This is a genomic window from Actinoallomurus oryzae, assembly GCF_039541955.1.
Classification (GTDB): domain Bacteria; phylum Actinomycetota; class Actinomycetes; order Streptosporangiales; family Streptosporangiaceae; genus Actinoallomurus; species Actinoallomurus oryzae.
The window spans coordinates 323957-381463 of the sequence record NZ_BAABHF010000025.1 but is presented as its reverse complement, the minus strand read 5'-3'; the positions used below and the strand labels follow the sequence as shown (position 1 = coordinate 381463).

Annotated in this window: 50 protein-coding genes, 1 tRNA gene and 1 pseudogene (1 of these 52 running past the window's edge); 20 read left to right on the top strand and 32 right to left on the bottom strand. The window is 71.2% G+C overall.

The window, feature by feature from the left end; translation table 11 throughout:
* On the top strand, positions 1-1081 hold the 3' portion of the coding sequence (locus ABEA10_RS25410; RefSeq protein WP_345468137.1) for an FGGY-family carbohydrate kinase. The gene continues 398 nt to the left of window position 1, outside the view; the window shows 1081 of its 1479 coding nt (coding positions 399-1479); the start codon falls outside the window, past its left edge; its stop codon occupies positions 1079-1081.
* Positions 1082-1120: 39 nt separating this feature from the next.
* On the opposite strand, the gene ABEA10_RS25405 is transcribed toward ABEA10_RS25410, so the two are convergent.
* The 6 genes from ABEA10_RS25405 to ABEA10_RS51265 form a co-directional block, all read right to left on the bottom strand.
* On the bottom strand, positions 1121-1606 hold the full coding sequence (locus ABEA10_RS25405; protein WP_345468136.1) for a hypothetical protein: 486 nt from the start codon (positions 1604-1606) through the stop codon (positions 1121-1123).
* 344 nt (positions 1607-1950) lie between these two features.
* Positions 1951-2538: a GTP-binding protein gene (locus ABEA10_RS25400; RefSeq protein ID WP_345468134.1), complete on the bottom strand. Its 588-nt coding sequence runs from the start codon at positions 2536-2538 to the stop codon at positions 1951-1953.
* Positions 2539-2728: 190 nt separating this feature from the next.
* Positions 2729-3142 (bottom strand): roadblock/LC7 domain-containing protein, encoded by a 414-nt coding sequence (locus ABEA10_RS25395; protein ID WP_345468133.1) that lies wholly within the window; start codon positions 3140-3142, stop codon positions 2729-2731.
* A gap of 24 nt (positions 3143-3166) precedes the next feature.
* Positions 3167-5455 (bottom strand): sensor histidine kinase, encoded by a 2289-nt coding sequence (locus tag ABEA10_RS25390; protein ID WP_345468132.1) that lies wholly within the window; start codon positions 5453-5455, stop codon positions 3167-3169.
* Between the two features lie 164 nt (positions 5456-5619).
* Entirely contained in the window at positions 5620-6072 is a 453-nt protein-coding gene (locus ABEA10_RS25385; protein ID WP_345468131.1) for a cysteine dioxygenase, read from the bottom strand.
* A 56-nt stretch (positions 6073-6128) separates the two neighbouring features.
* Positions 6129-6203 carry a putative leader peptide gene (locus ABEA10_RS51265; protein WP_425550963.1) on the bottom strand — a complete coding sequence of 25 codons (75 nt, stop codon included), beginning with the start codon at positions 6201-6203 and terminating at the stop codon, positions 6129-6131.
* A gap of 203 nt (positions 6204-6406) precedes the next feature.
* Between ABEA10_RS51265 and ABEA10_RS25380 the strand changes: the two genes are divergently transcribed.
* Positions 6407-8392, top strand: a complete 1986-nt coding sequence (locus tag ABEA10_RS25380) for a WD40 repeat domain-containing serine/threonine protein kinase (protein ID WP_345468130.1) — start codon at positions 6407-6409, stop codon at positions 8390-8392.
* A 116-nt stretch (positions 8393-8508) separates the two neighbouring features.
* Here ABEA10_RS25380 and ABEA10_RS25375 read toward each other — a convergent pair.
* The 3 genes from ABEA10_RS25375 to ABEA10_RS25365 all read right to left on the bottom strand — a co-directional run bounded on the left by ABEA10_RS25375 (position 8509) and on the right by ABEA10_RS25365 (position 10249).
* Positions 8509-8582: transfer RNA gene (locus ABEA10_RS25375), tRNA-Pro, on the bottom strand.
* 229 nt (positions 8583-8811) lie between these two features.
* Positions 8812-9570: an SRPBCC family protein gene (locus ABEA10_RS25370; RefSeq protein WP_345468129.1), complete on the bottom strand. Its 759-nt coding sequence runs from the start codon at positions 9568-9570 to the stop codon at positions 8812-8814.
* A 43-nt stretch (positions 9571-9613) separates the two neighbouring features.
* The gene (locus tag ABEA10_RS25365) at positions 9614-10249 is read right to left on the bottom strand and encodes an ArsR/SmtB family transcription factor (protein WP_345468127.1); all 636 of its coding nucleotides are present in this window, start codon (positions 10247-10249) and stop codon (positions 9614-9616) included.
* 363 nt (positions 10250-10612) lie between these two features.
* On the opposite strand from ABEA10_RS25365, the gene ABEA10_RS25360 reads away from it, so the two are divergent.
* The 7 genes from ABEA10_RS25360 to ABEA10_RS25330 all read left to right on the top strand — a co-directional run bounded on the left by ABEA10_RS25360 (position 10613) and on the right by ABEA10_RS25330 (position 18784).
* Positions 10613-12016: a cytochrome P450 gene (locus ABEA10_RS25360; RefSeq protein ID WP_345468125.1), complete on the top strand. Its 1404-nt coding sequence runs from the start codon at positions 10613-10615 to the stop codon at positions 12014-12016.
* An 87-nt stretch (positions 12017-12103) separates the two neighbouring features.
* Positions 12104-13009: a terpene synthase family protein gene (locus tag ABEA10_RS25355; protein WP_345468122.1), complete on the top strand. Its 906-nt coding sequence runs from the start codon at positions 12104-12106 to the stop codon at positions 13007-13009.
* Positions 13006-14607: a prenyltransferase/squalene oxidase repeat-containing protein gene (locus ABEA10_RS25350; protein ID WP_345468119.1), complete on the top strand. Its 1602-nt coding sequence runs from the start codon at positions 13006-13008 to the stop codon at positions 14605-14607. The genes ABEA10_RS25355 and ABEA10_RS25350 overlap by 4 nt, the downstream gene beginning before the upstream one ends.
* Positions 14608-14828: 221 nt before the next feature.
* A complete protein-coding gene (locus ABEA10_RS25345; RefSeq protein ID WP_425550959.1) occupies positions 14829-17330 on the top strand; it encodes a sensor histidine kinase in 2502 nt (833 codons plus the stop codon).
* The gene (locus ABEA10_RS25340) at positions 17327-17740 is read left to right on the top strand and encodes a roadblock/LC7 domain-containing protein (RefSeq protein ID WP_329258680.1); all 414 of its coding nucleotides are present in this window, start codon (positions 17327-17329) and stop codon (positions 17738-17740) included. Before ABEA10_RS25345 ends, ABEA10_RS25340 begins: the two co-directional genes overlap by 4 nt.
* On the top strand, positions 17737-18210 hold the full coding sequence (locus ABEA10_RS25335) for a DUF742 domain-containing protein (protein WP_345468113.1): 474 nt from the start codon (positions 17737-17739) through the stop codon (positions 18208-18210). Before ABEA10_RS25340 ends, ABEA10_RS25335 begins: the two co-directional genes overlap by 4 nt.
* Complete coding sequence (locus tag ABEA10_RS25330; RefSeq protein WP_329258675.1) at positions 18191-18784, top strand: GTP-binding protein; 594 nt, start codon at positions 18191-18193, stop codon at positions 18782-18784. The genes ABEA10_RS25335 and ABEA10_RS25330 overlap by 20 nt, the downstream gene beginning before the upstream one ends.
* Before the next feature lie 55 nt (positions 18785-18839).
* On the opposite strand, the gene der is transcribed toward ABEA10_RS25330, so the two are convergent.
* Together der and cmk are read right to left on the bottom strand one after the other, a co-directional pair.
* Complete coding sequence (gene der / locus ABEA10_RS25325) at positions 18840-20213, bottom strand: ribosome biogenesis GTPase Der (RefSeq protein ID WP_345468238.1); 1374 nt, start codon at positions 20211-20213, stop codon at positions 18840-18842.
* Between the two features lie 73 nt (positions 20214-20286).
* Positions 20287-20982, bottom strand: a complete 696-nt coding sequence (cmk, locus tag ABEA10_RS25320) for a (d)CMP kinase (RefSeq protein WP_345468109.1) — start codon at positions 20980-20982, stop codon at positions 20287-20289.
* A 129-nt stretch (positions 20983-21111) separates the two neighbouring features.
* Between cmk and ABEA10_RS25315 the strand changes: the two genes are divergently transcribed.
* Together ABEA10_RS25315 and ABEA10_RS25310 are read left to right on the top strand one after the other, a co-directional pair.
* Positions 21112-21735, top strand: a complete 624-nt coding sequence (locus ABEA10_RS25315; RefSeq protein ID WP_345468106.1) for a GntR family transcriptional regulator — start codon at positions 21112-21114, stop codon at positions 21733-21735.
* A gap of 61 nt (positions 21736-21796) precedes the next feature.
* A pseudogene (locus ABEA10_RS25310) lies at positions 21797-22903 on the top strand (MFS transporter); the annotation flags it as partial.
* A gap of 205 nt (positions 22904-23108) precedes the next feature.
* Here the strand turns inward: ABEA10_RS25310 and ABEA10_RS25305 are convergent.
* The 11 genes from ABEA10_RS25305 to ABEA10_RS25255 form a co-directional block, all read right to left on the bottom strand.
* A complete protein-coding gene (locus ABEA10_RS25305; RefSeq protein ID WP_425550958.1) occupies positions 23109-24245 on the bottom strand; it encodes a prephenate dehydrogenase in 1137 nt (378 codons plus the stop codon).
* Positions 24246-24417: 172 nt separating this feature from the next.
* On the bottom strand, positions 24418-24780 hold the full coding sequence (gene aroH, locus ABEA10_RS25300) for a chorismate mutase (protein WP_285566345.1): 363 nt from the start codon (positions 24778-24780) through the stop codon (positions 24418-24420).
* A gap of 25 nt (positions 24781-24805) precedes the next feature.
* Positions 24806-25543 carry a pseudouridine synthase gene (locus ABEA10_RS25295; RefSeq protein WP_285566347.1) on the bottom strand — a complete coding sequence of 246 codons (738 nt, stop codon included), beginning with the start codon at positions 25541-25543 and terminating at the stop codon, positions 24806-24808.
* On the bottom strand, positions 25540-26118 hold the full coding sequence (scpB, locus tag ABEA10_RS25290; RefSeq protein WP_345468234.1) for an SMC-Scp complex subunit ScpB: 579 nt from the start codon (positions 26116-26118) through the stop codon (positions 25540-25542). The genes ABEA10_RS25295 and scpB overlap by 4 nt, the downstream gene beginning before the upstream one ends.
* A gap of 280 nt (positions 26119-26398) precedes the next feature.
* Positions 26399-27226 (bottom strand): segregation and condensation protein A, encoded by an 828-nt coding sequence (locus ABEA10_RS25285; RefSeq protein WP_345468101.1) that lies wholly within the window; start codon positions 27224-27226, stop codon positions 26399-26401.
* Between the two features lie 106 nt (positions 27227-27332).
* Positions 27333-28154: a ParA family protein gene (locus tag ABEA10_RS25280; protein WP_425550962.1), complete on the bottom strand. Its 822-nt coding sequence runs from the start codon at positions 28152-28154 to the stop codon at positions 27333-27335.
* Positions 28155-28436: 282 nt separating this feature from the next.
* Entirely contained in the window at positions 28437-29381 is a 945-nt protein-coding gene (locus ABEA10_RS25275) for a site-specific tyrosine recombinase XerD (RefSeq protein WP_425550961.1), read from the bottom strand.
* A gap of 43 nt (positions 29382-29424) precedes the next feature.
* Positions 29425-30114, bottom strand: a complete 690-nt coding sequence (locus tag ABEA10_RS25270; protein WP_345468099.1) for an NUDIX domain-containing protein — start codon at positions 30112-30114, stop codon at positions 29425-29427.
* Entirely contained in the window at positions 30111-31766 is a 1656-nt protein-coding gene (gene pyrG / locus ABEA10_RS25265) for a CTP synthase (RefSeq protein ID WP_345468097.1), read from the bottom strand. Before pyrG ends, ABEA10_RS25270 begins: the two co-directional genes overlap by 4 nt.
* A gap of 116 nt (positions 31767-31882) precedes the next feature.
* Positions 31883-33772 (bottom strand): coiled-coil domain-containing protein, encoded by a 1890-nt coding sequence (locus ABEA10_RS25260; RefSeq protein ID WP_345468095.1) that lies wholly within the window; start codon positions 33770-33772, stop codon positions 31883-31885.
* Between the two features lie 157 nt (positions 33773-33929).
* Complete coding sequence (locus ABEA10_RS25255; protein ID WP_345468093.1) at positions 33930-35198, bottom strand: RNA-guided endonuclease InsQ/TnpB family protein; 1269 nt, start codon at positions 35196-35198, stop codon at positions 33930-33932.
* A gap of 103 nt (positions 35199-35301) precedes the next feature.
* Between ABEA10_RS25255 and pip the strand changes: the two genes are divergently transcribed.
* The 4 genes from pip (at position 35302) to ABEA10_RS25235 (ending at position 39180) form a co-directional block, all read left to right on the top strand.
* On the top strand, positions 35302-36261 hold the full coding sequence (pip, locus tag ABEA10_RS25250; protein WP_345468091.1) for a prolyl aminopeptidase: 960 nt from the start codon (positions 35302-35304) through the stop codon (positions 36259-36261).
* 134 nt (positions 36262-36395) lie between these two features.
* Complete coding sequence (locus ABEA10_RS25245) at positions 36396-37562, top strand: thiolase family protein (RefSeq protein ID WP_345468226.1); 1167 nt, start codon at positions 36396-36398, stop codon at positions 37560-37562.
* 65 nt (positions 37563-37627) lie between these two features.
* Positions 37628-38056 (top strand): Zn-ribbon domain-containing OB-fold protein, encoded by a 429-nt coding sequence (locus ABEA10_RS25240; protein WP_345468088.1) that lies wholly within the window; start codon positions 37628-37630, stop codon positions 38054-38056.
* Entirely contained in the window at positions 38053-39180 is a 1128-nt protein-coding gene (locus tag ABEA10_RS25235; RefSeq protein ID WP_345468086.1) for an NAD(P)H-dependent flavin oxidoreductase, read from the top strand. The genes ABEA10_RS25240 and ABEA10_RS25235 overlap by 4 nt, the downstream gene beginning before the upstream one ends.
* Here ABEA10_RS25235 and ABEA10_RS25230 read toward each other — a convergent pair.
* Positions 39117-39995, bottom strand: coding sequence for a hypothetical protein (locus ABEA10_RS25230; RefSeq protein ID WP_345468084.1), 879 nt, complete (start codon positions 39993-39995; stop codon positions 39117-39119). The genes ABEA10_RS25235 and ABEA10_RS25230 overlap by 64 nt on opposite strands.
* A 166-nt stretch (positions 39996-40161) precedes the next feature.
* Here ABEA10_RS25230 and ABEA10_RS25225 point away from each other — a divergent pair, with 166 nt between their 5' ends.
* Together ABEA10_RS25225 and ABEA10_RS25220 are read left to right on the top strand one after the other, a co-directional pair.
* A complete protein-coding gene (locus ABEA10_RS25225) occupies positions 40162-40932 on the top strand; it encodes an enoyl-CoA hydratase-related protein (protein ID WP_345468082.1) in 771 nt (256 codons plus the stop codon).
* A 472-nt stretch (positions 40933-41404) separates the two neighbouring features.
* On the top strand, positions 41405-41608 hold the full coding sequence (locus ABEA10_RS25220; protein WP_141962982.1) for a cold-shock protein: 204 nt from the start codon (positions 41405-41407) through the stop codon (positions 41606-41608).
* Between the two features lie 133 nt (positions 41609-41741).
* Here the strand turns inward: ABEA10_RS25220 and ABEA10_RS25215 are convergent, their stop codons facing one another.
* From ABEA10_RS25215 to uvrB, 3 genes are all read right to left on the bottom strand, one after another.
* Positions 41742-42962 (bottom strand): MFS transporter, encoded by a 1221-nt coding sequence (locus ABEA10_RS25215; RefSeq protein WP_345468077.1) that lies wholly within the window; start codon positions 42960-42962, stop codon positions 41742-41744.
* Positions 42963-43062: 100 nt separating this feature from the next.
* A complete protein-coding gene (locus ABEA10_RS25210; RefSeq protein ID WP_345468074.1) occupies positions 43063-43656 on the bottom strand; it encodes a TetR/AcrR family transcriptional regulator in 594 nt (197 codons plus the stop codon).
* Positions 43657-43805: 149 nt separating this feature from the next.
* On the bottom strand, positions 43806-45914 hold the full coding sequence (gene uvrB / locus ABEA10_RS25205) for an excinuclease ABC subunit UvrB (protein ID WP_345468072.1): 2109 nt from the start codon (positions 45912-45914) through the stop codon (positions 43806-43808).
* A 191-nt stretch (positions 45915-46105) separates the two neighbouring features.
* Between uvrB and ABEA10_RS25200 the strand changes: the two genes are divergently transcribed.
* A complete protein-coding gene (locus tag ABEA10_RS25200; RefSeq protein WP_345468070.1) occupies positions 46106-46933 on the top strand; it encodes a glycerophosphodiester phosphodiesterase in 828 nt (275 codons plus the stop codon).
* Between the two features lie 290 nt (positions 46934-47223).
* On the opposite strand, the gene coaE is transcribed toward ABEA10_RS25200, so the two are convergent.
* From coaE to polA, 6 genes are all read right to left on the bottom strand, one after another.
* Positions 47224-47820, bottom strand: a complete 597-nt coding sequence (gene coaE, locus ABEA10_RS25195) for a dephospho-CoA kinase (protein WP_345468068.1) — start codon at positions 47818-47820, stop codon at positions 47224-47226.
* Positions 47821-47833: 13 nt separating this feature from the next.
* Entirely contained in the window at positions 47834-48319 is a 486-nt protein-coding gene (locus tag ABEA10_RS25190) for a GNAT family N-acetyltransferase (RefSeq protein ID WP_345468066.1), read from the bottom strand.
* Between the two features lie 6 nt (positions 48320-48325).
* Complete coding sequence (locus ABEA10_RS25185) at positions 48326-50308, bottom strand: endonuclease/exonuclease/phosphatase (protein WP_345468064.1); 1983 nt, start codon at positions 50306-50308, stop codon at positions 48326-48328.
* 20 nt (positions 50309-50328) lie between these two features.
* A complete protein-coding gene (gene rpsA, locus ABEA10_RS25180) occupies positions 50329-51798 on the bottom strand; it encodes a 30S ribosomal protein S1 (RefSeq protein ID WP_329258580.1) in 1470 nt (489 codons plus the stop codon).
* Positions 51799-52004: 206 nt separating this feature from the next.
* Positions 52005-53108 (bottom strand): polysaccharide deacetylase family protein, encoded by a 1104-nt coding sequence (locus ABEA10_RS25175; RefSeq protein WP_345468061.1) that lies wholly within the window; start codon positions 53106-53108, stop codon positions 52005-52007.
* Positions 53109-53358: 250 nt separating this feature from the next.
* Positions 53359-56046, bottom strand: a complete 2688-nt coding sequence (gene polA, locus ABEA10_RS25170; RefSeq protein ID WP_345468224.1) for a DNA polymerase I — start codon at positions 56044-56046, stop codon at positions 53359-53361.
* 138 nt (positions 56047-56184) lie between these two features.
* Here polA and ABEA10_RS25165 point away from each other — a divergent pair, with 138 nt between their 5' ends.
* Positions 56185-56532, top strand: coding sequence for a PaaI family thioesterase (locus tag ABEA10_RS25165; protein ID WP_329262431.1), 348 nt, complete (start codon positions 56185-56187; stop codon positions 56530-56532).
* 304 nt (positions 56533-56836) lie between these two features.
* On the top strand, positions 56837-57448 hold the full coding sequence (locus tag ABEA10_RS25160) for a DUF4352 domain-containing protein (RefSeq protein ID WP_345468059.1): 612 nt from the start codon (positions 56837-56839) through the stop codon (positions 57446-57448).
* Positions 57449-57507 lie beyond the last annotated feature (59 nt).

Below are 57507 nucleotides of genomic sequence, written 5' to 3'. Positions count from 1 at the left end.
GGTGGGGCCCAAGCTGGCCTGGCTGCGCCGCCACGAGCCGGACGTGTGGGAGCGCACCGGCCGGCTGTTCATGGCGAGCTCCTACCTCGTGCACGAGCTGACCGGCGTGTACGTCCTGGACCACCATTCGGCGAGCCAGTGCTCGCCGCTGTACGACAGCCGCGAGCACGCCTGGATCGGCGAGTGGGCGCGGGAGATCGCCCCCGGCCTGGACCTGCCGCCGCTCGCCTGGCCGGGCGAGGTGGCCGGCACGGTCACCGAGGCGGCGGCGGAGCGGACGGGACTCGCGGTGGGCACGCCCGTCGTCGCCGGCACCATCGACGCGTGGGCCGAGGCGGTCAGCGTCGGGGTGACCGAGCCCGGCGACGTCATGGTCATGTACGGCACGACCATGTTCCTCATCGAGGTCCTCGCCTCGCGCCGCACCTATCCGGGCCTGTGGGGGACGGTCGGCGTCACGCCCGGCACGTACGACCTCGCGGCCGGCATGGCCACCTCGGGCGCGGTCACCGACTGGCTGCGGCAGCTCACCGGCGCGGCCTACGAGGAGCTGACCGAGGAGGCGCGGGCGGCCGGGTACGGCGCCGGCGGGCTGATCATGCTGCCCTACTTCGCCGGCGAGCGGACTCCGCTGTTCGACCCCGACGCTCGCGGTCTGGTGCTCGGCCTGACCCTGGGCCACGGGCGCGGCCACCTGTACCGCGCGGCCCTGGAGGGAACGGCCTTCGGCGTACGGCACAACCTGGAGGCGATGCGGTCGGCGGGCGGCGAGGCGCGGCGGCTGGTCGCGGTCGGCGGCGGCACGAAGGGCGGCCTGTGGACCCAGATCGTCTCGGACGTGCTCGGCCGGCCACAGGTCATCCCCTCGGTGACGATCGGGGCGTGTTACGGCGACGCGCTGCTGGCCGCCCGCGCGGCGGGCCTGTCCGACGGCGAGGGCTGGAACCCCCCGGCCGGCACGGTCGAGCCCGACCCCGCGGCCGGCGAGATCTACGCCGAGCTGTACCGGCTCTACCGCGACCTCTACCCCGCGACCCGCGACGCCGCCCACGCCCTGGCCGCCTTCTCACGGGAGCCGTGAGCGGCGGCCGGGCGGCGATGTCCGGAAACCCCGGCGGTCTTACTGGGCGCGGCCCTTCTCGTCGCCGCGGTCGACGTCGAGGCCGACGACCGACATGCAGCGATTGCACCGCCATTCGGCGATGACCGACTCCGCGCCCATGTCGCGCGTGCGGTAGGGCTTGGAGACCTTTTTCCGCCGCATTCCGTAGCCGCAAGTGGAGTGCATCATCAGCCCGCACTCATGGCACGGCCACACGTCGTTGCCGGGACGACGGCAGCCGGGGCACACGGGCCGGTCGTCGTGTCCCTCGAACGCGTCGAGGTCGGCTCGCCAGGCGCGCTCGAGTTCGAGGTACTCATCGTCGGGCCAGTGGTGGTCGGCCAGCCAGGCGAGGTACTCCTCGGCGTCGGCGGCGAGGTTGGCGGTCATGGACTCCGGATGTCGCCAGGCCGCGCCCCCGGCGCGGTCGTCCCGGCGGCGGACCGCCATGACCGGAACCAGGCTGATGAGGGCGAGGGGCAGGATCACGACTGAGACGATCATGACTCGGCGTCCACGGTCATGCTCGCGTCGCCCCGGACACGTCCTCGCGGCAATGCGGCAGGGGGCACTGGGGTTCCCACGGTGGCGTCCTTTCGTGAGTCACTGCTGGGGGAGAAAGATCACAAGGACCCTGGTCCACACGCACGTGGGCTTGTTGCAAAGCGGTATGAACAGTATCGAATCCCGCCTTGGCTAGGAAATCGATCTCACAATTCAATGATCATTTCTTCTCGCGCCATAATTTGTGATCATGAAACCGTTCATGATCGAATAGCGCGGCGCGAGCCGCGATCCGGTCTCACCCCATGCCGGATATCGGCCACCGCGGGCGCCGGGCGAGGACCCTAGGCGAACGAGCCGTTGAGGCGCAGGGCGTGCGCGACGACGGCGATGAGCACCTGGATCACCGACTCGCGTGAACGGGCGTCGCACATGATGATGGGGACGCCCGGGTCGAGGTCCAGCGCCACGCGGACGCGTGCCTCGCCGTACCTCGGTGCGCTGTCGAAGCAGTTCACCGCGACGACGAAGGGCGTGCCCCGCTGTTCGAAGTAGTCGATCGCACCGAAGCAGTCCGGCAGCCGCCGCGTGTCGGCGAGCACGATCGCGCCCGCCGCTCCGCGGGCCAGGCCGTCCCACATGAACCAGAACCGGCGCTGCCCGGGCGTGCCGAACAGGTACAGCATGACGTTGTTCGGGAGGGTGACGCGGCCGAAGTCCATCGCCACCGTGGTGGACTCCTTGGAGTCCACGCCGATGGGACCGTCGATCGCGCGTCCGTACGAGGACCGGCCGCTCTCGGTGCGCAGCGGGCGGATCTCGCTGGCCGTGCCCACGAGTGTCGTCTTGCCGGCGCCGAACCCTCCGGCGATCAGGATCTTGATCGCCCTGGGGCGCGCGTCGGTCCGCGGTTCAAAGGGAGTGAAGCTCATCCAACACCATTCGGAGTACCGTCTCGTCGCGTGCGTATTCTGACGCCACCGGCACGCCGCCCGCCACGACGGCGACCAGGCCCAGCGGCCCTCCGTGCGAACGCGTCCGTCCCCGCGTGACCGCGCAGGGCCGGACCCCGGGTCCCGCGGCGTCGCCGAACGACCGCCGTCGCCGTCCGCTCACCGGACATCACTCTCCACCCGGCGTTCCGCCCGCCGACCGCGGCGCGGTCCCCAGATGTCGGCGCACCCGTTTGACCAGCCGGGTCATCTCGTACCCGATGACGCCGATGTTCACGTCGCCCTCGGCGAAGACGGCCAGGCACGAACCGTCCCCGGCCGCCATCACGAAGACGAAGGCCGCCTCCAGCTCGACGACCGTCTGGCGGATGTCACCGCCGCCGAACGTGGTGCTGACGCTGCGCGCCAGGCTGTGGAACCCGGCCGAGAGCGCGGCGAAGTGCTCGGCGTCCGCCGGCGTGATACCGCGCGACAGGCCCATGGGCAGGCCGTCGCCGGAGAGGATCATCGCCTGCTGCACCGAGTGGACCCGGCCGACGAGGTCGTCCAGCAGCCAGCCCAGCTCACCGGTTGTTTCGAGCATCCGCTCGCCGCCTTCCCAAGGAACTCACTCGTCGGGGTCCTCTTCCTCACGACCGCGCTGCCAGCCCTGCTGGAGCGCGGTCATCAGCGATCGGGTCTCCTCCGGAGGCCGGGTGGTCGGTCCGGTGTCCGCCGGTCCGGTCTCCTCCCGCCCGACGTCCTCCGGCCCGCTCGCCGGCCCGGGGGCTCTGGTGTCGTCGCGCAGCTGCGGGGCCAGGCTCGCCTGCCGGACGCGCCGGGGCAGCTCGGGCGCGTCCGGGTCCGTGCCGTCGGAGGCGGCGAGACCGATCGTGCCCGCCGCCGCGGGCAGCGGGGGCATGGCCCGGCCGGGCGGCCGCCACGGAGGCGTCGCGGGCCGGCCCGTGTCCACGGACGGCTCGTCCTGCCAGGTCTGCTCGTAGCCGGACCCGTCGTCGCCGGCGATGAAGTCGAGCGGAACCAGTACGACGGCGCGCGTACCGCCGTACGGCGACGCCGTCAACCGGACGTCGATGCCGTGCCGCGCGGCCAGCCGTCCCACGATGAACAGGCCGAGCCGATCGCTGTCGGCCAGGTCGAACTCCGGAGGGTAGGCCAGTCGCTGGTTCGCGTCGGCGAGCTCGGCCTCGTTCATCCCGATGCCGCGGTCCTCGATCTCGACGGCATAGCCCTTGACCGCCAGCTCACCGCGTACGTGCACCTGGGTGGGCGGCGGGGAGAAGGCGGTGGCGTTCTCGATGAGCTCGGCGAGCAGGTGGGTGACGTCGGCGACCACGCTTCCGTCCAGGGCCGCGGGCGCGGCGGCCTCGACGAGGACCCGTGTGTAGTCCTCGACCTCGGCGATCGCGGCGGCCAGGATGTCGCGCACCGCCACCGGGTGGTGCCACCCGCGGGCGGGCGCGGCCCCGGAGAGGATCACCAGGCCCTCCGCGTGGCGCCGCATGCGGGTGGTGAGGTGGTCGAGCGCGAACAGGCCCTCCAGCGCGTCCGGGTCGGAGGCCTGGCGCTCCATCGTGTCGAGCATGCTGAGCTGCCGGTGCAGCAGCGACTGGCTCCGCCACGCGAGGTTGAGGAAGACCTGGTTGATGCCCTGGCGCAGGCGCGCCTCGCCGATCGCGGCCTGCACGGCGGTCCGCTGCAACGTGGTCAGGGCGTCGGCGACCCGGGTCACCTCCCGGCTGTGGCCGGCCTCGACCGGTGGCACCTCCGCCTCGACGTCGACCTTCTCGCCGGCCCGGAGCCGCCTGACCACCTGCGGGAGCCGCTCCGCCAGGTCCAGTGCGGCGCGCTGCAGCCCGGTGAGCTCGCGGGTGAGGCTCCGGCCGAACAGCACCGAGACCGCGATCGAGCAGACGACGGCCAGCAGGCCGAAGCCGGCGGCCGCGTACAGCATGAACATGATCCGGTCGCCGATGGGCTTGCTCTCGGCGGTGAGAATGGAGCCGGTCCGGTCGGTGGTCTGCGACCAGGTCGTCATCAGCGGCGTGATCGCGGCGTGCCAGTCCTTCGCCCGGGGCGCCAGCGACGCCGTGGGGCCGGCGGCGACGATGGCGTCCTCCAGGCTGCGGAGGGTGCCGAACTCCGAGGAGCCGGCGAGCTGCTGGAGCGGTCCGCGCAGGCTCGGTTTCACCTCGGCCAGGGCGCTGTCGAACAGGTAGCGTCCGTTCGCGGCGTTCCGGGTGAACAGCGTGTACTCCGGGCCGGTGAAACGCTTGGCGCGGGTGGCCAGCGCCGCCGACACCAGCGCGTTCTCGCGCATCATGAACTCATGCGCGGTGCTCACCGAGATGAGCGCGGTGCCCTGCCGGTAGACGTCCGGGTCGTTGATCAGCACCATGCCGCCGAACAGGTGCAGGAGCGCGTCGACGACCGCGTCGTAGTCGTTGATGACCCCTACGGCGTCCACGCCGCCCGCATCGACCTTGGCCCGTACGCCGGCCAGCCCGTCGAGCTGGGTGAGCAGCCGGTTGAGGCGCTGCCGCGTCGTCTCGCTCATCGTCCGGCGCGCCTCGCCGGACAGCGCCGACCGGCGGAACGCCGCCTGCGCGGCGTCCGTGCTCGCCCGGGTGTTGGTGACCCCGTCGCGGTCACCGCCGCCGGCGGTACTCATTAATACGGCGGCGCTGACGCGTTCCTGCTCCAGGGCGGTGGCGAGCGTCGTCCCCGGTACGGCGACCTTCTCGTACGTCGTCGAGGCCTCGTACTTTCCGAGTGCGTCCCCGGTGGTGAGATAGGCGGCGAATGCCCACAGCACCGCAAGAGAGAGCAGCGGGATCAGGAGCAGTACCAACAACCTCAGCCGCAGCGACCTTGCGGAATGCTTGGAGGAAGCCATGACAGCCTTATCGGTTTTGCGCGTGTGCACCAAGGCACCGCTCATGGAGCAATTCCCCGAGAAGGTAAATGGCACCACATTAGTTACCCTGGTGGCAACTCGCCCAAATCGGGCTTCCGCTCGCTCGCGCCGGCCGCGGGCATTCGCCGGGCGCCTACCGGCGCCTACCAGTCCTCGGTCTGCTCCACGGCGACCTCGACCAGGCCGCCGGGCGTCTCCTCGAACCGCCGCATCGAGCTCAGCGGCGGGGAGTAGACGTGCACGCTGACCGCGGGAGCGTCCGAGACGTTGCGCACGTCGTGCACGTAGTCGCGGCCGAAGGCCCACGAACCGCCGGAGTCGACGGTGCGCGCCTCACCGGGCTCGCGCTCCTCGAGGCTGCCCAGCACGACGGTGAAGGCACCTTCGGAGTCGCCGTGGTCATGGAACCCGGTCGACTGTCCCGGGAGCCAGCTGATCAGCCAGACCTCGTGGTCGTCATCGTGGTGCAGGCGCTCGTACCAGCGGCCGTCGGCGCTGAGACGCACGCGGTGGAGCCACTCCTCGGACCGGTCCGCGAGCGAACGGGCGATCTCGGCGAGCCGGGGCGTGGTCGAGCTGACGGTGGCGGTGGTCATTGCGGTGGTGCTCCTGGATCCAACGGCGGTGAACGGTGAAGGCGTGCGGACTCACGTCACCGACACAGCGCGCTGGCCTGCCGTCGAAGATCGACGTGCAGGCGCGCGTGAAGAGGAGCGCCGACATGCATTCCCCCAGCTTGGGACATATTGCCTACCAAGTCAACTGGAAACGTCGAGAGGTGGGCCGCCGAGGCCTGGCGGTGCCCGCCGGGGCCTGCCGGACGCGGCGAAGGACGGTGCGCCCGCCGCCCGCCGACTCCGTACCGCCGCTCATCGATGCCGAGTCCGGCGAATCTATGGCGGTCGCCCGTGTCGTGGTTATGGTCCTCGCATGCGGGAGAGCCTGATCGCCGGGCAGTACTTACTCATCGAGCAGATCGGCAGGGGCGGGTTCGCGGTGGTCTGGCGGGCCCGCGACGACCGGCTGCAGCGCGACGTCGCCGCCAAGCAACTGTTCCTCCCACCGCACTTCACCGAGGAGCAGCGCCGCGAGCACCGCGAGCGGACCTTCCGCGAGGCCCGGGCGGCGGCGCGGCTCACCCATCCGGGCGTGGTGACCGTGCACGACGTCGTCGAGCACGACGGCATGCCGTGGATCATCATGGAGTTCGTCCCGGGCCGCACCCTGAGCCAGATCGTCCGCATGGAGGGCCCGCTGGCGCCGGCACGGGCCGCGCGCATCGGCCTGCGGGTGCTCGACGCCCTTTGTGCCGCGCACGGCCGCGGTGTCCTCCACCGCGACGTGAAGCCCAGCAACGTCATCGTCGGCGCCGAGCGGGTGGTGCTCGGCGACTTCGGCATCGCCCGTACGGAGGGCGGCGGCGAGGACGAGATCACCGGCACCGGCATCGTCATGGGCGCCCCGTCCTACACCGCGCCCGAACGCGCGCGGGGCGAACCCGCCGTCGCCGCCTCCGACCTGTGGTCGCTCGGCGCCACGCTCTTCTACGCCGTCGAGGGACGGCGCGCCTTCAGCGGCCCGAACGCCAACGCGACCTTCCACGCCATCCTCACCGGCGAACCCGCGCCGGCCCGCCACGCCGGGCCGCTCCGCCCGGTCGTCGACGGGCTGATGCGCAAGGACCCCGGCGACCGGATGACCGCTGAGGAGGCCGCGGAACTCCTCGCCGACGCCGCCCGCGAACGCGTCTCACCCGCGGCGCCGTCGCGGCGGACCCTTGCCGTCGGCCGGGACCGGCGCCGCCGGGAGAAGTCGCGCGAGCCGACCCGGCCGACGCACGGAACGGCCGCCGTGCCGCCGTCCCGGCCGGCGAGCGACCCACGCCGCCCGCCCGCCCGGCCGCCTGGTTCGCGCGGACGGCCCATCGTGACCCTCGCCTCCCTGACGACGCTCACCCTCCTGCTGCTGGGCGGCGGCCTCAGCGTGGACGACCCCTGGCGCCGCCCCGCCGCGTCGTACCGCACGCCGGTGCCGCATCCGCGCCTGACCGCCACGCTGCCCGCCGGCGGCGAGGTGCTCGGCGTGGCGTTCAGCCCCGACGGGCGTACGCTCGCGGCGGCCGGCCAGGACCACACCGTACGGCTGTGGAACACCGCCACCGGCCATCCGTCCGCCGCCCCCTCCGCCACGCTGTCCGGGCACGGGCACCCGGTCTCCGCCGCGGTGTTCAGCCCGGACGGCCGCACGCTCGCGACCGGCGGCTACGACGGCCGCGTCACCCTCTGGAACACCGGCACCCACCGTGCGGTCGCGACGCTCGACACACACGTCCGGAGCAGCGGCACGCTCAGCTTCAGCCCCGACGGGGCCGTCCTCGCGACCTCCGGCGACACCGTGCGCCTGTGGGACGTCGGCACCCGGCACGCGACCCGCTCGCTGCCGGACTCCGGGGAGAACCTGCTGAACGCGACCTTCGCCCCGCGTGGGCGGATCCTGGTCACGGCGGGCAGCCGGGCCGTACGCCTCTGGGACGTCTCGGCGCACCCCCGGCCCACGACGGTCACCAAGCTGACCTCACTCGTCGGCGGAATGGCGTTCAGCCCCGACGGACGGACGCTCGCCACGGGCGGAGACGACCGCACCGTACGCCTGTGGGACGTCCGCGGGCACCGGCTGACGGCCACGGTGCCCCGGCTCGCGGGCCGCGTGAACGCCGTGGTGTTCAGCCCGGACGGCCGCACCCTGGCCTGCGCGAGCGACGAGACGGTACTGCTGTGGAACGTCCGCGGCCGCACCGTCACCACCCGGCTGGACGCGCGCACCCGTACGGTCGAGGCGATCGCCTTCAGCCCGGACGGCCGCACCCTCGCCACGGCCGGAGACGACGCCGCCGTACGCCTGTGGGACCTCGGCTGAGACGAGGAACGAAAACGCCGGAGGGGCCGCCGGAAAACCGACGGCCCCTCCGCTGAGTCACTCAACCGATCATCCGGCGACCACTCGTCATGATCGCCGATGATCATGGATCTCGGTCGGGACGGCGGGATTCGAACCCACGACCCTTTGACCCCCAGTCAAATGCGCTACCAAGCTGCGCTACGTCCCGAGAACGCGTTAAAAGGCTAGCACAGCGTGGCGGATGATCCGGCCCGCGCGGGCCCGGCCCGGGCCCGCCTCCGCGGGGTCGCCGACGTGCGTCGGGAGGTCGTCCCGCCCGCGGGCCCGATCGACCGCCCGGGGGTCCGGGCCCGCTCTCGGAGACCGCCCGGAACCCCCTGCCCTCCGCACGGCGTCCAGGCGCCGCTCCCGACGGGTGAGGGGTTCCGGATGGGCTCTCAGACGAAGCTCAGACCGTCGAGCCAGGTCTGCCAGGCGCTCTCGGCCTCCTTCTGCCCGACCGCGTCGGTGAACAGGTGATGGCCGAGGACGACGACGTTGCCGCGGTCGGCGCCAGAGTGGATGAAGCGGTACATCGCGTCGTCGGTGCGGATGCCGAGGAAGTGGGGCAGGCCCGCGTAATCGATCACGCCGTCGATCGGCGGGAGGCCCTCGACGGTCAGCGACGCCCGGTCGCCCTCCGCGACCTCGCCGGTCAGGCCCAGCTCCTTCGTCAGGACCGCCCACAGGCGCTCCGGCTCCGGGCCCTGTGGACGCGCCGCGAAGACGGGCGTGGCCACGCGGCCGCGGAAGTAGGTGAGGTACTCCGCCAGCTTGGCGAGGTACATGTCCCAGCCGGTCTTCATCGCCTCGTACTCGGTCTCCCAGTCGTCGCCGAGGAAGCCGCTGTGCACCAGCCGCAGCACCGCGCCGCCCCCGTCGCGGCCCTCGATGAGGTACTCGAAGGCCATGAAGGTGCCGTCGGGGTTCTCCGGCGTGCGGTACGCCAGCCGCTCCCCCGGCTCCCAGGCGGTCACGGTGGACTCCTCGGTGTGACCGGCGAGCGTCAGGCCGCCCCTGCCGCCCACGCGGGGCTCCAGCTCGTTGCGGCCCATGTACCAGGAGTCGATGCCGGGGCCGGTCGCGATGGCGTCCCAGACCTCCTCGGGGGCGGCGTCCAGCGCGATCTCTTTGCGTACTTCGAACTCGTGCGTCATCGTCATCTCTTTCTCTGTGCCGTTACGGAGGCCGACGGTCGCGTCAGCCCGCTTCTCCTGAGGGGGTCGGAGGCGCCGGGGCGGCGGCCTCGCCGTCGCGGGGGCGGATGCTCGGGTGCACGGCGACGACCACGCGGTGCTCACGCCCGCCCTCGGCCGTCGCGTCGTGGTACTTGGAGACCAGGGCGGCCACGGCCCCCGCCAGCTCCTCGGCGAAGGCGGACCGGTCGGCCGCCGAGGCGAACCTGACCTCGCCGTCGATCGCGAACGTCGCGACGCGCCTGCGCGCTTTGGCCGCGCCGGTGATCAGCTCGCCGACGTCGCGTACGAGACGGGCGGCGACGGCGAGCAGCCAGCGCGCGGAGAGCTGGTCGGGCGAGCGCGCGGGGTCGGGCTGCACGGCGCCGAGCGCGGCCGGCGAGATGACGTACGACGTGGCGGTCGCCCGCATCAGCCGCTCGTTGACGTTGCCCTTACGACGCTCTTCGACCAGCTCGACCAGCCCATGCCGTTCGAGCGCCTTGAGGTGGTAGTTCACCTTCTGCCGCGGCAGGCCGACACGGGCGGCCAGCATCGTCGCGGACGCCGGCTCGGCCAGCTCGGCCAGCAGCCGGGCCCGGATGGGGTCGAGCGAGACCTCGGCCGCGGCCGGGTCCTCGATCACTGCGACTTCGAACATGGGACAAGCATCGCTCCGAACACTTTTCTTGTCAAGACAGTCTCGATGTTCGGTGATCCGGTGACTGTGGCACTCGTCACAGGAGCCCCGCATCACGCATCCGGCGCCGGCAGGACCCTGTCCACCCCTGAGCAGAGCAAATGACCGAAACAACCACTGTCTGTCAGCGCAAATAGTTTCGGTCAGACTCCAAACCACGGGGATGTCCCAAAATGCGAGACCTGAGCGGATCTCGCCAATCCCATCGGCCTGTGATAGAGATTCTCTGTAACCACTTGCATACGGATGCCCGACACCCGCCGCAGATCCTCCCCCGACAGCCCTCGCAGCAGCGCTTCCGAAACCACTGCGGGTTTCGGATGCGTGCACGCCGCCGAAACATTGATACGGAGCATGGATCCGGTCATGTCAATCGCCGCCGCAGGCTCGGTCCCACAGCCCGAAACGTTCCGTCTCTATCGCAACGTGCCGCAGCTACTTCGCGATCCCATGGGGGAAGTGGAAAGGATCGGAAGGGCGGCGGCCGGTCAGGTCGCTCGCCTGCACTTCGGTGTGGCCCACGTCTATCTGGCAACCCATCCGGATCATGTCCAGCACATTCTGATGGACAACGCCGCCAACTTCCTGCGCGACGGCACGTACTGGCGGCCGCTGCGCCGGTTGTTCGGCCAGGGCATCATGTCCGAGGGCACGGACTGGAAACTCAGCCGCAAGGCACTCCAGCCCGTACTCACCCGGCGGTATGTCCACTCGATGGCCGACCAGATGACCGCCGCGATCAACGAATCGCTCGACGGGCTGGCCGAGTCCGCCCGCACCGGGCGGCCGGTGGTCGCGATGACCGAGCTGTCCCGCATCGTCAGTCACACAGTCATCAGCGTCTTCTTCGGGGGCAAGATCACTCCTGCGGACGCGGCCCGGCTGACACCGGCCTTCGAGACCGTGGTGAAGGCCATTGCGTTCCGTTACCTCCTGCCCTTCCTGCCGTTCTGGATCCCCGTGCCGGGCGATCGCGCGCTCCGGCGCGCCGTACGGCTGTTCGATGAGGTCCTCTACCCGCTGATCCGCGAACAGCGCTGGCGCAACGACGACGTGCGCGACTTCTTCTCCGTGCTCTGCCGGGCACACGAGGCCGACGGCGGTCAGGTGAGCGACCGGTGGGTCCGCGACAACCTCTTCGCCATGTTCGCCACCAGCACCGAGACGACGATCGGCGCCCTGACCTGGCTGTGGCCGCTCCTCAACGACCACCCCGAGGTGGCGCGGAAGCTTCAGGAGGAGGTCGACACGGTCGTGGGCGCGGGCCCGGTGCGCACCGAGCACGTGCCCGGGCTGACCTACACCCGGCAGGTCGTACAGGAGTTGCTCCGGCTGTACCCGGCCGGGTGGGTGTTCCCCCGGCGGGCCGTCCAATCCACGAGGCTGGGCGGAGTCACGATCCAGGCCGGTGAGTCGGTCGCCATAAGCCCGTTCCTGACCCATCGGCTGGAATCGTTCTGGGAGCGCCCGGGTGAATTCGATCCCGACCGATTTGATCCCGACCTCGGCAGAGAGCCCGGGCATCATCGGTACGCCTACGTGCCTTTCGGCGACGGCCCACACAAATGCATCGGACTGCACGTGTTCAACCTTGAGGCAGAACTCATCATCGCGAGCATTCTGTCGCGTTTCCGGCCGACTTCATGCACGTCCGTCTCCCGAATTCCTCGTGTCGGCGCCACGCTTCGTCCGAAAGAAAGCGTGAAGCTGATTCTGAAAGTCGCCTGAGCACCGAGGTTCATCGCCGGAATCAGCGCGTGTTCAGTGAGCATGCCATCGAAGCGACGTTGACCGTGTTCTCGGACAGGAGAGTTGATGACATCTTCCCTCGCCAGACGCGAGGAGCTGGTCACCGCTGCGGACAGGGGCAGGATCTGCGCGGTCGCGATGGAATGCCTTCGTGACCTTCAGGACTGCGCGTCCGCGCACCCGGCGCTGTTCTCGGCCCGGCCGCTGGGCCCGACGGTGTTCAGCGGCGTCGCCCTCGCCCATGCGTTCGGCTCGCCCGAAGCCACGGCGAAGGAGCTCAGGATGGCCACGCGCTTCACACTCTGGGCCTTCGCCGCCGACTGGCTCCTGGACTACGCGGCGACCTCGGGCGAGGAAATCGATGTCATCGTGGCCGGCTGCACGCGGGTGGGGCGGGGCGGGGCGCCGGACCCCGGTGTGCCTTTGGAGCGCCTGCTCGCGGAGCTGCGCGACGAGCTGGCCGCCCGGCCCCACTGGAGCGGGCTGCGGCGCGTCTGGGCCGAGCACCTCGACCGCTACCTGTCCGCCAACGCACGCGAGTGGGCTTGGAAGACCGCCTACGCGGCCGGCGACAGAACGGCGCTTCCGACCTTCGAGCAGTACCTCGCGAACGCCGACAACATCGGCGCTTCGCTCGTCAACGTCGCGCATTGGATCTACGCCGGCGCCGCGACGACGGCCGAGGAAATGGACCGCCTGGCCGAGGTCAGCGCGCAGGCGCAGCAGGCGCTGCGTCTGCTGAACGATCTGGCCACCCACGAACGCGACCTCGAGTGGGGCGACCTCAACAGCCTCATGCTCGGACTCGAACCCGCAGAGGTCGGCCGCCGGGCCGAAGAGCTCATCGACCGCTGCGACGAGATGTGTGAGGAACTGTCCGTACGGTTCCCTGAGCCCGCGGCCTACCTGAGGCGCCAGATCGGCCACAGCGTGGGCTTCTACGGCACGACGGACTACTGGGGCACCCGTTGAGCGCCGAGCCTACGGCGGCCGTCTCCGTCCCGCCCACCCCGGCCATCGACATCTTGGCGGAAGCCGAGGACCTCCTTGCCGGACTTCTGCGCGAGCCCTGGGGCCAGGTCTCCCCCTCGGTGTACGAGACGGGGCGCTTGGTCGCCCTCAGCCCTTGGCTGACCGGACACGACCAGCGGATCGACCATCTCCTGCTCAACCAGCGGCCGGACGGCGGCTGGGGCTCCCCCGAACCCGGGTATGCGCTGGTGCCGACGCTGAGCGCGACCGATGCGCTCCTGTCGGCAAGGCGTGCCGGCGCCGAGAATGCCGCGACCGCCGGGCTTCGCGTTCTGTTCCGCTGGCTGCGCGGGCCCGGCGCGCTGACTGCGGCGGACCTTCCGGACCTGCCCGCGATCGAGCTGATCGTGCCGAGTCTGATCATGTCCATCAACCGGCGCCTGGATGACACGGAGGATGCCGGGGAGCGTTGGCCGGGCGCCGAACGCCTGCGCACCCCCGCCGGTATCGACGACGCCCCGCTGCGGCTGATTCAGGGCCGGTTGTCCGCCGGGCATCCCCTTCCGTTGAAGCTGGCCCACGCGCTGGAGGTCGCCGTCCCCGGCGCGCACCGGCATCCCCTGTTCCGGCCCGAGACGAACGGCAGCGTCGGCGCCTCGCCGGCTTCCACCGCGGCGTGGCTGGGCCGTCCGGACGATATGGCGGGCTCCCCCGCGGTCGCGTTCCTCCGCGAGGCCGTACGGCAACACGCCGGCCCGGTGCCCTGTGGGCTGCCCGTGACCGTTTTCGAGCGCGGATGGGTACTCGGCTGGCTACTTCGCGCCGGCATCCCGATCGACCCGCCCGCCGAGCTCGTGGCCGGCCTCAGCGCCTCGCTCGGCCCAGGGGGAACGCCGGCCGCGGCCGGCCTGCCGGAGGACGCCGACACCACCTCGGTGGCGCTCTACGCACTCGCCCTCGCCGGTGCGCCGCGCCCCCCGGACCCGCTGTGGGCGTACGAATCCGGCGACCACTTCTCCACCTGGCCCGGGGAGGATGGCGTCTCGATCACCACGAACGCCCACGTGCTGGAGGCCTTCGGCCAGTACCAGCGGGTGGCGAGGGGTCCGGACGACATCCGGCACACGAACACGATCGCCAAGGTGGCGGCCTGGCTGCGTCACCAGCAGCGCGAGGACGGCAGCTGGCACGACCGCTGGCATGCCTCCCCCTACTACGCCACCTACTGCGCGGCGCTGGCCCTGGACGCCTTCGATGGACCGCGGTCGGCCGAAGCGGTCCGCCGTGCCGTACGCTGGGCGCTGGTCACGCAGCGGGTGGACGGTTCGTGGGGGCGATGGGCCGGCACGGCCGAGGAGACCGCCTACGCACTACAGCTTCTTCTCGCGACCGGACGCGGGCGAGCAGCAGGGCGAGACGGTAAGGTACGGCAGGCAGCGACCCGTGGATACGAATACCTCATTCGGTCTCCGCGCGACGCGGAGGGTCCCGCACTCTGGCATGACAAGGACCTTTACCGGCCGACCGCCATTGTCCGGGCCGGCGTGCTGGCGGCCCTTCATCTCGGCCACCGAGACGGGCTGACCCCCAGGGCATGAGTTGGTGAAGCGGACACTGATGGCCTAACACCCACAGAAGGCCCGCGAATCGCCATTCACCTTGAACCCGATATCTTCGGTTGCTAGAGTTCATGATCGCCAACGCGATGTCAAGTTAAGTTTGAATAACGGGTCACGGGTCTATTGCTGCAATTCTGCTGGAAACCCGGTCCAGCCCTCCGATATCCCCTCCTTATTCTGCCGAGGCCGCTGCAATGCGCTTGCGCAACTCACGTCTGCGAACCAAGATCATCGCACTGCTCACGTCCCTGGTCGCCCTCTGGGTGTTCGCGGCCTGGGTCACCCTGCGGGAGGGCGTGAACCTGCTGTGGGTCTCCTCACTCAACAGCAACGTCGCCCAGCCGATCGTCGATCTCCAGCCCGAACTCCAGCGCGAGCGCCAGCTGTCTCTTATCCTGCTGGGCTTCCCCGGCGCCCAGCAGCAGGCCACGTTGAACGCCCAGCGGCTGCGTACGGACAACGCCGTGGCGAAGTTCCGGAAAGAGGCGCAGGCCGAACGCGTGAAGCTGGCCGAGGACAAGACGCTCAAGCAGGCGATCGCCGCCGGGTTGGACCGGCTGTCCCAGCTCCCGCAGGACAGGGCCAAGGTCGACTCCGGCGCGATCGGCTTCGACGCGACGCAGAACGCTTACAGCACGACCATCGAGAGCCTGTTCGCGGTCGACGACTCGCTGGCCAGTCTCGACGACAAGAAGTTCGCCAAGGACGTGCGTGTCTCCCTCCAGCTCAACCGCGCGGTGGAGGTCGTCTCACAGGAGAACGCGCTGGTCTCAGGAATCCTCGCGGCCGGGCGACTCACCCGCAACGAGTATCTGCAGCTCGTCCAGGTCATCGGGGCCCAGCGCTACACGTTCGGCAAGGCGCTCGAGGCCGTCCGGGGGAGTGACCACACCACCTATGAGGTACTGACCTCCGACGGGCCCTTCACGCGTCTCCGCACTCTTGAGAACACCCTGCTGAACAAGAGCAGGCTGAACCAGCACCCGCCCATCACGTCGGACCAGTGGCGTGCCATCGCCGACCCGACCACCACACAGCTGTCCAAGGCGGTCTTCGACTACGGCGACCGCCTGGTCGACAGCGCCACCCCGATCGCGATCGGGGTCGTCGTCCGCCTCGTACTCGCCGGTGGTCTCGGTCTCCTGGCGGTCATCGCGTCGATCGTCGTGTCGATCACCACGGCGCGTGACCTCATGCGGCAGTTGGAGAAGCTGCGCATCGCCGCGCGCGAACTGGCCGACAAACGACTGCCCGGCGTCGTGGAACGGCTCGGGCGCGGCGAGAAGGTGGACGTCGCCACCGAGGCGCCGCCCCTGCGTTTCGGCGAGGACGAGGTCGGCCAGGTGGGCCACGCGTTCAACTCCGTGCAGGAGACCGCGATCCGCACCGCCGTCGAACAGGCCGAGCTGCGCCGCGGCATCCGCGACATCCTCCTCAGCCTGGCGCGCCGCTCCCAGGCGCTCGTCCACCGGCAGCTGACCCTGTTGGACACCATGGAGCGCCGCCAGGACGACTCCGCGGAGCTGGAGGACCTGTTCCACGTCGACCACCTGGCCACCCGGATGCGGCGCAACGCGGAGAACCTCATCGTCCTGTCCGGCGCCACGCCCGCCCGTGGCTGGCGCCGCCCGGTGCCCATGATCGACGTGGTCCGTTCCGCCGTCGCCGAGGTCGAGGACTACACCCGGGTCACGGTGATGCCGATGGGCGACGTCGCCCTGGCCGGCCGGGCCGTCGGTGACATCGTCCACCTCCTCGCCGAGCTGATCGAGAACGCCGTCTCCTTCTCCCCGCCGTACACCCAGGCGCAGGTCAGCGGCCACATGGTCGCGCACGGGTACGCCGTGGAGATCGAGGACCGCGGGCTCGGCATGACCGACGAGATCCTCGCCGACATCAACGAGCGGGTCACCGACCCGCCGGAGTTCAACCTGTCCAGTTCGGCCCACCTCGGCCTGTACGTCGTCGGCCGCCTGGCCATGCGTTATGACGTCAAGGTCTCGCTCAAGCACTCCTCCTACGGCGGCACGACCGCGGTCGTGCTCATCCCCCACGAACTGGTGGTCGAGGGTGCCGATAAGGAGGGCGAGGCCGGAGCCGCGGCTCGCAGCGTGCCCGTCGGGGTCGCGGCCGGCGGCATGACCGCCACGTCGTACGGCGACGTGCCCGCCCGCGTCACGGAGGCCACCGTGCTCGAGCCACCCGCCCTGCCGTCCCCGGCCCAGCCGTCCGGCCCGGCGCCGGCGCGTCCGTCCACTCCGGCGCCCGCCGAGGCGACGGGCCCGGCGAGCGAGCCCTCGGCCGCCGCGGAGCCGGCAGCCGACGAGCCCGGCACCCTGCCGCCGCTCCCCCGGCGTACGTCCACGACGTCGCGAGAGCCCGAGCGCGCGGAGCCGACCGGATCGCAGGCGACCGGACCGACGCCCACACCGGCCTCGCAGACCACCCCCGGCGGCCTGCCGGTCCGCGTGCCCCAGGCCAGCATCTCCCCGGCGCTGCGCACGGACGGCCCGACCTCGTCGTCCGCGTCGGCCGCGGCCCCGCCTGACGACGGTCCGACGCCGGAGGAGATCCGCAAATCGTTCGGCGGACTCCAGGCGGGCACCCGCCGAGGCCGGACCGACGCGGCGGCGCGATCGCTGACCGACGCGACCGACGACACTTCCACACCCGCTGAAGACGCCCAAGAGGACAACCAGTGACGCAAAAGACAGACCCCTCCGCCGATCTGGCCTGGTTGCTCGACGACCTGATCAAACGCGTGCCGGAGGCGCAGCACGCCATCGTGCTGTCCGCGGACGGCCTGCTGATGGCGGCCTCACGGGAGTTCGAACACGAAGACGCCGAGCATCTGGCGGCGGTCGCGGCCGGCATCCAGTCGCTGGCCAAGGGAGTGGGCGAGCGCTTCGGCGGTGGCCCCATCCGGCAGACCGTCGTCGAGATGCGGTCGGCGTACCTCCTGGTGACCGTCGCCGGCCAGGGCGCCTGCCTGGCGGTGCTCAGCACCGAGGAGGCCGACATCGGGCTCATCGCCTACGAGATGGCGATGCTCGTCACCGGACTCGGCCACCATCTGACCGCCGCGTCCCGTAGTTCCGAGCAGGCGTCGTGACCTCGCCCGGCGAACCACCCGGTGAGGAGTTCCCGGGCACGGAGGCCGGCGACGAGAACCTTTCCGGCCGATCGGCCGAGCCGCCCGCCGACGAAGTCGAGGACGAAGAACGCTGGCTGGATGACCAGGCCGGGCCACTGGTCCGGCCGTACGTGATGACCAGTGGCCGGATGCAGCCCGTACGCGGCAAGTTCGACCTGGTCACGATGGTCGAGGCCACCGGCCTCCCGGCGACGCCGGAACTCGGCCTCGGCCCGGAGCACCAGGCCGTGGTGCGCCTCTGCGAGCAGGTGCTGTCGGTGGCCGAGATCGCGGGCCACCTCAAGCTCCCGACCGTCACCGTCCGCGTGCTGCTCGGCGACCTCCTCGACAAAGGGCTCATCACGGTGCAGGACCCTCATACCGACACCGACCTCATGACCGACGAGCAGATGTACAGGGCAGTGATCGATGGACTCCATGCGCTTTGATCGACAGGGCCGGAGACTGCCCAAGGCGATCAAGATCCTCATCGCCGGCGGATTCGGTGCCGGAAAGACCACGCTGGTCGGTGCCGTCTCAGAGACGAAGCCGCTCCGCACCGAGGAGATCCTCACCGACAAGGGCGTGCGCGTCGACGACATCGCGGGTGTGGAGGGCAAGACCACCACCACCGTCGCGATGGACTTCGGCCGCATCACCATCAAGGACCAGTTCATGCTGTACCTGTTCGGCACGCCCGGGCAGGAGCGGTTCTGGTTCATGTGGGACGAGGTGGCGATCGGCTCGCTCGGCGCGGTCGTGCTCGCCGACACGCGGCGGCTCGCGGACTGCTTCCCCGCCGTCGACTACTTCGAGCGCCGCAACATCCCGTTCATCGTCGCGGTGAACTGCTTCGAGGGCGCCAAGCAGTACGAGCTGGACGAGGTCCAGGCCGCGCTGAACCTCGGCTCCGGCGTGCCGGTGATGCTCTGTGACGCGCGGGTGCGGGAGTCGGGCAAGAAGGTGCTGATCGCGCTGGTCCAGCACGCGATGGAGAGCCGCAAGGTCGGCGCCTCCGCCTGAGGCGTGGCCTGGACGTACGCGGGCCGCCGGTGTGCACCGGCGGCCCGCGCGCGTCTCACTTGCGCTGGCGCTTCTCCCGGATCTTCATGCTGATCTCGATGGGCGTGCCCGCGAAGCCGAAGTCCTCGCGCAGCCGGCGTTCGACGAACCGCCGGTAGCCCGCCTCCAGGAAGCCCGTGGTGAACAGCACGAACCGCGGCGGCTGCACGCCCGCCTGCGTGGCGAACATGACGCGCGGCTGCTTTCCGCCGCGTACGGGGTGCGGCTTGGCCGCCACCAGGTCGGTCATGAAGGAGTTGAGCCGTGCGGTCGGCACCCGCTCGCCCCAGCCCTCCAGCGCCGTCTCGATGGCGGGCACGAGCTTTTCGACGTGGCGTCCCGTACGGGCCGAGATGTTGACCCGCGGCGCCCAGCGCGCGTGGTGGAGCTGCCGGTCGATCTCGCGGTCGAGGAAGTGACGGCGCTCCTCGTCCACCAGGTCCCACTTGTTGAACGCCAGGACCAGCGCGCGGCCCGACTCGATCACCATCGTGATGATCCGCAGATCCTGCTCGGCGAGCGGCTCGCTCGCGTCGATGAGCACGACCGCGACCTCGGACCGGTCGAGCGCCGACTGGGTGCGCAGCGTGGCGTAGAAGTCGGCGCCCTGCGACTCGCGGGCCCGCCGGCGGATGCCGGCCGTGTCGACGAACTTCCAGGTGCGCCCGCCCAGCTCGACCAGCTCGTCCACCGGGTCCCGCGTCGTGCCGGCGACGGAGTCGACGACGACGCGGTTCTCACCGGCGAGCTGGTTGAGCAGGCTGGACTTGCCGACGTTGGGCCGGCCGAGCAACGCGATGCGGCGCGGTCCTCCCGCGACGCCGAACCTCTCCGGCGGCGCCTCCTCGGGCAGCGCGTTCAGCACGGCGTCGAGCAGGTCGCCGCTCCCCCGCCCGTGCAGCGCGGAGACGACGAGCGGCTCACCCAGGCCGAGGGACCACAGCGCCGCGGCGTCCGCCTCGGCCCGCGCGTCGTCGACCTTGTTGGCGGCCAGCACGACCGGCTTGTCGGCGCGCCGCAGAACACCCACCACGGCCTCGTCGGTGTCGGTGGCGCCGACCGTCGCGTCGACCACGAACAGCACGACGTCCGCGGCGTCGACCGCCAGCCGCGCCTGGTCGGCGACGGCGGCGGCGAGGCCCTCGGCCTTCGGCTCCCAGCCGCCGGTGTCGAGCACCGTGAACCGGCGCCCGCCCCACGCGGCGTCGTACGCGACCCGGTCGCGGGTCACGCCGGGCACGTCTTCCACGACCGCCTCACGACGGCCGAGGATGCGGTTGACCAGCGTGGACTTGCCGACGTTCGGCCGGCCGACGACGGCCACGACCGGGGGCGGCGCGACATCGTGCTCCACACCGTCGCCGATGTCCAACACATCGGCATGCTCCATCTCACTCATGAGTCCTCCTCCGTCGGAGGAGAGACCAGGCACGCGTGCTTATCGGTTCGCTCGCTTCGCTCACTCACGGACGCTCCTCGCCGTACACGGCTTCGCGCGCCGCGTCATCGGCGTCGGCGCCCTTCGCGATCCGTACGACCTCGGTGATGACCTCGGGAAGGGTCAGGCTGGTGGTGTCGACCTCCACGGCGTCGACCGCGCGCGCCAGCGGATCGACCTTGCGGGTGGAGTCATGGTGGTCGCGGCGGGCCAGGTCGGCCTGGGTCGCGGCGACGGAGGCGCCGGTCAGCTCCTTGCTGCGGCGCTGCGCGCGCGCCTCGGCGCTCGCGGTGAGGTAGATCTTGACCGCCGCGTCCGGCGCGACGACCGTGCCGATGTCACGGCCCTCCACCACGATACCGCCGGCACCGATGATCTGCTGTTGCAGCGCGACGAGGCGCCGGCGGACCTCCGGGACCGCGGCCACGGCGCTGACGGCGCCGGTGACCTCGTCGGTGCGGATGGGCCGCGCGACGTCCGTGTCGTCGACGCTGATCGTCGGGGCGTCGGGGTCGGTGCCGACGCTCAGGACGGGCTCGCCCGCGCGGGCGGCCACCGCGGCCGGGTCGTCGACCGGGACGCCCTGACGTAGCATCCACCACGTCACGGCGCGGTACATCGCGCCCGTGTCGAGGTAACGCAGCCCCAGGGCGCGTGCCACACCCTTGGACACGCTGGACTTGCCCGAACCCGAGGGGCCGTCCATGGCGATGACGAGCATCTCTTGTGCTTCCTCTCCCGTACCGACCGGCCAACGTCTGAGGCTACCGGTACGGCGGGCCGGCTTGATCCCTCCATCGACAAGCCCGTGCGAGCTGGCATGCGTCTTGTATGTAACATAGATACAAGAATGACCACTGCGACCTCCCGGGCCTACGACCACGTGAAGCAGGCCATCCTCGATCGCGCCTACCCGGGCGGCGCGCTGCTGAGCGAGGGTGAGATCGCCACGGCGGTCGGGGTGTCCCGCACTCCGGTGCGCGAGGCGCTCCTCCGCCTGGAGTCCGAGGGCCTCGTACGCCTCTACCCCAAGCGCGGTGCGCTGGTCCTGCCGGTCTCCCCCCAGGAGATCTCCGACGTGCTGGAGACCCGCGAGCTGGTGGAGACCTTCACCGCCGGCCGGGCCACCATCGGGCCCGAGCTGATCGGCGAGCTCACGCGGCTGCTGGAGGACATGCGACGCCACGCCGACGCCGGTGACGGCCGGGAGTTCGCCTACGCCGACCGGTGCTTCCACCGCTCGCTCGTCGCCGCCACCGGCAACGAGATCCTCACCCAGCTGTACGACTCGCTGCGCGACCGCCAGCTGCGCATGGCCCGCCTCACCGCCGACGACCCCGTACGCGCCGCCGACGCGATCCGGGACCACACCGAGATCCTGGAGGCCGTCCGCTCGGGTGACCGCCGCCGGATCCGCGCCGCGATCCACCGGCACCTGCAGACCGCCGGGTCCGCCCTGCGCGGCCGTTCCTGACCGTCCCCCAACCCCTCACCGCATCCCGCGGAGCACACCCCTGCCCTCTGAAAGGTGAAAAGTGAACGTCGCGGTTTCGTCGCCGCCCCGTCCGCAGACCCCCTCCCATCCCCTCGGCGGCCGCCGCGCGTGGAGCGTGTGGGGCCTCGGCGCCCTCGTCTACCTGGTGGCCTTCTTCCACCGTACGAGCCTCGGCGTCGCGGCCCTCGCCGCCCAGCAGCGCTTCGGCGTCGGTGCCACCGCGCTGTCCACCTTCGCGATCCTGCAGCTGGGTGTGTACCTGGTCATGCAGATCCCCAGCGGCATCATGGCCGACCGGTTCGGCCCGCGCCGGATGCTCGGCGTCGCGCTGCTGTGCATGGCCCTCGGCGAGGCGCTGTTCGCCGTCGCGACCTCCCTGCCGCTCGCCGTCCTCGGGCGCGGCATCGTCGGCCTCGGTGACGCCTTCACGTTCATCAGCGTGGTGCGCCTGGCCGCCTCCTGGTTCCCCCGCCGGCGGTTCGCCGTGCTCACCGCGCTGACCGCGATGACCGGGTCGCTCGGCCAGGTCGGCGGCACCGTTCCGCTGTCGGCCGCCCTGCGCGCGTACGGCTGGACGCCGACCTTCCTCGGCACGGCCGTGCTCAGCGTCGCTCTCGCGTTCGTCGTGTGGTGGTGGGTCGCCGACCACCCGGCGCCCGCGATGGAGCGTTCCCTCGTGAAGACTCCCGTCTCGGCCGGCCTGCGCGAGGTGGTCGGGCAGCGCGGCACGCGCACCGCCGTGTGGGCGCACTTCACGCTCATGTCGGCGTTCATGGTGCTGGCGACGCTGTGGGGCTACCCCTACCTGGTCAAGGGGCTCGGCATGGACGCGGGGCCCGCCCGCCTGACGCTCACGCTGACCGCGGCGGCACCGCTGGTGGTCGCGCCCGCCCTCGGCTGGGTGGCCGGCCGCCGGCCCCACCTGCGCGGGCGGCTGATCGTCTCGGTGGCCGCCGCCCTCGCCGCCGTCTGGGTCACCGCGGTCACCTGGCCCGGTGGACACCTGCCCGTGGCGTTCGCGGTGATCCTCGTCCTCATCAGCGCCGTCGGCAGCGCGGCGTCGATGCTCGCCTTCGACCTGGCGCGCGACGCCAACCCGCCGAGCCGCGGCGGTGTCGCCTCCGGAGTGGTCAACATCGGCGGGTTCTCCGCGGCGATGAGCGCCTCACTGGGCGCCGGAGCGCTGCTGGACGCCGCCGGAGGCACCTACAGCGCGCCGTCGTTCCAGCTGGCCTTCGCCCCGATCACCTGCATGATCGTCATCGGCACCGTACGGCTGACGCTGCTGCTGCGCCCGTGGCGGTCCCGGCCGGTGCCCGGCGAGCACACGGGCGAGGGCGCCGCGCGGACTCTCAGCCCGGAACCGACCAGCCACGCGCCCGCAGTTCGTCCGCGAGGCGCTGTGCCGCCGCGGGCGTCACGCTCAGCTCGACCACACCGACCGGGCGTCCGGGCGAATGCTCGATCGTCACGTCCTCGATGTTGACCCCCGCGACCCCGGCCGCCTGGAACAGCAGGGCCAGCTCGCCGGGCCGGTCGGGGATGACGACGGACACCACCGCGTAGGTGCCGGCCCGGTCGCCGTGCTTTCCCGGCAGGCGGCGGCGGCCGGTGCCGCCGCGCCTCAGCAGCGAGGTCACGTCGGTCTCGGCGCCCGCGCGCAGCGCCGCGGCGGTCGCGGCGAGGTCGGCGGCGACCGCGTCGATGACGTCGGCGACGGGCTCGGCGTTGGAGCTGAGGATGCCGATCCACAGTGACGGGTCGCTCGCGGCGATGCGGGTGACGTCGCGTATGCCCTGACCGGCCAGGCCCAGCGCGACCTCCGGCGCGGCCTCCAGCCGGGCGGCCACCGCGGCGGCGGCCACGTGGGGGCCGTGCGAGACCAGCGCGACGGCCCGGTCGTGCTCCTCGGGGTCGACCACCACGGTCTGCGCGCCGCACGCCTCGGCCAGCGCGGTCACGGCCTCGACCGCCTCCGGAAGGGTCTTCGGGGTGGGGCACAGTGCCCACGGATGGCCGAGGAAGAGGTCGGCGCGCGCCGCGGCGGGCCCGGAACGCTCGCGGCCGGCGAGGGGATGCCCGGCGACGTAACACGTCAGGTCGCAGCCCAGCTCGGCGGCCTCGCGCAGCGGCCGGGACTTGACGCTCGCGACGTCGGTGTAGACGCGGGCGAGGCCGCGCTTCTGGGCGTCGAGCAGCGTCGACGCGACGGCCGCCGGCGGCACCGCGATCACCGCGACGTCGGCGGGCCCGTCGCCGTCCTCCAGCGGAACGCCGGCACCGAGCTCGGCCGCCATCCGCACGTACGCCGGATCACGGTCGGTCAGCCGTACGTCGTCACCGCGCTCGCGCAGCGCGAGCGCCACCGAGGTCCCGATCAACCCGGTGCCGATGACGACGACCTGTCGTGTCGCGCCGATGACTTCACCTCCGCGTGGTCTCGAAGCGTATCCGCAACGCTCGCGGCGAATCGCCGCGACCCCGGACATCGGGGCGCCGGAGCCGGCCTCCGGGCCGCAGGCACGGTCTCACGGCGGCAGACGGCCCGGAACACGTTGCGCCGCCCGCCCCGCCGTGGCCGCGCGTCCGCCGGAACAGACCCTGACCGACCGATTCCGACCGGAACCCGCCACGTGCCCTGGCGTCGAGCGCGGCCGCCGGCTACTGCGCGATGTCCAGGCGCAGTGCGGTGGCGCCGCGCAGATAGACGTGCTGGATGTCCGAGCGCGGACGGTCGCTCTGGATGTGGGCCATCAGGCGGATCACCCGCGGCAGCGCGTGCGGCACGTTGATCTCGCTGGCGCACAGCAGCGGCACGTCGTGGAAGCCGAGCTTGCGCGCGGCCAGCGCCGGGAACTCCGCGGTCAGGTCCGGTGTCGCGGTGAAGATCACGCTGATGACGTCGTCGGTGGTGAGAGCGTTGCGGGTCATCACCTCGGTGACCAGCTCGGCGGTCGCCTCGAGAATCTGGTCACGATCGTCGGCATCGACCTGGACGGCCCCGCGTACGGCCAGTACCCCCACAAAACCTCCCTTGATCGGCGGCGGGTCAGAGCTCGACCGCCGCGTACAGCTCGCCGATCTCCTTGGTGGTGAGCGCCCGGATCGTGCCCGACCTCAGGCGGCCCAGCTTGACCGGGCCGAACTCGGTGCGGGCGAGCTGCTGAACCGGATGACCGACCTCGGCGAGCAGGCGGCGCACGATGTGCTTGCGGCCCTCGTGAAGGGTCACCTCGACGAGAATCCGCTTGCCGACCTGGTCGAACACGCGGAACTCATCCGCCTTGGCGAAGCCGTCCGCGAGTTTGACGCCCTGCTTGAGCCTCTTGCCGAGATCACGGCCGATCGGCCCGTGGATCTCGGCGAGGTAGGTCTTGGAAACACCGTATCGCGGGTGCATGAGGCGATTCGCCAGTTCACCGTCGTTGGTGAGCAGCAGGAGGCCCTCGGTGTCGGTGTCGAGACGGCCGACGTGGAAGAGCCGCTCGGGCACGTCGCCGACGTACGCGGCGAGGGTCTTGCGGCCCCTGGGGTCGGACATGGTGCTGACGACACCGGTGGGCTTGTTGAGCATGTAGTAACGCAGCTCGGCGCGGGTGGGGATGCGCTTGCCGTCGACATGGATGACGGCCTGCTGCGGATCGACGCGCGCGCCGAACCAGGTGATCTTCTCACCGTCGACGGTGACCCGCCCGGCAGCGATCAGCTCCTCGCAGGCGCGGCGGCTGGCCACACCCGCGTCGGCGAGCACCTTCTGGAGCCGTACGCCGTCGTTGGTCGTGTTCATTGCTGAAGTTCCTCTATGCCTTCCAGGTCATCAGGCAGGTAGGGGGCGAGTTCGGGCAGCTCGTCAACGGAGTTGAGGCCGAGCCGCTCCAGGAAGTAGGTCGTCGTCCGGTAGAGCACCGCCTGGTGCTCCGGGTCGTGCCCCGCCTCCTCGATGAGACCTCGTACGGTCAGGGTGCGGATCACGCCGTCGCTGTTGACTCCGCGGATCGCCGACACCCGTGCCCTGCTCACCGGCTGCCGGTAGGCGATGACGGCGAGCGTCTCCAGCGCCGCCTGCGTCAGCCGCGCCTGCTGTCCGTCGCGAACGAACCGCTCGACGAGGGGGGCGCAGACATCTCGAGTGTAGAACCGCCAGCCACCGGCGATCTCCCTCAGGTCGAACCCCCGGCCCTGCTCGGCGTATTCCGCGGCCAGCTCCCGCAGCGTGGCGGCGACCTCGTCGCGGGGCCGTTCGAGGATCTGGGCGAGCGTCACCTCCGGGACCGGCTCGTCCACGACCAGCAGGATCGCCTCCAGCCCCGCCCGCAGCGACGGCTCGGCCGCGCCGGGTTCGGCCTCCGGCGCGTCGAACAACGCCCCATCCGCGGACCGGGACGCGACCGGCTCCGGCGCCCGCGGCTTGGGCACGACCGGCTCGGACGCGGCCTCCTCGGACGCGGCCTCCTCAGACGCCGTCTCCTCAGTCGCAGCTTCCTCAGGGGTCGCCTCACCAGACAGGGGCCCCTCAGACGCCGTCTCCGCCGACTCCGTCTCCCCCGACACAGGCTCCTCGGGCGTGGCGGGTTCGGTGGGCGGGCGGTCCGGCTCGTGCGGGGAGAGGGGACGGCCGGCGGTTTCGGGCTCGGGAGGGGTGTCAGTCATCGTCCTTCTTCTCCGCGGGTCGTCCTGAGTAGTCGTCGCCGACGACGACCTCACCCTCTTCGGTGCCGGTCCAGGTGATGTACAGCTCGCCGAGCGGCTCCGCCTGCTCCAGCGCGACGGCCTTCTCCCGGTAGAGCTCGAGCACGGCCAGGAACCGCGCGACGACCTCGAAGGTGCCGGCGCAGTCGGCGGTCAGCGCCCGGAACGTGGCGCGCTCCAGCCGCCGCAGACGCTTCACGAGCAGGGCGGCCTGCTCCTTGACGCTCGCCTGCGGCGCGTAGATGTGCGTGGTCGACACCGTCGGCACGGGTTTGGGCGCGAGGGTCTTGGCGGCCAGCCGGGCGAATTCGGCCGGGCCCAGGCCGATGAGCACCTCGGGCAGGAGGTTCGCGAACCGCGGCTCCATCGGCACCGTACGGGCGAAGCGGCGCGACTCGCGGGCGATCCGCCCCGAGAAGACCCCCGCGACCTCCTTGTACGCGCGGTACTGCAGCAGCCGCGCGAACAGCAGGTCGCGGGCCTCCAGCAGGGCGAGGTCCTCTTCGTCCTCGACCTCTCCGGAGGGCAGCAGCCGCGCGGCCTTCAGGTCGAGCAGAGTGGCGGCGACCAGCAGGAAGTAGCTCGCCTGGTCGAGGTCCCACTCGCGGCCGCGGGTGCGGATGTGGGCGATGAACTCATCGGTGACCTTGTGCAGGGCCACCTCGGTGATGTCCAGCTTGTGCTTGGCGATCAAGCCGAGGAGCAGGTCGAAGGGACCCTCGAAGTTGTCGAGGTGCACTTCGAACCCGTGCTTGTGCTCCTCCGCGGCCGGCTCGCTCACCTCGCCAACGGTAGTGGAGGTCACGCACTCCCCTGCCACGTGGGAGCGTGACGCCCGGGTGCACCCCTCGGCGGTCCGGTGCGGTCAGGGGCCGCACCGGGACCGGTCAGGTGAGGTGCTGCCACCTCTGGAGTACCTCCTTGGCGAGCTCCCGGTAGGCGTTGGCGCCCATGGACGACGGGTCGAAGCGGGTGATGGGCTCACCCACGACCGTCGCGTCCGGGAACCGTACGGTGCGGTTGATGACCGTGTGGAAGACCTTCTCACCGAAGGCGTCCACGATGCGGCCGAGCACCTCGCGGGTGTGGAGCGTGCGCGAGTCGTACATCGTCGCGAGGAAGCCGTCGATGGACAGCTCCTCGTTGAGCCGCCCTTGTACCTTCTCGATCGTCTCCATGAGCAGCGCGACACCGCGCATCGCGAAGTATTCGCACTCGAGGGGGACGAGCACGCCCTGGCTGGCGGTCAGCGCGTTGACGGTCAGCAGGCCCAGCGACGGCTGACAGTCGATCATGATGTAGTCGTAGTCGGCCACGACCGGCTTGAGCAGTCCGCCGAGGATGTACTCGCGGCCGACCTCGTGGACGAGCTGGACCTCCGCGCCGGACAGGTCGATGTTGCTGGGCAACAGGTCCATGCCCTCGACGCTGGTCTCCAGGATGACCTCTTCGGTGTCCACGCCCCGCTCCATGAGCAGGTTGTAGATCGTGAGGTCGAGCTGGCGGGGGTCGCCCTTGCCCAGGCCCACCGACAGCGCGCCCTGCGGGTCGAAGTCGACGAGCAGCACCCGCCGCCCCTGCTCGGCCAGGGACGCGCCCAGGTTGATGGTCGTCGTCGTCTTGCCGACCCCGCCCTTCTGGTTACAGACCGAGACGATGCGGGCGGGCCCGTGCTCGGCCAGCGGGGGTGGGTCGGGGAACGACGGAATGGGACGCTGCGTCGGTCCTAGCGGCGCGGCGTCTCGCGGATCGGTCGCGATCGCGGTCGAAAGCACACTCTCCGAACGTGCTCTCTCCTCGTGCGCGCTGATGTCAGTCACCAGCTCCTCGAACCTCCCCGGCGACCTTGGTTTGCCGTCAAGATGGGGACTCTATGGCCTGTCAAGTAAGGCGGCAAGGCGGCACACCGACGGTCGCGCCTTTGTTCGGATACCGCCCAGAACCCCACGCCCGGCCGCCGCTCACGACGAGCCGGGGCTCCGGCAAGTCTCTCAGACACTGGCGCGCGGGTGCGCCGAAGCGTAAACCTCCCGCAGCCGGTCGACGGTGACCAGCGTGTAGATCTGGGTCGTCGCCACGGACGCGTGGCCCAGCAGCTCCTGGACCGCCCTGACGTCGGCTCCGCCGTCGAGGAGATGCGTCGCGAAGGAATGCCGTAGGGTGTGCGGTGAGACGTCCTTGAGCTGCGCGCGGCCGGCCGCCGTCCGCAGCGTCGACCAGGCGCTCTGGCGCGACAGCCGCCCGCCGCGGGCGTTGAGGAACAGCGGGCCGCCGCTGCCGCCGGGCGGGCCGAGCGCCGGGCGCGCCCGCAGGAGATAGGTCTCGAGCGCCTCACGGGCGTACCGGCCGACCGGGACGAGGCGGGCCCTGGCCCCGGTGCCGTGCAGCCGGACGACGGCACGCTCGAGGTCGACGTCGCCGACCTCGAGCCCGACCGCCTCGGAGATCCGGGCGCCGGTGCCGTACAGCACCTCCAGCAGGGCCCGGTCGCGCAGGTCGCGCGGCGTGTCACCCTGGCCGGCCGCCGCGAGGAGACGCTCGACCTCCTCGATCGTGATCGCCCTCGGCCGCCGGCGCGGCGCCGACGGCGGCCGTACGTCGCGCGCCGGGTCGGCGGCCGACAGCCCCTCTCGCACGGCGAAGCGGTGCAGGCCGCGGACCGCGACGGCCGCGCGGGCGGCCGACCCGGCGGCGAGCGGCGGGTGCCGCTCGTCGCCCTCGCGCAGCCGGTCCAGGAAGGACACGACGTCGTCCTCGCCGACCTGCCCGATCGCCGTACGGCCGCGAGCGACGAGCGTGTCGACGTAGCGCCGCAGGTCACGCCGGTACGAGCTCAGCGTGTTGGCCGCCAGGCCGCGGTCGACCGCGAGATGGTCGAGGTACGCGCGTACCTCGGCCCGCAGCGCTGGCCCGAGCTCTTCTCCGGCGGCTGGTATCAGCGCGGCACCTCATCCAGGCGGGTCGAGGGGGCTCGACGTGTCATCCTTCCGGGGCGTCGGGCGCGCGAAGGTCACGGTAACCCGTCTCCCGTGCGGCGTAGACCGACAAGATACCCATCACCGCAAGGGGGTTGTGGATGTGCCCGCGCCGCACCGCGGCGACCGCCTCGTCGAGCGGCACCCAGGCGACCGGCATCCCGGCCTCCTCGTGGATCCGTTCGAAGTCGATCTCCTCCTCGGGGATCTCGCTGAGCCCGCGGGCGAGGAAGACGCGCACGCGCTCGTTGGTCATGCCCGGGGAGGTGAAGACGTCGACCAGCGTGTGCCACTCGCGGGCCCGGTAGCCGGCCTCCTCGGCGAGCTCGCGGGCCGCCGTACGCCACGGTGGCTCGCCGTCGACGTCGCGCAGCCCCGCCGGGGGTTCCCAGAGCAGGCGGCCGACCGGGTGGCGGTACTGGCGGATGAGCAGGACGCGGTCCTGGTCGTCCAGGCCGATCACGCCGACCGAGCCGGGGTGGATGACGATGTCGCGCTGGACGACCTCGGTCGTGTCGCCGTTCGGCATGCGTACCCGGTCGGTGCGGACCTCGACGATGCGGCCCTTGAAGTGCTCCTCGCGGCCCTCGACCGGCCACGACTCGGGGGTGTCGGCCAGTTCCGCGGCGCCGGCGTCCGCTCCCCCGCCGGAGGAGAGACCGGGCCCGCCGTGCTCACCGCTCCGATCGCTCATTCGGCGTGGTCCAGGGCCGCGGCGACGAGACCGGCGAACAGCGGGTGCGGCCGGGTCGGGCGGGACCGGAACTCCGGGTGCGCCTGCGTGCCGACGTAGAACGGGTGGGTCTCGCGGGGCAGTTCGGCGTACTCGACGAGACGTCCGTCGGGCGAGAGACCGGAGAAGACGACGCCGGCGGCGGTCAGCTCCTCGCGGTAGGCGTTGTTGACCTCGTAGCGGTGCCGGTGGCGTTCTTCGACCTTCTCCGCGTCGCCGTACACCGCGCGGACCACGGAGTCCTCGGCGAGGTTGGCGGGGTACAGGCCCAGGCGCATCGTGCCGCCCATGTCGCGCTCGCCCGCGACGACGTCGACCTGGTCGGCCATGGTCGCGATGACCGGATCGGCGGCCTTCTCGTCGAACTCGGCGCTGTTGGCGTCGGTGAGCCCGGCGAGGCTACGGGCGGCCTCGATGACCATGCACTGCAGGCCCAGGCAGATGCCGAGCGTGGGGATGCGGTTCTCGCGGGCGTGCCGGGCGGCGCCGACCTTGCCCTCGATGCCGCGCACGCCGAAGCCGCCGGGGATCAGGACGCCGTCCACGCCCTTCAGCTCGCGGGCGGCCGACTCGGGTGTCGCGCACCGGTCGCTCTTGACCCAGCGGATGTTGACCCGGGTGTCGTGGGCGAACCCGCCGTGGCGCAGCGCCTCGGTGACCGACAGGTACGCGTCGGGCAGGTCGATGTACTTGCCGACGAGCGCGATCGTGACCTCGCGGGAGGGCTGGTGGACCCGGCTCAGCAGGTCGTCCCACTCGCGCCAGTCGACGTCGCGGAACGGCAGCCCGAGCCGGCGCACGACGTAGGCGTCCAGGCCCTCGGTGTGCAGCACCTTGGGGATGTCGTAGATGCTCGGGGCGTCGATCGCGGACACCACCGCCTCGGCGTCCACGTCGCACATCAGGCTGATCTTGTTCTTCAGGCTCTGGGTGATCGGCCGGTCGGAGCGGCAGACGATGGCGTCGGGCTGGATGCCGATGCTGCGCAGCGCCGCGACCGAGTGCTGCGTCGGCTTGGTCTTCAGCTCGCCGGACGGCCCGATGTAGGGCAGCAGCGACACGTGCAGGAAGAAGCAGTTGTCGCGGCCGATCTCGTGCCGGATCTGGCGTACGGCCTCCAGGAACGGCAGCGACTCGATGTCACCGACCGTGCCGCCGACCTCGGTGATGACGACGTCGACGTCGGGACCGGCCATGCCGCGGATCCGGTCCTTGATCTCGTTGGTGATGTGCGGGATGACCTGCACGGTGTCACCCAGGTACTCCCCGCGCCGCTCCTTGGCGATCACGTTGGAGTACACCTGGCCCGTGGTGACGTTCGCCGAGCCGTGCAGCTCGGTGTCGAGGAACCGCTCGTAGTGACCCACGTCGAGGTCGGTCTCGGCGCCGTCGTCGGTGACGAACACCTCGCCGTGCTGGAAGGGGTTCATCGTGCCGGGGTCGACGTTGAGGTAGGGATCGAGCTTCTGCATCGTGACCCGCAGGCCGCGCAGTTTGAGAAGCCGGCCGAGGCTGGATGCCGTGAGCCCCTTGCCGAGGCTGGAGGCGACACCGCCGGTGACGAAAAGATGCTTGGTGGTCCTTCCGGACCCACCAATGACTGCCGAAGCCAAGAGGGACGCTCCCGTGGTCGTTGTCGCGGCTGCGCCCACCTGACCGGTGGGCGGCCAATCTCCACGGGCCACCAGGATAACAGGCGATGTACCTGATCAGCCGCGAGCCGATCAGATCAGCTGTAGCCCCCGGCGTAACTTCCGGTGGCGGCGCTCCCAGCGGCCCCCGGTGACATCGTGCGCAGCTGGCCGGTCAGATCGTCGATCAGCTTCCTCGCCTGGTCCGCCGACGTGCGCGCCTGGTCACGCTCGGCCGACAGGGCCGACAGGGCGTCGCGCTGCTGGGTGACGGCCTCGGCGAGCTGGTCGACCCACTGCTCGCGCTCCTTCAGCTTCTCGCTGATCGAGTCGCGTTCGGCGCCGACCTGGCGGGCCTGGGCGAGCGCCTGGTCGCGCTCGCGGATGAGGTCCTCCACCCGGCGCTGGGTCTGCGCCAGCTCCGACGCGGCGCGGGCCTGCGCGAGCTCGGCGCTGTCGCGGTCGTTCTCGATCTGCTTGACGCTGTCGAGCGCACGGCGCCGCTCGGCGTCGAGGTCCTGGACGCGGCGCCGGAGGACGTCGGCGTCCTTGGAGGCGGCCTCCAGGTCGGCGAGCCTGCTGCGCAGGGTGTTCAGCTCGGCCTGCGCGGTCTCCAGCGCCTGGGCCAGGTCGGCGGCGTGCTTGGAGATGCGGTCGCGCTCGCCCTCGAGGGCCTTGCGCCCCGCCTGCGCCTCTCCGGCGGAGCGGTGCGCCTCGTCGCGGTCCTCGCGCATCTGGTCGCGTTCGGACATCGCCTGGCGAGCGGCGACCTCGAACTGCTCCGCCTGCGCGCGGGCCTGGTCGCGTTCGGTGAAGGCCTGCCGCATCGCGGCCTCGGACTGCTCCGCCTGGGCGCGCAGGCGCTCGGTCTCCTGCCAGGCGCCGGCGGCCTCGCGCTGGGCCGCCTCGCGCTCGGACATCATCTGGCGCACGGCGGCCTCGGACTGCTCCGCGCGCTGCTCGGTCGCGCGCAGCTGGGCGAGCGCCTGTTCGGTCTCCTGCCGGGCCCCGACCGCCTCACGCTGAGCGGTGTCACGCTCGGACATCATCTGCCGCACGGCGGCCTCGGACTGCTCGCTGCGCTGCTCGGCCGCGCGGGCCTGCTGCTCGGCCGTACGCGCCTTGGCGAGCGCCTGGTCGGTCTGCTGCCGGGCCCCGACGGCCTCGCTCTGGGCGTTGTCGCGCTCGCTGATGGCCTGCCGCATGGCGGCCTCGGACTGCTCGGCCTGCGCGCGGGCCCGCAGGCCCTCCTGCCAGGCGGTGTTGGCCTCCTGCTTGGCCGACTCGCGCTCGGAGATCGCCTGGCGCACGGCGGCCTCGGACTGCTCGACGCGCTGGTTCATCTCCTCCAGCTGCGCGCGTACGCGGTCGAGCTCCTGCTGCATCGCCGCGGCGTCCTGCTTGGCCGACTCGCGCTCGGCCATGAGCTGGCGACCGGTGGCCTCGGCCTGCTCCTTCTGCTGCCGTACGGACTGCGCCTCCTGGCGCATCGCGGCGGCGTCGCGCTGGGCGGCCTCACGCTCGGTCATGAGCTGCCGCACGGCCGCCTCGGCCTGCTCGGCGCGCTGGTCGAGCTGTTCGTTCTGGGCGCCGACCCGCTCGATCTCCTGCATCGCCGCGGCGGCGTCCTGTTTGGCGCTCTCGCGCTCGGCGAGCATCTGGCGCGCGGTGGCCTGCGCCTGCTGCACCTGGGTGCGGAGCCGCTCGACCTCCTGCCAGGCAGAGGTCGCCTCCTGCTTGGTCTTCTCGTGCTCCGCCTGGACGGCCGCGATCTGGACCGCGGCCTCCTGCTTGGCCTCGGCGACCTTCTGCTCACCCTGCGCCAGCGCGCCGGCGAGCATGTCCGCCATCTGCCGCAGCCGGTCGACGACCTCGCCCGGCTGTTCCGCGTCGCCGCTCCGGGCCGGCCGGCTGCCGTTGCCCGGCAACCAGGACGACCCGCCGCCCTCCGCGGAGTAAGAACCGCCCGAACCATTGAGATCGCTCACATAGGGAACTCTAAGGGCGTCTCGCGAGGCTGTCTGCCATGTCCGGGAACGTGTGGCGCATCACTCGTGGATCAATCCCCCCATGCCCTCCTCCGAGAAGGGGGTGTGACCTGGGAGGGGAGACGCACGGGCGCGTCGGCGTCACTGTGCGAAGCCGTCAATCCCCTCGATCGATTGATTGATGAGAAAATGCCGCCCTTGGCTTCCTCCGCCGCCCTGAAGGGCGGGGATCCCTTCCCTCGCGGGTCGGGGTTTCCTGCTTCAGCGACGGCCGCCCGCCCCGCGTACGCGGTTGGGGTCTTACACCGTCTCCACAGGCTTGAGCCGCCAGCCCGGCGGCACGGATGTTCCTCGCCGCGTTCACGTCCCGGTCGTGGACCGTCCCACACGCGGGGCAGGTCCATTTCCGGGCGTTCAGCGGCAGAGCGTTGACCGCATGCCCGCAGGTCGAGCAGGTCTTCCTGCTGGGGAACCAGCGGTCGATCACGACCAGCTCACGGCCATACCAGTCGCACTTGTATTCCAGCATGCCCCGCAGGTCCCGCCAGCCCGCATCGGAAATCGCGCGGGCCAGTGAATGGTTCTTGATCATGTTGCGGACGTTCAGATCCTCGATCACGACCGTTTGGTTCTCACGGACGAGCCGAGTCGACAGTTTTTGCAGGTGGTCGCGGCGCCGGTCGGCGATTCTGGCGTGGATGCGGGCGACCTTCAGACGGGCTTTGGCCCGGTTGTTCGACCCTTCTGCTTTGCGGGCCAAACCGCGCTGGGCTTTGGCCAGCCGGGCACGGTCCCTCCGCTCATGACGGGGATTGGTGATCTTCTCCCCGGTCGACAGGGTGAGCAGGGACGTGATGCCCACGTCGATGCCGACCGTTTCGCTGGACGCGTCCAGCCGTCCGATGCCAGTCTCCACCAGGATGGACACGAACCAGCGTCCGGCCGTGTCCCGGCTTATGGTCACCGCGGACGGCTCCGCGCCCTCCGGCAGCGGCCGAGACCACACGATGTTCAGCGGGTCAGCCATCTTCGCCAAGGTGACCCGTCCGTCACGCCAGCGGAACGCACTGCGGGTGTACTCGGCCGACTGCCGTGACTTCTTGCGCGATTTGAACACCGGGTAGCGGGCGCGTTTCTCCCAGAATGCCGCGAACGCACCTTGCAGGTGCCGCAGGGTCTGCTGGAGAGGAACGGAGGAGACCTCGTTGAGGAACGCGTACTCCTCCGAACGCTTCCACTCGGTCAGCATCGCCGAGGACTGCGCGTAAGAGACCCGGCGGCGCTCGGTGTACCAGGCGGCCGTACGGGCTTCCAACGCCTTGTTGTAGACCAGGCGCACGCACCCGAAGGTGCGAGACAGCTCGGCGGCCTGTTCAGGCGAGGGATAGAAGCGATACTTGTACGCTCGCTTCACCTGCTTCGCCATGGCTCACACGTTATCAGGTCAGTATGTAAGACCGTATGAATGAGGGAGGGAAGCGGCGCTTCCTCCTCGGCCTCAACGCCGGGGTCTCCACGCCGCGCTACTGATGAAGACCTTGTATCCGCCGATCGAGCCGTACGAATCCGGATTCGTGGAGACCGGCGACGGCGACCGGATCTACTGGGAGGCCTGCGGGAACCCCGCCGGCAAGCCGGTCGTCATGCTCCACGGCGGCCCGGGCGACGGGTGCGGTCCCGGGCACCGCCGGCTGTTCGACCCGGAGGCGTACCGCATCGTCCTGTTCGACCAGCGCAACTGCGGGCGCAGCCTGCCGAGCGCGAGCGATCCGTCGGTCTCGCTCGAGCGCAACACCACGTGGAACCTCGTCGCCGACATCGAGCTGCTGCGCGAGCACCTGGGCATCGACCGGTGGATGGTCTTCGGCGGCTCGTGGGGCAGCGCGCTCGCCCTCGCGTACGCCGAGACGCACCCGGAGCGGGTCACCGAGATGGTGCTGCGCGGGATCTTCACGCTGCGGCCGTTCGAGCTGTACTGGTACTACCAGGAGGGCGCCTCGCTGCTGTTCCCCGACCTGTGGGAGAGGTTCGTCGAGCCGATACCGGAGGACGAGCGCGACGACCTGATCACCGCGTTCCACGCGCGGCTGAACGACCCGGACCCCGCGGTGCGCCTGCCGGCCGCGCGGGCCTGGAGCGTCTGGGAGGGGTCGACGATCACGCTCCTGCCGGACGAGAAGCTGATCGAGGAGCACGCGGCCGACGACTATGCGGTGGCGTTCTCCCGGATCGAGAACCACTACTTCGTGAACGGCGGGTTCTTCGAGGACGACCAGCTCCTGCGCGACGTCAAGAAGATCCGGCACATCCCGTGCGTGATCGTGCAGGGCCGCTACGACGTAGCGACGCCGGCGGCGACCGCGTGGGACCTGCACCAGGCCTGGCCCGAGGCGGACTTCCACCTCGTCGCCGACGCCGGCCACGCGTACAGCGAGCCGGGCATCCTGCACCGCCTGATCGAGGCCACCGACCGGTTCGCCCGCTCCTGAGCCGGCCGCCGCCCGGTCCCGCCTGGCCGATTCCGAATCGGATTCGGTAACGTGGGAGCGGACGGAACGCTGAGAGACCGTCCCGGGCCCTCACGGGGGCGCCGGGCCGTCTCCGGGAAGGGGCTCGCGTGACGATGACCGGCGCGGCGATCGCCGGGCTCGGGATGACCGAGCTCGGCAAGGTGTACGGCCGCAGCCCGCGCCGGCTGGCGGCCGACGCCGTACGCGCCGCCGCCGACGACGCCGGCCTCGCCCTGTCCGACCTCGACGGGCTGATCGTCAGCCACGGCCTGTCCGGCTCCCCCGGTATCGAGCTGGCGGGCGTGCTCGGCCTGCGGGACCTGCGGCTGCTCACCCAGATGAACTCCTACGGCGCGACCGCGATCGGCATGGTCTCCCACGCCGCCGCGATGGTCGGCAGCGGCGCCGCCTCGGCGGTGGCCTGCGTCTTCGCCGACGCGCCGCTGCGCCCCGAGCGCTCCTCCGGCTCCGCCTACCACCGCGACGCGGCGGAGTGGCACGGCATCGGCGGCCTCCAGGCTGCGCTGGGCTTCCGCAGCGTCAACGCCTTCTACGCCCTCGCCGCCCGGCGGCACATGGAGCGCTACGGCACCACGAGCGAGCAGCTCGGCGCGATCGCCGTCGCCACCCGCGCCTGGGCCGGCGGCAACCCGCTCGCCCAGATGCGCGAGCCGATCTCGCTGCGCGACCACCAGGAGTCCCGCTGGGTCGTCGAACCGCTGCACCTGCTCGACTGCTGTCTCGTCTCCAACGGCGGCATCGCCGTGATCGTCACGAGCGCCGAACGCGCCCGCGACCTGGCCCGGCCGCCCGTCCACGTGTGGGGGTGGGGCCAGGGCCACCCCGGCCGCCGCATGGAGCGCGGCGGCGACTTCGGGCTGACCACCGGAGCCGCGCTGTCCGGGCCGGCCGCGATGAAGATGGCGGGGATCACGCCGGCCGACGTCGACAGCTGCCAGATCTATGACTGCTACACCTTCACCGTCCTGGTGACGCTGGAGGACTACGGCTTCTGCGCCAAGGGTGAGGGCGGGCCGTTCGCCGCGAGCGGTGCTCTCGCCCCGGGCGGCGCGCTGCCGGTCAACACCGGCGGCGGGCAGCTGTCGGGCTACTACATGTGGGGCATGACCCCGCTGTCCGAGGCCGTGATCCAGGCCCGCGGCCAGGGCGGTGAGCGGCAGGCGCCGCGCAATGACGTGATCCTCGTCAGCGGCAACGGCGGCATCCTCGACCACCATGCGACGCTGGTCGTGAGCCCGCACGCGAAGGAGTCCCCATGACCGAGCGCAGCGAGGGAATCAGAAGACGCGCCCCGGTGGTCACACCCTCCGACGCAGGAGGAATCATGACCGAGCGCGGCGAGGGAATCAGAGAACGCGCCCCGGTGGTCACACCCGCGGCCGGTCCGATCCGGCGTGACGGCCGCGGCGACCCGTTCTTCGACGGCGCCGCCGAGGACCGGCTGGTCGTACGCTGCTGCGCCTCCTGCGAGCGGTGGTTCGCCCCCGACGCGACCGGCTGCCCCGGATGCGGCACCGACGACCTGTCCTGGGCCGAGGCGAGCGGCGAGGCGGTACTGATCTCCTGGGCGGTCGCCCACTCCCGTACGGGCGAGACGGCGCCCCTGGCCCTGGTCGAGCTGGCCGAGGGCCCCTGGATGTACACGCGGCTGGAGGCGGTGGAGGCACCGCGCGAGGGACTGCCCCTGCGGGCGAGATTCGTCCATCCGGACGAGGGCGAGAGCTACCCGGTGTTCGAGGAGCGCGACCGGTGAGAACAGACGTGTGCGAGACGTTCGGGATCGAGTTCCCGCTGTTCGCCTTCAGCCACTGCCGTGACGTGGTCGCGGCGGTCACCAACGCGGGCGGATTCGGCGTGCTCGGCGCCGTCGCCTACTCCCCCGACCGGCTCGAGGAGGAGCTGCGCTGGATCGACGACCACGTGGGCGGCCGCCCGTACGGCGTCGACGTCCTCGTGCCCGGCAAGATCGCCAAAGAGGCGGAGGCATCCGGTGACCTGCTGTCGGCGATCCCGGCGGGGCACTGGGAGTTCCTCGCCGGGCTGTTCGAGCGGTACGGCGTACCCGCCCCCGACCTGACGGCCGGCCGCGGGGACGCCCGCCGCGGCGGTCGCCAGGTGACCGAACAGGGCGCGACCGAACTGATCGACGTCGCTCTGCGCCACCCGATCCGGCTCATCGCCAGCGCCCTCGGCCCGCCCCCGCCGCTGATGGTCGAACGCGCGCGGGCCGCGGGCGTGCCGGTCGCCGCGCTCGTCGGCACGGTCGAGCACGCGCGCCGTCAGGTCCAGGCCGGCGCCGACCTGATCGTCGCGCAGGGCTCGGAGGCCGGCGGGCACACGGGCGAGATCTCCACGATGGTTCTCGTTCCGGAGGTCGTGGACGCCGTGGCGCCGCTGCCCGTGCTCGCGGCGGGCGGCATCGCGTCGGGCCGGCAGATGGCCGCGGCCATGGCGCTCGGCGCGCAGGGCGTGTGGTGCGGCTCGGTCTGGCTGACCACCGAGGAGGCCGAGACGCTCCCGGCGGTGAAGGCCAAGATGCTCGCCGCCTCCTCGAGCGACACCGTGCGCTCCCGGTCCCGTACGGGCAAGCCCGCGCGGCAGCTGCGATCGGCGTGGACGGACGAGTGGGACGCCTCCCCCGCCAGCCCCGGAGCGCTGCCGATGCCGCTCCAGATGATCGTCGCCGAGGGCGCGATGGGGCCGATCGGCACGGCCGCCGAGAACGGCAACGAGGGCGCCCGGCAACTGGTGAACTACTTCGTCGGCCAGGTCGTCGGCCGGATGACCACCGTCAAGCCCGCACGCCAGGTCGTCTACGAGATGGTCGAGGAGTTCGGCGAGGCACTGGAACGGCTGGCGGCGCTCGGCGACGGCTGAACCTCACGGCGGCGTACGGAGCGGGCGGCCACGGCCGACAGCGCGACCGCGCCGAGACCGAACACGACGTTCCCGGTCAGCGCGGTGCCCCGGGGGACGTCCATGTCCCGCGCGTGCGAGACGCCGACCCACGCGTAGGTGAGCAGCGCCCCACCGGCCAGGGCGAGGCGGTGCGCCTCGCCCCAGCCCGTACGCCGGCACCAGCGCGCGCACAGCGCCACGCTCGCGGCGACGAGCCCGAGCCAGGCGCCCGCCACGGCCCACTGCGGGACGCCGTCGCCGAGGAACTCACGGGCCCAGTAGAGACTCGTCACCCCGAACGCGGCCGTCCCCACCCTCCAGGGCGCCGGGGCGGCGGGCGCGGACCTGGCCGACGGGCCGCGGCGGAGCGCGAACGCGACCACGACGAGCGCGACGATGACGGTGGAGCACCAGGCCAGCTCGGCCGGTGAGGCGACGAAGCGCGTCTGGGCGACCTGCGCGGCCGACAGCAGCACCGCCCCGGCGGCGAACAGCCCGGCGGTCACCGCGGTGCCGGTACGGCCGAGCCAGGGCCCGGCGGTCACCGCGGTGCCGGTACGGCCGAGCCAGAGCCCGGTGGCCTCGCGGCCGCAGGCCTCCACGAGGGCGATCGGCACGCAGATGCTCCAGACGGTGTGCATCGACAGCGCGCCGCCGCCGTACATGGGAGCGAACATGAACAGCGAGGCGACGTCGGTGATCGGGGTGTTGCCGAGCAGGTACTCCCCCACGAGCGGCGCGAGGAAGAACAGGGCGACGGCGCGTCCCCGGTGGCGTGGATGTCGTCCGGTCACCCGCCCGAGCGTAGGAACGCCGGGCGTACGGCCGCGTCGGCCGATCGGCCATGGCGGCATGGCCACCCGGCCATGCCCGGGCTCCGGTGCGGCGCGCGGCCCGCCGAGAGACGACAGAGCCGCTCGAACGTGGTGATCGAGGCGATCCGCGACGTACCGTGCGGACATGAGCTCTGACGAGGTACTGGTCGAGACCGACGGCCCGTTCGCCGTCATCACGATGAACCGGCCCGAACGCCGCAACGCTCTGTCCCTGTCCCACATGCGCGCGCTGACCGCGGCGTTCCGGCAGGTCGGCGAGACGGACGCGACAGGGACGGTGCTGGCCGGCAACGGCCCGGTCTTCTCCGCCGGACACGACTTCGCCGACCTGGCCGGCGCGGACCTCGGCGCCGCACGAGAGCTGCTCCTCGCCTGCCGGGAGCTGATGGAGACCATCCAGTCCGTCCCGCAGGTCGTGATCGCCCGGGTGCACGGGCTGGCGACCGCCGCCGGCTGCCAGCTCGTGGCCACCTGCGACCTGGCCGTCGCGACGTGGAGCGCGGGGTTCGCCGCTCCCGGCGGTAAGGGCGGCTGGTTCTGCCACACGCCGATGGTGCCCATCGCCCGCAATGTCGGGCGCAAACGGGCGATGGAGATGGCGCTGACCGGCGACGTCATCGACGCCGGCACCGCGCTCGACTGGGGCCTGATCAACCGCGCCGTGCCCCCGGAGGAGCTGGAGAAGGCAACACGCGAGCTGCTCGAACGCGCCACGCGTGGCAGCCGGCGCAGCAAGGCCCTCGGCAAGCAGGCCATGTACGCCCAGCTCGGTCACCCGGAGGCGGACGCCTACACGTACGCGGTGGAGGTGATGGCCGCGGCGAGCCAGACCCCCGAGGCACAGGAAGGAATGCGGGCATTCCTCGAAAAGCGCGCGCCACAGTGGCCCACGTGATCCAGGTCGGTTCCGGTGGTGAGAGCACGGATCACCGCTGGTCATCCGGTGGCCGCAGGGCCTGGTCCCAGGCCGGTCCGGGAAGGGTCATGGGCACTTCCGGAAGGACGCTCCGGTCCGTGACGGGCACGGCATCTGACGGCGGCGGAGGCCGTTGTTCTCGCTGATCAGGGCGCTGGTGACGGAGTGGCGCCAGGGCGCCGTACGGCGGCCGTGCGGGCGCCGGGCGCGGCTCTGCCGGGTCCCATAGCACGCTGTGCGGCCGGTTGCCGCTAATACGGAGAGCCGATAGCATGGTATGCGTTGCAGTCGTAGTTTCCTCGTACGTATTGAGTTCGTCTTGAACGCCCGCGGAAGTGACGGCGGGCGTTTTCGCTTCTCCGGGATAGTCTTCGCGGAAGCAAGCCGAAGTCCGTGATGCAGCCCGGTACGCCAACCGGCGCCCCGGTGAGGTCCCAAGCAAGGAGAGAAAGTGGCAGAAGGTACCGTCAAGTGGTTCAACGCCGACAAGGGCTTCGGGTTCATCGCACCTGACGGCGGCGGCCCGGACGTGTTCGTGCACTACTCGGCGATCACCTCCAGCGGGTTCCGTACGCTGGAGGAGAACCAGCGCGTGAGCTTCGAGACGACCCAGGGTCCGAAGGGCCCGCAGGCGGAGCAGGTCACGCCGATCTAAGACTTAGGACGACCCAAGGCTGGGCCCCACCGCCTCATGACGAGGTCGGTGCGGGCCCGGTCTGCTTTCCACCGCCCTGGGGGCCTGTCTCAAAGCCCCGCTGTCCTGCTGCGCGACGTCCAGGCGTCGCTCGCTACGGACGGGGACTCTGGGACAGGCCCCAGGCCGTCCGTCTCTCGCCGGCCGGCGAGGATTCTTCGGTGGCGCCGGGCGTCGAGGTTCCGGGAGTGAACTCGGGCAGGAGAGTGAGGATCCCCAGGAACGCCAGGGCGGCGCCGAGCCAGAGCGGAGCCCGCAGCCCGAAGGTGTCGATGGCCACGCCCCCGGCCGAGGAACCGATGATGACGCCCAGGGTGATGAACGATGAGTGGACGGTGTTCACGAGCGGCCCGGCGTTTCCCGTCCGCTGGACGCGCGTCACCATGGCCGGGTTCATCGTCACGCCGACCAGGCCGACGCCCAGCATGAAGGTCACGGCGAGAACGCCGATGCCGGCCAGCAGGGCGAACCCGGTCAGGAAGAGCAGGTTCAGGGCCAGGCCGCAGAGTTGGACGCCGACCGTGTGCCGGTCGGCGAGACGCCCGACGACGTGGTTGCCGATCACTGTGGCCGCCCCGTAGGCGATGAGCAGGAACGGCACGGTGCCGCCGCCGAATCCGCTGACCCGGGTGAGGATCGGGGTGAGGTAGCTGAAGGCGGAGAAGGTCGCACCGATGATGAACGTGCTGGTCGAGAACACCAGCCACAGGCGAGGACGGGCGAATGCGCCCATCTCCTTCCGGGCGCCCTCCCCTCCGCCGCCGGCGTGCTCGAGGCGAGGCACTCCGGCCATGGTCGCCAGCGCCGCGAGGACGGCCACGGCGCTGACGGCCCAGAAGGCGGCACGCCAGCCCAGGCGCTCTCCGACCATCGTCGAGAGTGGCAGGCCCAGCAGCGTGCCCACCATCAGCCCGTTCATGACCACGGCGATGGCCCAGCCACGCACCTGGGGTCGCGTCAGCCGGGCCGCCAGTGAGATGGCGACCCCGAAGAAGGCCTGGGCCGCGATGCCGGTGATGACGCGCGCCACCGTCATGACCGCGTAGGAGGTCGCGGTGGCGGCCAGCAGGTTGCCCGCCAAGAAGATCGCGAACAGCACGACGAGCGCCGTCCTGGGGCGGAATCTGATCATCGCGATGGTGAGGAACGGACCGCCGGCCGCCATCGCCACGGCGAACGCGGTGATGAGATAGCCGATCTGCGGGATGGTGGCGTGCAGACCGGCGGCGAGTTGCGGCATGAGCCCGGCGACGGCGAACTCGCTGCTCACCATGGCGAAGACGCCGAGGGCGAGTATGTAGATGACACGGGGCACAGCGGATCCTCCTGGCCAGGATTTTGTATCGTTCGGTGTAAAACACGGGCGCGCGAACGGCGCGCGCCACGGCCCGGCGGCGCTCAGCGGAAACCGGGCGTCAGGGTGTCAGGGCGTCAACGGCGGTGGCCGCGATCGCTTCCAGCGCGAGCCGGTCGGCGCCGCCCTGGGCGGCCACGCGGATCCCGGCGATCACGGCGTTGAGGAACCGCGCCAGATCGCCCGAGTCCCGCGTGGAGGTGATCTCCCCGGCGCGGCGGCCCGTCTCGATGACGGTCCGGATGACGTCCAGCCGCCGGACCAGGTCACGCTCCAGCAACGCGGCGACCTCCGCGTCGCGCCCGGCGAGTTCGACCGTGGTGTTGACCGTCAGACAGCCGGGGTGGCCGTTACGCCGGTTCTCCATCTCGCCGTCGACGATCGTGCGGAGCAGGGCACGGATCCGTTCGACCGCCGACCGCTCCCGGTCTTCCAGGATCTCCAGCTGGTCGGCGGTGGTGGTGTCGATGTAACGGGTCAACGCCCGCTTGAAGAGCTCGTGCTTGCTCTCGAAGGCGTTGTAGACGCTGCTCCGGTCGAGGCCCACGGCCTCACACAGATCCCGGGTCGAGGTGGCCTCATAGCCGTTCGTCCAGAAGGCGTGCATCGCCGCCTCCAGGACGCGGTCCTCATCGAACGTCCTCGGTCGTGCCATATCAGCAGGTTACGCGTTTTGCACTGATCAATGCAATACACGGCGCGCGAAGTGCGCCGAGCCGACTGCGCGGACGATCGTTATCCCTGGCGCCCCTCGCCCCTACCCGACGCCGCCGGGGTGGGCGGGCGTCGGGTGGTCGTCGCGGGCTACTTGACGCCGGCTTCCTTCATGTCGCGGAGTTCGCGCTTGAGTTCCTTGATCTCGTCGCGGAGGCGTGCGGCGACCTCGAACTGGAGTTCTTCGGCCGCGTGGTGCATCTGCTGGGTCATCTGGTCGATCAGGGACTCCATGTCCTCGCGGGGGTGTTCGCCGACCAGGTCGGCGGCGTGGCGGCCCGTGCGCTTGGCGGACAGGCCCGGGACGGGGGCCTTGCCGCGGCTCTGCTGGCGGCCGGCGCCGATGAGCTCCTCGGTGTCGGCGTCCTCGCGGGCCAGCATGTCGAGGATGTCGGCGATCTTCTTGCGGAGCGCGGTGGGCTCGATGCCGTTCGCCTCGTTGTAGGCCATCTGCTTGGCGCGGCGGCGGTTGGTCTCGTCGATCGCGCGCTCCATCGAGGGAGTGACCTTGTCGGCGTACATGTGGACCTGGCCGGACACGTTACGCGCGGCACGGCCGATCGTCTGGATCAGCGACGTCTCCGACCGCAGGAAGCCCTCCTTGTCGGCGTCGAGGATCGACACCAGCGACACCTCGGGCAGGTCGAGGCCCTCACGGAGCAGGTTGATGCCGACCAGCACGTCGAACTCGCCCAGCCGCAGCTCGCGCAGCAGCTCCACCCGGCGCAGCGTGTCGACCTCGCTGTGCAGGTAGCGCACCCGGATGCCCAGCTCCAGGAGGTAGTCGGTCAGGTCCTCGGCCATCTTCTTGGTCAGCGTCGTGACCAGGACCCGCTCGTCGCGGTCGGCCCGCTCGCGGATCTCGTGGACCAGGTCGTCGATCTGCCCCTTGGTCGGCTTGATGACCACCTCCGGGTCGACCAGGCCGGTCGGGCGGATCACCTGCTCGACCACGTCGCCCTTGACGCGCCCCAGCTCGTACGGCCCGGGCGTCGCCGACAGGTAGATCGTCTGGCCGATCCGCTCGAGGAACTCCTCCCACTTCAGCGGCCGGTTGTCCTGCGCGCTCGGCAGCCGGAACCCGTGCTCCACCAGCGTGCGCTTACGCGACATGTCGCCCTCGTACATCGCGCCGATCTGCGGCGTCGTCTGGTGCGACTCGTCGATCACGAGGAGGAAGTCCTCGGGGAAGTAGTCGAGCAGGGTGTTGGGCGGCGTGCCGGGACCACGGCCGTCGATGTGGCGGGAGTAGTTCTCGATGCCGGAGCAGGTGCCGACCTGACGCATCATCTCGATGTCGTACGTCGTGCGCATCCGTAGCCGCTGGGCCTCCAGCAGCTTGCCGTGCCGCTCCAGCTCGCCCAGACGCTCCTCGAGCTCCTGCTCGATGCCCCTGATCGCCCGTTCCATCCGCTCGGGGCCGGCGACGTAGTGCGAGGCCGGGAAGATGTAGAGCTCCTCGTCCTCGGTGACGACCTCGCCGGTCAGCGGGTGCAGGGTCGCGAGCTTCTCGATCTCGTCGCCGAACATCTCGATGCGGACGGCGAGCTCCTCGTACTGCGGAATGATCTCGACCGTGTCGCCGCGCACCCGGAACGTGCCGCGCGTGAACGCCAGGTCGTTGCGGGCGTACTGCATGCCCACCAGGCGCCGCAGCAGCTCGTCGCGCTCGATCTCATCACCGACCCGCAGCCGCACCATGCGGTCGACGTACTCCTGCGGGGTGCCCAGGCCGTAGATGCACGACACCGACGCGACCACGATGGTGTCGCGGCGCGTCAGCAGCGAGTTGGTCGCCGAGTGCCGCAGCCGCTCCACCTCGTCGTTGATCGAGGAGTCCTTCTCGATGTAGGTGTCGGTCTGCGGGACGTACGCCTCGGGCTGGTAGTAGTCGTAGTACGAGACGAAGTATTCGACCGCGTTGTTCGGCAGCATCTCGCGCAACTCGTTGGCGAACTGCGCGGCGAGCGTCTTGTTCGGCTGCATGACCAGCGTCGGGCGCTGGACCTTCTCGATCAGCCAGGCCACGGTCGCGGTCTTGCCGGTGCCGGTGGCGCCCAGGAGCACCGCGTCCTTGTCGCCCCGCTTGACCCGCTGCTCCAGCTCGCCGATCGCCTGCGGCTGGTCGCCGGACGGATTCATTTCGGTGACGACCTCGAAGGGCGCCACCTTGCGCTGAAGATCGGTGACAGGCCGCACGCTGTTTCCTCCGGTGAGTCTGTGGTCGCCGCCCAGAGGGGCGGCGAGGCGGGCGGCTCCCCCTGGCCGTCCGTGTATGTCAACCGTACGACCCGCCGGTGACATTCCGGTGGCGCTGTCGCGGACTCCCCTGCCGTCACCGTAGAGTAATCGAAACGTCACGCTCCGTTAAACCGTCGCCGGAGGTCGCCATGGCCCACCGCATCGCCGCCCTCGTCTCGGCCCTGCCCCTCACCTACGCCGGCATGGCGTTCGCCCCGGCCACGCGGCAACCGGCCGGAGCGGGCGTGGCCGACATCGCGCATCGGGGCGCCTCCGCGCACGCCCCGGAGAACACCCTGGCCTCCTTCTACGAGGCCAGGGCCGCGAACGCCGACTATTTCGAGCTCGACGTGCAGGAGACGCGCGACCACGTGCCGATCATCATGCACGACGCGACGCTGAGCCGTACGACCGACGCCGAGAAGGTCTTCCCGGGCCGGTCACCGTGGCGGGTCGGCGACTTCACACTCGCCCAGATCAAGCGGCTCGACGCCGGTTCGTGGTTCTCGGCCCGCTACGCGGGCGAACGCGTCCCCACGCTCGTCGAGACGCTGCGCGACATGGAGGGCAGCGACATGAAGCTGCTCCTGGAGCTCAAGAATCCCGCGCTCTACCCGGGCATGACCGGGCGCGTCGCGCAGGTGCTGCGCGCCCAGCCCGACTGGCTGCTCCCGGACCGCACGGTCGTGCAGAGCTTCGACTGGCCCTCGGTGGAGAGCTTCCACCGGCTGCTCCCCTCGGTGCCCACCGGCGTGATCGGCACGCCCACGACCCGGCAGCTGCCCGGCGTCGCCCGCTACGCCGGCTACGTCAACCCCCGCTACGACACCGTCAGCGCCGCCTACGTACGCGCGGTGCACGCCCAGCACATGAAGGTCTTCGCCTGGGTCGCCGACAGCCCGGCGACCATGCGGCGGCTGATCGACGACAGGGTCGACGGGATCGTCAGCAACCGCCCCGAGGCCGTGCCGCACTGACCGGGGCGGCTCACGATGAGCGACGGGCCGCAGGACGCGTCCAGGCGGTGAAGACGGCCGACTCGGTGTTCGGGGCGACCGACCGGCGACAACGCGGCAAAAGCGCTCTGAGCGCCGCACAGCGGCGCCGGAGAGCGGAGCCGGGGCAGGCGGCGTGGACCCCCGCGCACGACACGGCTCGGGTGAGCACGGCTCGCGTATCAGCCGCCGGAGCTGGAGCCTCAGGTCCGCGGTGCGAACCGGAGCGGGGCCCCGGCTCGAAGACCCGTACGCCGGCCCCGCCGGAACGGTCAGGCGGCTCGGCGGGTCAGGTCGGCCCACAGGTCGTCGACCTGGGCGAGAAGCGACTCCAGCGTGCCGGAGTTGTCGATGACCCGGTCGGCGATCGCGCGCCGCCGCTCGCGGGTGGCCTGGGCGGCGATGCGGGCGCGGGCCGCCTCCTCGCTCATGCCGCGCAGCTCCGTGAGGCGTCGCACCTGCTCCTCGACCGGGGCGTCCACGACGACCACGAGGTCGTACAGGCCGGCCAGGTCGTTCTCGGTGAGCAGCGGCACGTCGTAGATCACGATGGCGTCCGCGGGGGCGTCGTCGACCAGCTCCTGCATCCGCCGCCCGACGAGCGGGTGCACGATCGCGTTGAGGCGCTCGCGGCGGGCGTCGTCGGCGAACACGATCGCGCCCAGCCGTTCGCGGTCCAATCCTCCGCCCGGCAGCAGGACCTGCTCTCCGAACTCCTCCACGACCGCGGCCAGGCCGGGCGTGCCGGGCTCGACCACCTCGCGCGCGACCGCGTCGGCGTCGACCAGGACGGCGCCGAGCGCCACCAGCCGCCGCGACACCTCGCTCTTGCCCGAGCCGATGCCGCCGGTCAATCCCACTCTCAGCACGTGCCGAGAGTACTCACTCGGCGCTCTTCACGGCCACGAGGCTCTTGCGCATGTGGACGAGCATCAGGTGGTCGGCGACCCGCTCCCGATGCGTCTCGCCGTACCCCAGACGCCGGTAGAGCCGCAGATTCGTCTCACTCAGGTGGCCGGTGAACAGCACGCAGGCGTCGGCCTGCCCGGCCGCCTCCTCCTCCAGGGCGCCCATCAGCGCGCGGCCGATGCCCCGGCCCTGCAGGTCGGGGGCGACGACGAGCCGGCCGATCAGGCAGGTCCGGTCGTTGAACCGGCCGCGTACGGACCCGGCGATGCGCGTGCCGGCCACGGCCTTCAGCACGAGCGAACCGTTGATCATCTCGCGCACCTGGTCGATCGACTCGACCAGCGGCGGCAGGAACGGGTCGCCGTGCAACTGCGCCTCGGTCACGTACGCGGCGCGCTGGAGCGTGAGGATCTCCCCCGCGTCCGCCACGTCGGCCCGCTCGATCCGCACACCGTCCATGAGCGCTCAGCCTACGACCCGTACGGTGGCCGCCAGCACCGACCGGTGCGGCCCCGTGACGGTGTCACCGAACCCCAGGTCGCCGGTGCCGAAGACGGAGACGACGGCGTCACCGCCGGCGGCGCGCAGGTCGCCCTGCCCGGTGATCCGGTTCGCCTCCGGCCGTCCGCTCGCCGCGTCCAGGTTCCCGGCGATCACCGTGTGCGGGGCGCCGCTCCACGCCTGGAGCAGGCCGGCGATCTCGGCGAGCCGGGTGCGGGTGCGGTCGGCGCCGTGCTGGACGTCCACCGACCACACGTCCGCCGTACGGCCGCCGCCGGCGTCGATCCGCGCCCAGACGTAGCCGCGCGCCTGTGGTCCGGCGCCCACGGGCAGCCGGCCGGTGCCGCTGGCCTTCACCGGGAGCCGCGACAGCACGGCGTTGCCGAACTGCTGGTCGGCGGCCGGCCCCCACACGAGCCGCATGCCGAGCCTGCGGGCCAGCCAGGAACCGACGTCGGCGGTCCCCGACAGCGGCCAGCCGCGGCCGACGGACTGCAGCGCGACCACGTCGGCGTGCTGCGCCTCGATGGTGCGGGCGACCGCCTCCGGGTCGAGCCGCCCGTCGGCGTCGACGGCCTGGTCGATGTCGTAGGCCGCGAGCCGGAACGTGCCGGGCTGCGCGGCCGCACGCGAGGTCTCCGGGGCGGTCACCGCGTACGCGGCCGGCACGACGAGCAGCAGCAGCGCACCGCCGCCGGCACCGAGCGCACGCGCCCACGACCGCGCCGGAAGCGGGCCGCCGCGCGCCGCCGCGATCGCCGAGAGCAGGCCGAGGACGATGCCGGCCGCGCCGGGCAGCACCTTGTTCGGCAGCGGGAGCGGCTCGGCGTAGTGCGCCTGGTACGACAGGAGGACCAGGGCGGCGAGCAGGCCGCCCACCGCCACACCCAGGTCGATGCGCCAGGCCGGCCCGCCCAGGTCGCGCGGGCGCGCCGCCGCCCCAGCGGCCACGGAAGCCCCATCGGCCCCGGCCGCGCGACGGCCACGGTAGCCGCCGCGGCGCAGCGGCACCCGGCAGGCGACCGCGAGCAGCCACGCCGACAGCACCTGGCCCGCGACGACGACCGCGACGGCGACCACGCCGGTCAGCCCGTACCGCCCGGTCACCGCGCCCGCGCCGACGCCCAGCAGGGCGCCGCCGAACACGCACACGCCGCCGGGTACGGCCGCGACGGCCAGGCCGGAGGACAGGAACGCCAGCGTGAGGGCCTGTGCGGCGAGCACGACCGCGCCGGCGACCGGCAGGGACAGCCATCCACTGGAGGCCGCGAACGCCGGGCTGGCCAGCACGAGGATCTGCAGCGCCAGGAACGGCCCGAGCGCCGCGGCGCCGAGCGCGTCACGCCAGCCGATCGCGGGCGCCTCGATCGGCGGGACCCGCACCTGCCGCACGAGGGCGAACGCTCCGGCCCCGACGATGATCACGCAGGCCAGCCACGGCAGGACGCCGCCGCGGGCCGCCGGATCCCAGGTGCCGAAGGCCAGGGACAGCGCGGTGTCGCCGGTCAGCCCGCCGACCACCGCCACCGCGAACCCGGTGCCGGACAGGCCACGCGCCGTCTCGTACAGGGCGGTCAGAGCGAGCATGCCGAACGCGGCCCCGGCCAGATCCGGCCACAGCGCGGCCGGCAGCGCCTGAACGGCGAGCCGTACGGCGAGCAGGCCGCCGACGCCGGCCACCAGCAGGCCGCGTGGCCCGGCCACGGCGCGCGCCACGGGCGCCAGGAAGCCGGCCAGGCTGACGATCAGGATCGCCGCGGTCGCGGTCACCGCGCCGGAGACCGTCGCGAAGTGGCCGAATGAGGGGAACGCGGCCCGCAGCACCTCGGTCAGGACGGCGATGGTCACCGCGATCAGAAGGATGCGGGAGAACTCCTGCGGAACGACCGGGGGCCCCGCCGATGCGGCGGGACCCCCGGGACGTACGCGTGTGTCGGAATCGACCATATGCGGTTATTTTGCTCCGCTTACTCCTGGCCGCCGGACAGCTTCTCGCGCAGGGCCGCGAGGGCCTCGTCGGACGCCAGCGCGCCGCCTGCGTCGCCGCCACCGCCGGACTGGTCCTCGGTGTTGTACGACTGCGGACCGGCCGCCTCGGCCTCGGCCTTGCGCGCCTCCTCGACCTGCTTCTTGTGGGCGTCGAAACGGGCACGCGCCTCGGCGTACTGCCGCTCCCACGTCTCACGCTGCTGGTCGAAGCCCTCGAGCCAGTCTCCGGTCTCGGAGTCGAAGCCCTCGGGGTACTTGTAGTTGCCCTGCTCGTCGTACTCGGCCGGCATGCCGTAGAGCGTCGGGTCGAACTCCTCGTCGGTGAACGTGCCGCCGCCCTCGTTGGCCTGCTTCAGCGAGAGGCTGATGCGACGCCGGTCGAGGTCGATGTCGATGATCTTCACGAAGATCTCGTCGCCGACCTGGACGACCTGCTCGGGGATCTCCACGTGGCGCTCGGCCAGCTCGGAGATGTGCACCAGGCCCTCGATGCCCTCCTCGACCCGGACGAACGCGCCGAACGGCACCAGCTTGGTGACGCGGCCCGGCACGACCTGGCCGATCTGGTGGGTGCGGGCGAACTGCTGCCAGGGGTCCTCCTGCGTCGCCTTGAGCGACAGGGAGACCCGCTCGCGCTCCATGTCCACGTCGAGGACCTCGACGGTGACCTCCTGGCCCACCTCGACGACCTCGGACGGGTGGTCGATGTGCTTCCAGGACAGCTCGGACACGTGCACCAGACCGTCGACGCCGCCGAGGTCCACGAACGCACCGAAGTTGACGATGCTGGACACGACGCCCTTACGGACCTGGCCCTTCTGGAGGGTGTTGAGGAAGGTCTGGCGGACCTCGCTCTGGGTCTGCTCCAGCCAGGCACGGCGGGACAGGACCACGTTGTTGCGGTTCTTGTCCAGCTCGATGATCTTGGCTTCGAGCTCGCGCCCGACGTACGGCTGAAGGTCGCGCACGCGGCGCATCTCCACCAGGGACGCGGGAAGGAAGCCGCGCAGCCCGATGTCGAGGATCAGGCCGCCCTTGACGACCTCGATGACCGTGCCGGTGACGATGCCATCCTCGTCCTTGATCTTCTCGATCGTGCCCCAGGCGCGCTCGTACTGGGCGCGCTTCTTGGACAGGATGAGGCGACCTTCCTTGTCCTCCTTCTGGAGAACCAGGGCCTCGACGTGATCACCGACCTTGACGACCTCGTTCGGGTCGACATCGTGCTTGATGGACAGCTCACGCGAGGGGATGACGCCCTCGGTCTTGTAGCCGATGTCGAGCAAGACCTCGTCTCGGTCGACCTTGACGACAGTGCCCTCGACAATGTCGCCGTCGTTGAAGTACTTGATGGTCTCGTCGATCGCCGCGAGGAAGGCTTCCTCGGACCCGATGTCATTGACCGCTACCTGCGGGGTACTCGAGGTGGCCTCGGTGCTGCTCGTCATGTGTGGGATGGCTCCGGATACGGACATGCGTAGTTGCCTGTGTTGCGCGGAGGGCCAGTTATCGTCCCTGCCGATGAACCGGCGGTTTGACCAGACCGATGTCGACTTGACCGAGCGCGAGCCTGCTCTGTCCGAGGCGCGCACAGGCCCACAGCGCAGCGATCAGGATATGGGAGGCCATGGGCAGCGGTCAATCTCAAGAGTGGTCAGTAGGGGCAGGCCCACTCCTTGTAACGCGTGTAGAGGTAGATCATCTTATCCTGCGGGAAGGCGATCGTGGCCGGGTTCCCGTCGGAGGTGTAACGCTTGTCGGGGTTCTTGGCCAGCCACTCCAGCCACGCCGTCGAGCAGTATCGCTGGCAGTCATCTTCCTTGACCTTCCCCTTGTCGCGGATCCGCGGGATCTGGCGCGGGTCGAACGAGCCGGCGTACGGCGAGTCGGCCGGCTTCCACCCGGCCAGGAACATGCCCTGGAAGTTCCACGGCACCGGCTTGGTGCCGCGCTGGGCCCAGTCCAGGTGCGCCTGAGACAGCGAGCCGAACGGGAACGCGAAGGTGGTCGCCGCCTTGCCCGTGGCACTTTCGATCATCTGCTCGTCGGTACCGATCTCCTTGGCCACCTCGTCGTGGCTCATCTTGCGCATGTCCTTGTGGTTGGTCGTGTGGTTCGCGATCTCGTACCCGTTGCGGACCAGCCACCGCATCGTCTCCACGCCCGGCTTGGAGCCGCCGTAGAACGGGTCGCGGTTCACGAAGAACGTCGCGACCGGCCGGAACCCGGGATTCTCCTTCGCCACCCGCTGGATCACCCCGATCGCCGTGTCGGGCTTGGGGTTTCCGGAACCGTCGAAGTCGGCATGCGTGATCGACCCGTCGTCGAAGGTCAGCACGACGGGATGCCTGCCCGCCGGGATGTTGATCTGGCCCTTGACGAACTCCGCCGCGGTGACCGGCACATAGCCCTGCTTGGCCAGGCCGGTGAACTCGTCGTACAGCTCCTTGGTCGAGCGGTCGAGCGAGACCTGCGGCTTGGCCATCACCCGGTGGATCATCAGGATCGGGACCATGCCGAGCTCGTTCGCGCCGGCCGCGCGGGCCGCCGCTGCCGCCTTGGCCATGTTGAACGGCGCCTTCTTCTTCTGCGCCTTGCGCGGCGCGGCGGCGGCCTTGGACGACGCCGCGTGGACCGCGCCGCCCGCGGCCGGATTGGCGCCGGGAGACCCGCCGCCGTGCCGGTCGCGGGGGGCCACGAAGCCCACCACGACGGCGATCACGATCAAAGCGGCGGCCAGTTTGTCAAGGTGCGGCACGGTTGTCCCCTAGCGATCCTGCACGCGGTGCCCACAAGAGCCTGCTCAGGGTTGTTTCCCGCTACCACGATCATGTAATCGCTCGGCTACCTACGGCGAAGCTCTGAATTACGGCGAGAAAACTCCGCCCTGACTCCGCCGGGTCATGGCCCAGGAGATCGCCGCTTTCCGCCCATCACGCCGGCCGCCGCGGGCGCCGCCCCCGGCGGCCGGAGAGGTCGGTGGCCGGAGGGGTCAGTGGCCGGAGGGGTCAGTGGCCGGCCTCGTGCCAGGTGCGGCCCGTGCCCATCGAGACCTCCAGCGGCACCCGCAGGTCGTACGCGGCGCCCATCTCGCGGGCCACCAGCTCTCGCAGGGTTACCAGCTCTCCCTCGGCCACCTCGAAGATCAGTTCGTCGTGGACCTGCAGCAGCATGCGGGAGCGCAGGCCCGTGTCGCGGATCGCGCGGTCGACCCGCAGCATGGCGACCTTGATGATGTCGGCCGCCGAACCCTGGATCGGGGCGTTGAGCGCCATGCGCTCGGCCATCTCGCGGCGCTGGCGGTTGTCCGACGTCAGGTCGGGCAGGTAGCGGCGGCGGCCCATGATGGTCTCGGTGTAGCCGTCCTGGCGGGCCTGGGCCACGATGTCGCGCAGGTAGTCGCGGACGCCGCCGAACTGCTCGAAGTATTCCTCCATCAGCCCGCGGGCCTCGTCCGGCGTGATGCGCAGCTGCTGGGCCAGGCCGAACGCCGACAGGCCGTACGCCAGGCCGTAGTTCATCGCCTTGATCCGCGACCGCAGCTCACCGTCGATCTGCTCGGCCGGCAGGTCGAACACGCGCGACGCCGTGACCGTGTGGAAGTCGATGCCCGACCCGAACGCGTCGATCAGCGCCGCGTCCTCGGACAGGTGCGCCATGATCCGCAGCTCGATCTGGCTGTAGTCGGCGGTCAGCAGGCACGCGAACCCGTCGCCGACCACGAAGCCCTCGCGGATCTGGCGGCCCTCGGCCGTGCGGATCGGGATGTTCTGCAGGTTGGGGTCGGCCGAGGACAGCCGCCCCGTCGCCGCCACCATCTGCCCGAACGTCGTGTGGATGCGCCGGTGGTCGTCGGCCATCGGGATCAGCGAGTCGACCATGCTCTTGAGCTTGGCCACCTCACGGTGGCGCAGCAGCGCCTCCAGCACCGGGTGCGCGGTCTGGGCGTAGAGGTTGGTCAGCGCCTCGGAGTCGGTGGTGTAGCCGGTCTTGGTGCGGCGCGTCTTGGGCAGCCCCAGCTCGTCGAAGAGGATCTGCTGGATCTGCTTGGGCGAACCGAGGTTGAACTCGCGACCGATCGACTCCCACGCGGCCTCCTCGACCGCCTTGACCTCACCGCCGAACGTCGCCGACAGCCGCGCCAGGTAGTCGATGTCGAGGGCGATGCCCAGGCGCTCCATGCCCGCCAGGACATCCACGAGCGGCATCTCCACGTCGCGCAGTAGCGTCACCGCGCCGCGCCGCTCCAGGTCCGCGTCGAGCGCCTCGGCCAGGTCCACCACCGCGCGGGCACGGACGACCAGGTCGTAGGCGGCCTCCTGCTCGCCGGAGCCGTCGAGGGTGAGCTGGCCGCTGTCGTCGGCCTCCTTGCGCAGCTCGCGGTGGAGGTAACGCAGCACCAGGTCGCCCAGGTCGAACGACCGCTGCCCCGGCAGGGCCAGGTAGGCGGCCAGGGCCGTGTCGCTGGTCAGCCCGTCGAGCTCCATGCCCCGCGCCGCGAACGCCAGCATCGGCCCCTTCGCGTCGTGCATGGCCTTGGCCTGCTTGGGGTCGGCCAGCCACGCGGCCAGCGCCCGCTCGTCCTCCTCGGGCAGCTCCACCGGGTCGATGAACGCGCCCACGCCGGCCTGGGTGGCCAGCGCGATGCCGGTGACGTCGCCGGTGCCGCGCCCCCACGTGCCGGTCACCGCGACGCCGACGCGCCCGGCGCCGCTCGCGTGCTCGGCCAGCCACGCGGCCACCTCGCCGGGACCGGGCCGGGCCATCTCGACCTCGAACCCCTCCTCGGCCTCCGGCTCGACCGCCGACAGCGTCGCGTAGAGCCGCTCGCGCAGCACCCGGAACTGCAGCGTGTCGAACAGCGTGTGGATCTCGTCGCGGTCCCACTGGCCCAGCGTGAGGTCGGCGGGCCCCCGGTCGAGCGGCACCTCGCAGTCGAGTTTGTTGATCTGCTGGTTGCGCAGCACGTCGCCGAGGTGCTCGCGGAGGTTCGCCCCGGCCTTGCCGGTGATCTCGTCGACGTGCGCGACCAGCTCGTCCAGGCCGCCGTACTTGGTGAGCCACTTGGCCGCGGTCTTGGGCCCGACCCCCGGGACGCCGGGCAGGTTGTCGCTGGTCTCCCCCACCAGCGCGGCCAGCTCCCGGTGCCGCTCGGGCGGCACGCCGTACTTCTCCTCGACCGCCGCCGGCGTCATGCGCGCCAGGTCGGACACGCCCTTGCGCGGGTAGAGCACCGTGCAGTGCTCGCCGACGAGCTGGAAGGCGTCGCGGTCGCCGGTGACGATCGAGACCTCCATCTCCTGCGCGACGGCCTGGGTGGCCAGCGTCGCGATCAGGTCGTCGGCCTCGTACCCGGCCACCGACAGCCGCGGGATGCGCAGCGCGTCGAGCACCTCGAAGATCAGGCTGATCTGGCTGCGGAAGTCATCCGGCGTCTCACGCCGGTTCGCCTTGTACTCGACGTAGGTCTCGTGGCGGAACGTCGGCTCGCTCCGGTCGAAGCACACCGCCACATGGGTGGGCCCCTCGTCCCGCAGGACGTTGATCAACATGGACGTGAAGCCGTACACGGCGTTGGTCGGCTGGCCCGTCGTCGTCGAGAAGTTCTCGATCGGCAGGGCGAAGAACGCCCGGTACGCGAGCGAGTGCCCGTCCATGAGCAGCAGGCGGGGAGTTTCAGGGGTCGCTTCCGTCATCACCACGCAGGCAGCCTAGCCTTCGCCTAGGACAAAACAGAGCAGGCCGAGAAGGTCATGGGAGGTTTCGTGGACGACGCGAGCGCGGTGGCGCCGGGCGAGCTCGACCTGAACGCGTTCGAAGGACTCGCCAAATCGATGGGAATCGAGATCATCGAGGCGTCGGCCGAACGCGTCGTCGCCCGGATGCCGGTCAAGGGCAACACCCAGCCGTACGGCGTCCTGCACGGCGGCGCGTCCTGCGTCCTCGCCGAGACCATCGGCTCGGTCGGCTCGGCCCTGCACGCCGGACCCGACCGCATCGCGATGGGCATCGAGATCAGCGCGAGCCACCACCGGTCGGCCACGGAGGGGTACGTCACCGGCGTCGCGACCCGGCTGCACGGCGGCCGTACGCTCGCCAGCTACGAGATCGTCATCAGCGACGACCGCGACCGCCGGGTCTGCACCGCGCGCCTCACGTGTGCGATCCGCGATCAGCGGTAAATTTCTTCGTCCCGGCCACCAGCCGGTGACCTGCGGGTTCGTCGTTCGTGGCCGAATCGTTTCCGATCGAGGCCCAACGGGTATGCCCCAGACTTTGCACGCATCGCACCAGTCTCGCTACCGTTGCACCGTAAGAGCCCGGAGCGCTGAGTAGAAAACGTACCGCCGGGCCTGTGCAGGGCCGGGGAAGGCCTGCATGGGTTCACCGGCGGCACGGCACCAAAGGCGCTCCGGGCTCATCGCATCTTGATCGCGATTCGGCGAAGCCCGTCCGGGGCGGCGCGCGCTCGTCTACGGTCGCGCTGTGCACCGATCCAGCACCTGCCGCCGCGACGCGCCGAGACCACGGCGAACGGCGAAGACGGCCTCCTCGCGGGCCGCGGCGGCCCTGCTCGCCTCCGCCCTCACGCTCACCGGATGCGGCTCGTCCAACCGCCACTACAAGATCCCGCCACAGCCCGTGGCCGACGGCGAGAGCCCGCTGTCCGGCCGTACCGCCACGATCGGCGAGGTCAGCTACACCGCCATCGGCGTCCGTACCCGGCTCGGCGAGGTCATCGGCTCACACGGGAGCTGGATCCCGCACGGCCGGTACGTCACGGTCCGGATCCTCATGGTGAACAACGGCCGCGAACGCCACGACTTCGACCCCGGCCGGCAACTCCTCGTCACGGCGGACGGCAGGACGTACGGCCCGAGCACCGACGCCATGCAGATCTCCCGCGGGGTCTCCGGCACCCAGTCCATCGCCTCCCGCGAGCTGTGCGCCTTCGACCTGTGGTTCGACGTTCCGCGGACGGCGGCCGTCCGCGCGCTGCGCGTCTTCGGCGACCCCTCATCGTCCCTGCTGGGCGACCAGCTCAAGGGCGCCCCGGTCGCCGGCACCAGGAACCCCGTCGACATCCTCCTGAAGTAACGGCCTGAAAAACGGCGGCCCGCGCGGACAGGGAGCGCGTGGTGCGCGTTCCCTGTCCG

What these genes read in the sequence shown, in the direction of transcription:
- ABEA10_RS25400 (WP_345468134.1), bottom strand. Translation starts at nt 2,538, where the DNA reads ATGAGCTTCACTCCCTTTGAACCGCGGACCGACGCGCGCCCCAGGGCG.
- ABEA10_RS25390 (WP_345468132.1), bottom strand. Translation starts at nt 5,455, where the DNA reads ATGGCTTCCTCCAAGCATTCCGCAAGGTCGCTGCGGCTGAGGTTGTTG.
- polA (WP_345468224.1), bottom strand. Translation starts at nt 56,046, where the DNA reads ATGACGGAAGCGACCCCTGAAACTCCCCGCCTGCTGCTCATGGACGGG.
- ABEA10_RS25355 (WP_345468122.1), top strand. Translation starts at nt 12,104, where the DNA reads ATGACATCTTCCCTCGCCAGACGCGAGGAGCTGGTCACCGCTGCGGAC.
- ABEA10_RS25255 (WP_345468093.1), bottom strand. Translation starts at nt 35,198, where the DNA reads ATGGCGAAGCAGGTGAAGCGAGCGTACAAGTATCGCTTCTATCCCTCG.
- ABEA10_RS25395 (WP_345468133.1), bottom strand. Translation starts at nt 3,142, where the DNA reads ATGCTCGAAACAACCGGTGAGCTGGGCTGGCTGCTGGACGACCTCGTC.
- ABEA10_RS25245 (WP_345468226.1), top strand. Translation starts at nt 36,396, where the DNA reads ATGACCGGCGCGGCGATCGCCGGGCTCGGGATGACCGAGCTCGGCAAG.
- ABEA10_RS25240 (WP_345468088.1), top strand. Translation starts at nt 37,628, where the DNA reads ATGACCGAGCGCGGCGAGGGAATCAGAGAACGCGCCCCGGTGGTCACA.
- ABEA10_RS25330 (WP_329258675.1), top strand. Translation starts at nt 18,191, where the DNA reads ATGGACTCCATGCGCTTTGATCGACAGGGCCGGAGACTGCCCAAGGCG.
- ABEA10_RS25370 (WP_345468129.1), bottom strand. Translation starts at nt 9,570, where the DNA reads ATGACGCACGAGTTCGAAGTACGCAAAGAGATCGCGCTGGACGCCGCC.
- ABEA10_RS25210 (WP_345468074.1), bottom strand. Translation starts at nt 43,656, where the DNA reads ATGGCACGACCGAGGACGTTCGATGAGGACCGCGTCCTGGAGGCGGCG.
- ABEA10_RS25225 (WP_345468082.1), top strand. Translation starts at nt 40,162, where the DNA reads ATGAGCTCTGACGAGGTACTGGTCGAGACCGACGGCCCGTTCGCCGTC.
- ABEA10_RS25190 (WP_345468066.1), bottom strand. Translation starts at nt 48,319, where the DNA reads ATGGACGGTGTGCGGATCGAGCGGGCCGACGTGGCGGACGCGGGGGAG.
- ABEA10_RS25165 (WP_329262431.1), top strand. Translation starts at nt 56,185, where the DNA reads ATGGGAATCGAGATCATCGAGGCGTCGGCCGAACGCGTCGTCGCCCGG.
- ABEA10_RS25305 (WP_425550958.1), bottom strand. Translation starts at nt 24,245, where the DNA reads ATGTCCGGGGTCGCGGCGATTCGCCGCGAGCGTTGCGGATACGCTTCG.
- pip (WP_345468091.1), top strand. Translation starts at nt 35,302, where the DNA reads ATGAAGACCTTGTATCCGCCGATCGAGCCGTACGAATCCGGATTCGTG.
- ABEA10_RS25295 (WP_285566347.1), bottom strand. Translation starts at nt 25,543, where the DNA reads ATGAACACGACCAACGACGGCGTACGGCTCCAGAAGGTGCTCGCCGAC.
- der (WP_345468238.1), bottom strand. Translation starts at nt 20,213, where the DNA reads ATGGAGCATGCCGATGTGTTGGACATCGGCGACGGTGTGGAGCACGAT.
- ABEA10_RS25405 (WP_345468136.1), bottom strand. Translation starts at nt 1,606, where the DNA reads ATGATCGTCTCAGTCGTGATCCTGCCCCTCGCCCTCATCAGCCTGGTT.
- ABEA10_RS25380 (WP_345468130.1), top strand. Translation starts at nt 6,407, where the DNA reads ATGCGGGAGAGCCTGATCGCCGGGCAGTACTTACTCATCGAGCAGATC.
- rpsA (WP_329258580.1), bottom strand. Translation starts at nt 51,798, where the DNA reads ATGACGAGCAGCACCGAGGCCACCTCGAGTACCCCGCAGGTAGCGGTC.
- ABEA10_RS25270 (WP_345468099.1), bottom strand. Translation starts at nt 30,114, where the DNA reads ATGAGCGATCGGAGCGGTGAGCACGGCGGGCCCGGTCTCTCCTCCGGC.
- cmk (WP_345468109.1), bottom strand. Translation starts at nt 20,982, where the DNA reads ATGCTCGTCATCGCCATGGACGGCCCCTCGGGTTCGGGCAAGTCCAGC.
- ABEA10_RS25200 (WP_345468070.1), top strand. Translation starts at nt 46,106, where the DNA reads ATGGCCCACCGCATCGCCGCCCTCGTCTCGGCCCTGCCCCTCACCTAC.
- ABEA10_RS25315 (WP_345468106.1), top strand. Translation starts at nt 21,112, where the DNA reads ATGACCACTGCGACCTCCCGGGCCTACGACCACGTGAAGCAGGCCATC.
- ABEA10_RS25385 (WP_345468131.1), bottom strand. Translation starts at nt 6,072, where the DNA reads ATGACCACCGCCACCGTCAGCTCGACCACGCCCCGGCTCGCCGAGATC.
- ABEA10_RS25365 (WP_345468127.1), bottom strand. Translation starts at nt 10,249, where the DNA reads ATGTTCGAAGTCGCAGTGATCGAGGACCCGGCCGCGGCCGAGGTCTCG.
- ABEA10_RS25185 (WP_345468064.1), bottom strand. Translation starts at nt 50,308, where the DNA reads ATGGTCGATTCCGACACACGCGTACGTCCCGGGGGTCCCGCCGCATCG.